Below are 57,671 nucleotides of genomic sequence, written 5' to 3' on the forward strand. Positions count from 1 at the left end.
CGTACCAGCTGGTGATAAAAATAAGCACGCAGGAAGAAGACTTCTCCCTTTACCCGTTCACCGGAGGTCTGTTTATCGAAAGGCACCTTGCTGACATTCTGAAAGAAGACGTTACATGCGCGGATACGCTTGTACATCTCGCCCCACTGGAAGGTACCACGGTTGGTGACATATTCAGCGTCGGTAGGACTGATCGTAGCTTCCCCCATGTTCTTCATACCGTAGTTATGCGTGAACATGGTCTCATCGGTAGCGGAGGAAAGCATTGTTTCCAGGAAACCGCCACTGCTCAGACCATTGTATATTTCATTCACAAAAGCCTCCGTCAATGCCTGGTCCTGCCACACATCATCCTTTGTTGCTTCGCCGAGAGGCTTTGTATTCAGGAAATCAGTGTTACAGGCGGCGATGGTAAAAGCGCCCGCAACACCAATGCTGATATATATTTTCTTCAATAACTGCTTCATGATGCTGATGATTTAAAAGGTTAAATTGAAACCTGCATTCAATACCCTTGACTGCGGATAGTACTGACCGTTACCATTTATGGATTCCGGATCGAGGATCTTCAGGCTATTAGCCGTGAACAGGTTTAAACAGTTTGCATAGATCCTCAGATTAGTGATACCCGATCTTTTCTTCAGGAAATCAGGAATACTGTAGCCGAGTTCCAGGTTTTTCAGACGTACATAGTTCGTACTGCGGATCCAGTAAGTGTTACCGTTCGCCCAGTATGTATCATTACGGTCATTTACGCGCGGGTCAACGCTGCTTGGATTATCAGGGCTCCAGCGATGATCATAGTAATCTTTTGTAAAGTTGCCGATCTCACCTGATTCTGTGTTGATATGCAAAGCGCCGCCGGTAGCACCCTGTACCAGGATGGCACAGTCGAAGTTGCCGTATTGCATGTTTATATTCAGACCGCCGGTGAATGTAGGCTGTGTGCTTTTTCCATAGCGGATCTTATCATCACCGTCAATCTTTCCGTTACCGTCGATATCCCTGAACTTCATATCACCGGGACGGAGATTATTGGTCAATGCAGAGTAATCGATCGTATTCTTATCAATTTCAGCATAGTCTCTGAACACGCCATCGTATTCGTAATACAGGTTGGTGTTCATCTGCTTGCCAGTAGAGCGCTGCCAGACAGGGGCGCCAGGTGCTTCATCCCAGAACACGATCTTGTTTTTGGAATAACCACCGTTCACGCTTACATCATAACGGAATTTAGTACCGATGGTACTGTTGTAGCCCACACGGAACTCAAAACCCTTGTTATCTACCTTACCGATATTTTCAGCAGGCAGGGTCATACCGGTAGTTTGTGGTACAGATGCATTCCTTCTCACCAGAATGCCTGAACGTTTATTCATGAACGCGTCCAGTTCAAAGTAAACCTTACCGTTCAGGAAAGCTCCATCCACACCGACGTTGTAGTTATTGGCCACCTCCCAGGAGATATATGGATTCGGGATACGTGCCTCGAACAGGGATTTTACGACATTGCCACCGAGGATATAACTGCTGAATCCATAGGTGGAATAGTACTGATATTCCTGTAAGGTGAGCGTACCGTCATTGTTATCATCGAAGTATACCTGGTCATTACCCAGTTTACCCCAGGAAGCACGAAGTTTCAGGTAATTCATGAACTTCACGTTATCCTTCCAGAAGCCTTCTTCTGATACGCGCCAGCCAAGCATCAGTCCCGGGAAGAACCCGAAACGGGAAGAAGATGGGAACATATAGGAGCCATCATTACGCCATACGAATTCAGCGAGGTATTTCTCTTTATAGTTATACGCCACACGACCGAAGTAGTTGAGACGGGCACGATCCCAGGCGGAGCCACCGTTATCTTTTTCCGCGTCACCACCGGCAAACATCTGATCGATGAGAGAGGAAATGAAGTATCTGCGGAAGGCGTTGAAGTTGTCAGAGTGTACGGTTTCTCTTTCAATACCGAATACGAAGTTCAGCGTATGATCTTTCTTAAATGTACGGTCGTACGTCAGCAATCCACGCAGCAGAATATTACTCTGGTCTTCATCGCCCTGGTTGAGGGTAGCCTGATCAGTACCACGTTTGCTCTTCACGAGTACGGGTGTAACACCATCGTCCTGGTAGGATTTCTTATCCCATGTATAGAGGTACCATGGTGTCATCCATCTCTTGGTACGTTTGATATATTTATCGAATGCGACGTTACCGCTCAGCTTCAGTCCTTCTACACCAGGGATCTGTATATCCAGGCGCGCACTGGTCTGTACATAGTAACGTTTGTCCTTATCGTAGCCGGTCTGATCGGTCGTAATAACGACAGGATTGTTACCATATTCGATGTCCGGGCCAGGTAATCCGTTAGGCCAGAACGCGGGCTCTGTTGGTTTGCCACGCATCAGCATACGGAAGATGTCACCAGCGGAACGGGTAGGATAATTACGGTCTTCCTGTCTGCCTAACATGTCTACGCTAACGTTCACATATTTATTGATCTTACCGTCCAGGTTGATACGCAGACTATACTGATCGTATCCGGTAGCAGATTTCTTGTAGTAAGCGTCCTGCGACTGGTAACCGAAGGAGGTCAGGTAACGCATGTTCTCACTACCACCGGAAACCTGTACGCTGTGATTGGACTGAGGCGCCCATGTCTTAAATGTAGCGTCATACCAGTCCGTATTAGGGTATAGCCAGGGATCAGTGCTGTTACGGAATCTATCGATTTCAGAAGGACCGAACGCAACATCCCATTTCTTGTTGGTGGTAGGAGATGTGTAGGAACCGCCTTGTTTGTAGGTATCCCATGCAGTGGTCCATTCCCTTCCAGGCACATCCCTGTAGAGACTTAGCTCATCACGCAGCTGCGCGTATTCTGCCGCGTCGGACATTTTGGGAATAGTGGTCGGCTGTGACCATCCCTGGTTAAAGGAGTAAGAGAGCTGTGGTTTACCACTTTTACCGCGTTTGGTCGTTACGAGAATAACACCGTTTGCCGCACGCGCACCATAGATCGCAGCAGAGGCATCTTTCAGTACGGAAATGCTTTCGATGTCCTGGGGGTTCAGACGTTCCAGACCACCACTACGGCCGGCCACACCATCAATTACGATGAGCGGATCATTATTACCCAGTGTATTGGAACCACGGATACGGAGTGAAGAACCATCCGCACCAGGTTCACCACTGTTCTGCATGGCAGTGACGCCGGGCATACGGCCAGCGATGGAGTTGGACAGGTTGGTAGCAGGAGATTTTACGAGGTCAGCACCCTTTACCGTTGCAATGGAACCGGATACGGCTTCTCTTTTCTGCGCACCATATCCTACGACAACTACTTCACTGAGACCTTTGGTATCAGCGTCGAGTGTAATGGTCAATGGAGCGGAGCCATTAACAGTGAGTGTTTGTGGTAGGAAACCGATTGCAGATATGGTGATTTGAGCGCCATTGGCTACGCTTAAAGTAAAAGTACCGTCCGGTAATGTGGTAGTCCCCTTTGAAGTGCCAACCACTTTGATAGTGGCGCCAATGATTGGTTCTTTATTTTTATCAACGATCTTTCCTTTCAGTGTAATATCCTGTAGAACAGAAAATAAGGTGTGATAACCATCTGCCACCGCAGCGAGCGGATAAAGGGCAGGTAAAAAAAGCAGCAGGGTGAATTTCATGCGCAATAGAGCTGACTGCCAGGCATACCGATGCCTGACCTTCAACAGGTCTACATTTTTCATACGTTTGATTTGTGTGGTTAATAAAGGCTGATTACAAACCGCCTGATTTTGGCTGTACTAACAGATGCCGGAACATCATCGTTTCAGACGCTATTACTGGTTCTCATTATTAAACGTGGTTTATACTAGTTAAAGAATATATGGTAGCGGGTCTAAAGCACAATACAACTACATAGGTTCTTGTTTACGCAGTGTGCAGCCTGATTTCATAACGCTAAGATCTCACGTGTCAATTTCACACCTAAAATAGAAAAAATAAATTAACTTTTATATTTCTTTTAACATACTGCGGTCAGAGTAAAGTGAAAATGCATATGATTCACCCCTGTCATCATCCGTTCGTACATGACCTACAGGGCACTTCACTACACAGCTGTCGCCTATACGACAGGTACGCTTATACTGATTGGCACCGGGGGCGACTATCTGGTACTGGCAGCAGGCGGATCATTTATCTGACAGGCGCGAACGACCAGTGCCTGCATTCCTGTTGAGAATGCAGCCCGCAACTATCTATTATGGATTATATATGCAGGTCACTGCCTAATAATCCTGTACGAACTGAATGGAAGTAATGCTGAAAGGGTTCCCTTTTGCCACCAGGTAGAGGTCATGTATGCCATTGGAATACTTGGGGTTACCTACCAGTTTGAGCGCATAGGTGGTGTCGCCGGTGAACGGTATCTTCAATGTACCAATACGTTTGCTTTTCTTTCCTTTGGGGCGGTCAATACGAAACTCGAGTCTGCCGTTCTTCTTCTCCTTATTCTGGCAGAATACGACTACTTTAAATCCAATTTCACCCATACCGAGGTTCACCTGGCCAAAGCCCAGGTAGCTACCGGATTTCATTTTAAATTCTGTCTGGAAGTCTCCTTTCCTCATTGGCGCCGGCGGCGTCGTACCTGCCGGAGCAGGTGCTGCAGATGGCGGTGGTGCGGCCGTTTGTCCCCGGACAATCAATTGCACAAGTAAGAAAAAAAGACATAGGATAGGCCTCATAGTTCTTCAATCGGTCCGGTACCTTTTGAAGATACCGACCAGGTGTCTAAAATACTAATTAGGTCGAAAAATTACGCAAATTTATATTAAAAATTCCAATAATAATATAGGCTGATTCCCAGCAGGTTAAACCGACCGTGTTTATATAATGCTGAAAACGGCAAACGACTCTGCCGGGAGAGCCGTTTGCCGTTAGTATAGTACGCCGGGAATGCACTTCTATTGTGCTACCTGCATGAAGTTATTGTTGTGTCTCTGGAATGATGATATGGAAGGCTGCCCCCTGATGTTCCACACCAAATGCCTGAATATCACCATTATGAATATCCATGATCTTACGGCAGAGGGCGAGACCGATACCTGTCCCTTCAAATTTTTCCTTCTGGTTCAGTCGCTGGAAGATGACAAATAGTTTATCCGCATACGTCTGGTTAAACCCGATCCCATTGTCAGCCACAATGATCCTGAAATAGGATGGTCCTTTGGAGAGCGAAGGCAGGTCGCTCATCTCAGCGTCAGAGATCTTATGCGCTGTTATAGTGATACGGCATGCTGCGTTCGGACGGGAGAACTTCAGGGCATTACCGATCAGGTTATAGAACAACTGGTTCATCTGTAGCGGTACCGCATCGATGACAGGCAGCTCGTTGATATCAATGATGGCGTTCTTGTCTTTTACGAGGAGTTCGAAGTCTTCGATAACATTAGCCACGATCTGATTCAGGTCTACCGGCAGGAAGGCATTCTCACCCAGTTCGAGACGGGAGTAGGCGATCAGATCCCTGATGAGGTCCGACATGCGGATAGCGGACTGTTTCACCTTTCTGAGATACTGCGCCGTGTCGATCTTACTGGGCGTACCGGGTTTCACGCTCTCCAGCATGTCGGCAAACAGCCGGATCTTTCTGAGCGGTTCCTGCAGGTCGTGGGAGGTGATGAATACGAACTGTTCCAGTTCATGGTTCCTTTTGGACAGGTTGATATTGGCATCTTCCAGTGCGATGGTCCTCTCCCGCACTTTTCTTTCCAGCGCATCTTCCACCATCTTCTGATCATCGATATCTGTGCAGGCGCCGATAAATCCGACAAATTCATCCTGCGAATTAAACCTTGGGATACCCGAGCATGCCAGCCAGTGATAGGTACCATCGTGACGTTTCAGGCGGAATTCCGCATAGAAATTTTTCCTGTCGCGGGAAGAGCGGCTGAAGTTGATCTTCCACTTATCGATATCCTCCGGGTGCATGATGTCATACCAGCCGTTATCTTTATTTCTATCCAGCCCTCGTCCGGTATACTTCTGCCATGCCTTGTTAAAAAAGGAGAAGGAACCGTCTTTCTCTGCGATCCAGATCATGGCAGGTGCGGTGTCGGCGATCATTCTGAAGTAGGCTTCACTTTGCTGCAGGTGGAGTTGTGCCTGTTTACGTTCCGTGATATCGGCAGTGACACCGATCATCTTTTTTACAGAACCATCTTCTTCATAGACACCCTGCCCGGTCGCTGCGATCCAGTGAACAGAATTGTCCGGCCAGCGGATACGGTATTCCTCTACGTAGAGTGAGCGGTTATTCAATGCATATTGCATTGCTTCCTCTGCGCGCTGGGCATCTTCCGGTAGTATGAGTGCCAGCAGCTTTTCCTGCGTGAAATTAGACTGGGGAGAAAGGCCGAAGTTACTCCTGAACTGATCGTTCCCGTTGATGATACCGGTGGCCAGTTCCAGTTCCCAGGAACCAAGACGACCGGTCTGAAGGGCGAAGTTCAGGCGGTTATTGACATCCTGCAGATGTTTTTCGGCCAGTTTACTTTCTGTGATATCGGTCACTACGCCCAGTACACGGATGGCGTTGCCATGGGCATCGAAGAATACCTGCGCCTTACAGGAGACCCAGGTCATCTTGTCATCTGCAAGGTTGATCCTGAACTCGATATTGATCTGTCCATTGTCCTTACCGGCCAGTGCTGCATGGATACGGGCCTGTACCGCAGGTACATCAGCAGGAAGAATTTCTTTAATAAAACTGTCAAACTCCAGCGGAGTGGTTGACGTGATCCCAAACAGTTCACGGCTTCTGTCCGACAGCAGGAGTTCCTTTGAGATCGGGTTAAAGTCCCATGTACCGGTGCGGGTGCCTTCCAGTGCTAAGCGCAAACGCTCTTCGTTCGTGCGCACCAGTTCCTGTTTACGGGCGATGCGTTCTCTCGCTTCTCTTACTTCTGTGATATCTTCTATAGCGATAAGGATCAGTTCTTCTTTCAGGTCCTGTGAAGTGATCAGTTGCCCGTTCATCATGATGGTGCGTGGACCATTGGCAGGAGATTTATATGTCAGCTCATAATTAGAGAACGGCGTTCTCGAGGTCATGAGGTTCTCCATCAATGACCGGAGATCGGAGGTATTCCATTGTTTATTTCCCAGTTCGTACAGGAGTTTGCCTTCCGTCTCCTTCCGTTCCATTTTAAATGCGCGGTAGAAGGAGGCGTTGGCGCTGACCACACGGATATTGGTATCAAGGATCAGCAGCGATTCATGTACGGTATTGACAATGGACTCCGCATAGAGACGGGCATTATTGAGCTGATTGTTACGTTCCAGCAGGTCGTTGTTACGGGTACTCAGTTCGTCGTTGATGACCTGTAATTCTTCCTGGGAGACTTCGAGTTCTTCATTAAGACTTTTCAGCTCCTCATTGGCTGACTGCAGTTCTTCATTGGTGGCCTCGTAAGCTTCCGCGACAGCGCGGAGCTCTTCTTTATACCGCTGCACTTCTTTCTCCAGCTGGAAGATGCGGAGGTTCTTTTCATCAGCGGTCTCCGCCATGTCTACCCTGCGGGGTACCAGCTCACCAGCGGCGACTTCATTTGGCTGGTTATTGAAGATAACGAGGTAATAATTTTCATGCAGGTTGCTGATCGGCACGATCTCAAATGAAACGCCTAATAAGCCGCCAGCCGTAGTAATGGTCAGGCCCTCCTTACGAACATTCCTCCTGGTGGACTGTGCCTGACTGAGGGCGCTCCGGAGACTATGCACAAGATCTCTGTGGGCGAGCTTGAGGATGTTCAGACTGGCTTTACCAGGTCCATGTTCGAAGAACTGCATGGTAACACCTCTGAATTCGATGATGTCTAGTTTTTCATTAAGCAACACTGCTGACGGTGCATACATCGAAAGTATAATACTGTCGGCCGCTTTCTGTGCATCTACATTGTCATCCCTCTCCTGGTCGAAGCTTGGTGTCATATGCTTTATTTTTTTATTAGTCGGGAACGCATTCCTCAGCGTCCATTTATCTACATTCTTTTTAAGATAGATCTTTGTTTTCTTTGAGGGCATCTCAAAGAGATCGGGAGATCTGTTGGTTTCGGACTTACCCAGCCAGAGGAAGCCGCGGTCGGTCAGTGCGTAATTAAAGATGCTGAGCATTTTCTTCTGCAGCACCGGCTGCATATAAATGAGCACATTCCTGCAACTGATCAGATTGAGCTTCGCGAAAGGCGGGTCTGTCAGCATGTTGTGACAGGCGAATACGCAGGCATCCCTGATGATCCCGGAGATCTCATATCCCTGCTCTACTTCTATAAAGAAACGTTCCAGTCGCTCGGGGGATACACCGGCTACCTGTGTGCTGGAATATACGGCCTTACGGGCAGTAGCAATAACAGCCTCAGAAAGGTCAGTAGCGAAGATCTTCACCTTACTGGCAAAATTTTCGTCCCCCATCAGTTCATAGAGGCACATGGCGAGAGAATACGCTTCCTCACCGGTGGCGCAACCGGCGACCCATATACGTACCTGTTCCTCCTTTTCACGGGATTGTCTGACTACCTGTGGCAATATGAACCTGAGCAGATATTCGAAGCTGCCTTCGTCCCTGAAAAAAGAGGATACGTGGATCAGCAGGTCCGCATAAACGACATTCTGCTCGTTCTCACTATCTTTTATGAACGTTAGATATTCCTCAAATCTGTGAACATTGACAAGTGACATTCTTCGCTGAAGCCTTCTGGTGATGGTGGAAATCTTATATTGCAGAAAGTCCACTCCTGAAAACTCGGATAAGATCGTCAATATGCTTTTTAATGCTGCATTGGGTATAGAACCAGATCGCCTTCTGTTCAACTCCCCTTCAGAATGTGTATCTGGCATACAAACAGCTTTAGTTCGTGTCTGGTTTTATTCTTCCTACACTATTAGGACTGCTAAAGATAATATATAAAAATTAAATCAACTCAACTCCTGTTGCTGATAGCTACCGAGGTATCTCATCAGGAAACGGGCGATATCCCCGGGAGGCAGTATGGCGTGCGGATCATCTTTATTGATGGCCATCTGAGGCAGGCGGTTAAATTCGGTAGTAGCCGGATCCTGCACCATTACCAGTCCATTGTAGTCTTCTATTGCCTTAATGCCCTCGATCCCGTCTACACCCATCCCGGAAAGGATAACACCAATAGCGTTCTCCTGAAACGCATTGGCCATGGAATGAAAAAAAATATCGATAGAACGATTAATGATTTCAGTAGCGTAACGCTGTCTGACTTTGAGACAGCCATTCTCCGTGGTCATCATTTTGCCTTCTATGAGGACATACACATGGTCAGGTTCCATTTGCATGTCAGTCTCTACCCGGTGAACGGGCATATGGGTATATCTGCTTAAAATACTACCGAAGCGACTTTTGTATTCGGGCGTGAGATGTGGTATGACCACGTAGGCAACACCTGTTTTTTCCACGACTTGTTGAAAAAACTCACACACCGATTCCAACCCGCCAGCCGAGCAGCCAATGCCAACGCAGAAAGCCGGTTGTGATCTAATGATTTCCATATGTTGTGCAATTTATCGGACGAAAACAGTGATTTCCTAAAAGCAACCTCGTCAAATATCAGGCCACGTGAATGGATCGCTTCGAATCGACTTACTGCAGTTCTTCCGCAAAAAAAAAGGATGGTACACTTTCATGCACCATCCCCTTACAGCTATCTTCGCTGTTATTTAGACTCTTTCAGCACCATGTCAATGGTGATAGCGCCTGCAACGATCGCCATTTTATTCAGGTCTTCCGGACACTCCTGCGCGATTGTCACACGGTATTTGTCAGCAGTAGTGAACACTTCCTTGAACGCACCCGCCCATTTCTTGGTGATAGCGCCCAGTTCCCTGTCATTCTTATCTACTATCTTGAAATTCCATGCTTTCCAGTCACCCTTGATCTCTGCCAGTACTTCGTTATTGGCATCGAGGATATGAAACAGGGGTTTCATGAATTTAAACTTCTGTTTGATACCACCAACAGGCACACCATTCATATCACGGATCTCGATTTTGGACATCCAGAATGTCCAGCCACGGTGGATAGAGGCAACAACCTGCTCATTGGCATCTGCAATATTCAGGGTGAACGGAAATATTGCCTTGCTGAGAAAAAGACGGAGGAATTTGTGGAACAGCGGCACTTCCTGGCGGATGTTACCTATCTGCTGACCATCCTGATTAAATACTTTATAGGCGTTCGCAAATTTCAGCAAACCCACCTTTTCATCAATGAAGAAATCGTCGTACTGAAAAAACTCGGGTAATTTCGTTTGTCCCATTAGGTTTATCAAGTTCTGGTTATAGAATGGCGCAAATATATACAAAAAAGTATGAATATCAACAGCTTTAAGAAATCTGTTCAATTGATATTTCGGGAACGTCCGCACATTCCTTAAATTGCAGTAAGCAGCACCGATTTATCAAGACTATGGAAAAACGCGCTACCCCATCCGGACCCAAGCTACGCTTATGGCTAAAACGTATAGGCTTCTGGGGATTTATCTTCTTCCTGGTGAAGGGCCTTGCATGGCTGATCCTGGGCTACTATCTTATGAAGTAACGCCCCCGGCTACATGACAGGTATATTGATATGAGATTCCGGGTAAAAACGCAATTCGTGCATCAGGGCATCCAGTAAAGTCTGCTGACTTACATCTTTCGCTGCGCCGTAATTTTTCTGCCAGTAAAGATTGGCGGCCGGGCTAATGGTCATTACAATACGACTACCTTTCCGGATCTGCTTACACATCCAGGCCCCTTCTTTCAATGTAATATGATAGATCTCGTTCTCCTTCCAGTAGCTTGGCTTCGCCTTATCAATACTGAGCGACAGCCGTTGCGCAGTATGTGCCAGCGGCCAGCGTTTACCTTCACTGTCCACCTCCCACCAGCTGAGCATCAGGTCCGCATCGGGCGTGCCGGATGACATCCAGAGTTCTGCACTGATACTCCCATTCAGGATCAGGTCCTTATCGAATGGCGGTGTGGCAAGTGTGATCAGCTGTTTCCTGCTGAACATGGCTTCTGTAATAACAGCGCTGTTGGCGTCATAGATGGTCAGTGTATCGTCAGCCGTATCTGCCGCATCGAAAGAGAACACCAGTGGTTTCCTCCCCCCTCTTTTCCTTTTTGTCATGGTCTCTTCAGGTTTGGCTGGCAGATAGAAAGACAGGGTATCCGTGTTCATCTTTTCCACTGAAGGGAAGTAATGCCACTTATTCTCTCCCATTGCAAAAACAGCGATCCGGTCCCGCAGAAAGGCCGGTTTCGGGCCACCTTTCAGGGTATAGTTAAACCAATCCAGCACCAGCTGCTTCTGGTCTACCATGGCTGCCTTATCGATAATATAGGGGGCAATCGTGTCCCTGCGTTTACCACCCTGTCCGCCGCCATGGTCGAACGGCCCGATGAAAAGATAATGATCCTTCAGGGCCGCGGCGGTGCCGTAGGTATGATGTGCATTGTAATAATAGATCGCCCCGCGCTGGTCGTCATCAAAGAAACCGGTGGTAGAGAGGATAGGAATATTGATACGGGCAAATTCCTCCGGGGTCGGCGTCATTTTCTGCCAATAGTCATCATTACCCGGATGCATGATCCATCGCTGGAAGATGGTATCCATGCCGCTTCCCTCCAGGGAGTCGAGCGCACTGAAAGGCAAGCCTCTCAGCAGGTACTCTTTATTCAGAGAACTCCATTTTTCCTGATCAAAGAACGTAGCATCATCGAGATAATGGTTATTACGTACGTATTTCAGCCATTGCAGCATGTAGGTCAGAAAGATGCCACCAGGATTGGGATAATCTACCCCTGGCCCTACGGCAACCTGCGGCACGATGGTCCTGAGTGCAGGGTGTATATTTTTAACAGTGGCCCACTGGGCAAAGCCCAGGTACGATCCCCCGTACATGCCGATCTTACCGTTACACCAGGGTTGCTTACTGATCCAGTCGATCGCCTCGTAGTTGTCAGCCGCATCATTCTCCATCGGATAAAAACTACCACCGGAACGGGATTTGCCCCTGTTATATACGAAGACACCTGCGTACCCGCTATCTGCCACATACTGCGCCCTGATCGTGTCGGATTTTGACGGATAACAGTTGGCCCTCAATACGACAGGCAAAGGCAGCGCAGCACCTTCCTGGTACAGCAGCATACAGCTTAGGACAGTACCATCTTTCAGCGGTATCTCCAGGGTACTGTCAATCACATATCGTTTGGACTGCGCGGAAAGCAGGCTGCTAAATAAGAGCAAAAAGGTCAGTAGGATTATTACAGGGTTCTTTCGCATGGTGTTGATCCGGGTTAAGGGTACACCAATATAATAAAAATAAGAGAAGTGTCATACTTTCCAGTAACAAGAGCTGATCCTGTGCAGGAAGGTCAGAGGGTTCGCCTTATCCGTGTGGTAGTGCCTGCCAGGCGGAACTACCCGGAGACACAATGTGGGCCGGCCAAAAGACCAGCCCCATTCCGTTTATGATATCTGTCAGGTTGCTTAAAGCGGGAACTCGTCGTTAAAGATGTCCCCACGTTCCATCATTGCAATCTCTGAGTCATTACACAGACAATCTTCGAGTTCCCTTACGATAGTATTTTTGTCCAGTTCGCGTCCAATGATCACCAGTTCATTCTGACGATCGCCAAAATGTTTATCCCATCTTTTTTCGATTTCTTCTTTATTATCCAGAAAAGAGAGGTAGCTGATCCTGTCTTTATAAGGCATACTGGCCCACCACATACCCGCACGTTCTGCCCGTAAACTACCACCCGCCTGACTCCAGTTCAATGCATCATCTTTACGGGATGCGAGCCAGAAGAGGCCTTTACTACGGATGATATTTGCATGCCATTGCTCATTCAGATAATGCCAGAAACGTCCCGGGTGAAAAGGCCGGCGGCTGCGGTACACAAAGCTGCTGATGCCATATTCTTCCGTTTCCGGCGTATGGTGAGGTTTGTTTAGTTCTTCTATCCATCCGGCCTGCTGACTGGTCACTTCAAAGTCAAAGAGGCCGGTATTAAGAATGCCATGCAGATCCACCCTTCCGAATGCCGACGTGATAATACGGGCGCCGGTATTCATTTTCCGAATGACAGCCTGCAGCATACCCAGTTCTGCTGCTTTGATCAGATCAGTTTTATTGAGGATGATGACATTCGCAAATTCGATCTGGTCAGTTAACAGATTAACGATCGTCCTGCTATCCCCTTCCATATCGGTGAGTTGCCTCTCCTGCAGTGTCTCTATACTGCTGAAGTCACGGATAAAGTTGAATGCATCGACCACGGTGACCAGGGTGTCTAACCGGGATAGTTTACTGAGATCGGTGCCGGTTGCTTCATCCTGATAGGTGAATGTCTGCGCTACGGGTAATGGTTCACTGATGCCGGAGCTCTCTATCAGCAGGTAATCAAAACGGCGCTCCCCTGCCAGGCGTTCTACTTCCAGGAGCAGGTCTTCACGTAACGTACAACAGATACACCCGTTACTCATTTCTACCAGTTTTTCCTCCGTTCGGTGAAGCGTATGTTCGTTTTTAACCAGCTGCGCATCCACATTTACTTCGCTCATATCATTGACGATGACAGCTACGCGCATGCCCTGTTTGTTGTGCAGGACATGATTAAGCAAAGTCGTCTTACCGGCGCCGAGAAAGCCACTCAGCACCGTAACAGGTAATCTGTTCGTTGTCATATTTATAGTTATTACAAAAAAGGGCCGTACCGGCCAAAAGGCCGATGGCAGCGGATAGCGGCATGTTTTATACCGCACATATTATTTGCATCAATGTTGCAAATGTATAGCATTTTAAGATAAAACCAAATGCCTGAAATGATTTGTTATCCTCGGGAAAAAATCGTAAATTATAGACGCATGTTATTGTTAACCACAAAAACCAAAATATATGAAGACCGTGTATTGCGTGATGGTGGGACTGGCGTTTGTGCTTCTCATCTCATGTCGGAAAACTGACTCATCTTATTCCATTCCTGCTGCGCAGCCAGACCCCGAAACGATCATTCCCAAACCGGCCATTAACGCATTTGTACACCAGCAACTGGACACATATGGTTATTTTGACTGGAAAATGGCCAGTGATACAATGGTATGGAGTGCTTTACTGCATGGAGATAGTATCCTGTCGGTAGGCTATGCAGCCAATAGTAGTGTGCAGGAAGTCTTGCAACTGGCTGGGCAGAAAACCGCCACTGATATATCCCAAAATGCTATTGCTAAGAAACTTCGATTCACACAGGTACGTGTGAGCAGTTATGCAGCGGTAAAAGCATTACGTTCATCTGATAAGGTACGCTATGTGGAACCTGTTGGTTATGGTGAATATATGAACGATGTCAGTAAACAAGATGCAACCGCCGCTTCCGATATACTGGCCTCCGGCTGTGGTTACAACAGTGCAAAGGCGGATCTGGTAGCAGGCACGGATTATACCGTCATCTCCCCTGCTGCAAAGATGTCGTGGAACTATGGTTACCACCGTATAGAACAGGCGTGGCAGCAATCCACCGGACAGCGTATCAAGGTGATGATCATTGATACAGGGGTGAGTCCGCAGCAGGAGAATCTGGGTACCGCATTCAACCAGGGACTGTCCGGGGGACGATCCATACAGAAACTGGGCACTTACAACAGCAGTGCGGATGATCTCTGCGGACATGGGACCAGTATGGCTGGCGTGCTGGCCGGACCACGGGGAACAGATGGCAATACGGCTGGTATTGCCTACAACTGTGACCTGGCCATTGTGCATGCTGCTGAAAATGTAGTATTGCTTTCCACTGCCGCGATCAATGGTGTCACCAGTGCCTACGTGCTGGGAGCGGATGATCCCAGCGTAAAGATCATCAGTATGAGCATGGGAACTATTTTCAGCTCCGGGCAGATCAAGGATGCCCTCGTCTATGCATATGGTAGACAGAAACTGATGTTCTGTGCTGCCGGTACCTCTACCTCCTTCTTTGCGGGCTTTGTAGGAGTTATATTTCCGGCCAATCAGCCGCAGGTGATAGCGGTCACCGGTATGAAGGACAATCTGAAAGACAGGTGTGATAATTGCCATACCGGCAGTAAGGTTGATTTCGCGATCGTCATGCAAAGATCCTCTGGTAGAAATCCGCTAACCATTGCCATGACGGGAGATGTACCATCTACGGTAGGTGGGTCTTCTGTAGCTACGGCCAGCTGTGCAGGGATAGCGGCGCTGGTATGGAGTAAATATCCGGCTTACCCACGCGACAGTATTGTTGCCAGGATGGCCCGGGCTTCCGGATTTGCCGGCAACAGGAGCAGTAAGTTCGGCTGGGGAGTGATCAATGCAGCTGCTGCTGTGGGGTTCTGATCATCTTTTCAGTATCCTGTTCTGCAGCACTTTTTCCATCAGCTCCTCCTTCTGATAACGGGAAACGGGCACCTGATAACCTGCCAGGGTCAGTATAGTGCCTTCTATCGCATCTATTTTATCAACTGCCACGATATAGGATTTGTGGGGCTGTATGAACTTGTCGGCCGGTAACCTTTCCTGAAGCATTTTGAGTGTAAGATGTGTCATCATCTTTCTCCCGCGGGTATAGATAGTAATGTAATTTTCCATGCCTTCGGCAAACAGGATATCCGCTACAACGACCTTTTCGAGTTTACTATCGACTTTAATAAAGAAGTACTCCTGCTGAGGTTTTGCCTGTTCCTGCAGACTGAAATAATCAAATGCTTTATTAGCCGCACGGAGGAACCGCTCAAAAGAAACGGGCTTTAGCAGATAGTCCAGCACTTCAAGTTCGTAGCCCTGCATCGCATACTTTTCATATGCGGTGGTGAAGATAACCCTGGGCGGATCTGCCAATGTTTTCAGTAACTCAATGCCGGAAAGATAGGGCATCTCGATATCAAGGAATAGCAGGTCCACCTGTTCCTTTTTGAGGAAGGCATTTAACTCAACGGCGCTTTCGCACACCGTCACCAGCTCCAGGAAATCTATCTGACTGATATATCCCTGTAATCCTTTTCTTGCATAGGGTTCATCATCCGTGATGACGCATCTTATCTTCATCTTCTTCTGTTGTTACTGTTTGTAAAGCAACCAGTTCTGGCTGTATAGACAAGGCCGCCCTAAAAGTACGTGCTGTTCTGCTGACATCAAAACTATGTTTACCCGGATATAGCAGCTGCAAACGACGACGCAGGTTCTCCAGTCCGATACCTCCTACCCCGGCTGTCATAGTGATCTCAGGTACAGCATTCTCAACGACGAAATGGACGGTATTGTTTTCCAGTGATGCAGCAATATTGATCCAATACTCACCTCCTACGTATTTAAAAGCGTTTTCTACCAACGGGAACAACAGCAGTGGATAGACCTCCTGCTCGTACAGTGCGGTATCAAACCTCACATTTAATACCAGCTTATCGGACGCCCTTACTTTCTGCAGGTTGATAAAGCTGTGCAGATACTGGATCTCATGGCGGATGGAGACTGTCTGCTGCTGGTCATACAACTGGTATCGCAACAACTCTGAGAACTGCTCCACGCTTTTCTTGGCAGCATTCACATCCTCATCCATCTGAAAATAGATCGTGTTCAGCGCATTAAAGAGAAAGTGCGGATGCAGCTGTGCCTTCAGGAACTTCAGTTCTGCCTGTAACTGGTCATTCATCACCTGTTGCAATTTGACCTTATTGCTTACGTAGGCCTGCAGAAAATTATTGCTGCGGCTGAACCCATAGTAGATCAGCGAATATAACAGCGGGATCACGTTGATATCTGCCACGTCATACCATTGCAGACCATCATCTGTCAATGCAGCCCAGGGCGTCAGTGTGCAGTTCTGAAATATGATCGTAGCCACAGTGATCACGCCAAGTTCCTTTAGCACCCTTTTACGATAATCAGCATCATCACTCCAATGTCTATCAAAATACCGGTGCAACCAGTGATGCATGCCAATAAGCAGGTATCCGCTCAGGAAAGACAGGGAGAACTCCAGTACATTCATCTGAAGGGGCCTTTCCCAGAACTTCATACCAGTCACAGTATCCAGCAGAAGCCGGATACTGAGATAGGTTGTCAGGCCATAAAGACCGGGAAAAATATATTTGCGGAAACTATTCATCAATATTGATTTGTCAGGATGCCGGTTGTAAGATCCTTTTCTCCTGTATGTCGGGCTGGTTCTTTCCGGTAGCCCTGCTCTCCCTGGGTTTCATGCCAAAAAGGAACCGGCTGATGCTGTAAGGCCTGATCAGCAGGTGATAGATACCCATAGAGATGAACAGTGTGGTCAGTACGATGAAGACATATTTAGTACCGATCGTGTCTGAAGTCTTTACGACATAGAATGCCAGTATGACGATCACTGTCTGATGCAAGATATAAAAAGGATAGACAGCCTGATTAAGATAATTTAGTGAAACATGCTGCCTGTTGAGGTATTTTTTACCATAACCGATGGCAGTGAACACCCATCCCCATGCACAGATCACGTGTAGTGACAGAAAAGCATAGGTACGCGGATCGCTTTTCCAGTTTGCCAACGTATCCCAGGGCAGCACATCATTCCAGCGGAAATAGTTGATAGTCAGAATGGACAGGAATGCCATCAGAAAAGCGAACCGCCGGTTCCTTTCCAGGCTGTCCATCAATGCCGGCTGTGCGACACAAAAGAATCCGGGCAACAGGAAGCACATCCAATAGAAGAAATAGCAACCATCATGCACCAGGTCGTTTGTCTCGGGATAACGGAGCGACAGGGAGGTGTAAATAATAATAGCGGGCAGGGCCAGCAGGTAAACGCGTTTTCCCCGGGCCAGCCAGGCCAATCCTTCGCGGAAACGTCTGGCTTTGGGAGACATGACCCAGACGAACAAAGGCGCGCAGATAATGTCATATATCAGGAGGTACACGACAAACCAGAGATGGTGCCAGCTGATATCCCCCTTAGGGTAAGGCCCTGAAGTGAACATCCTGCTATAGAACTGCCAGAAATTACCTTTGAAACCCTGTTCTACCCGCTCGAGGTAGACCTGTGGAGGTACGATGATGAGTATTGCCAGCAAAACCGGTATCAGCAATCTTCTGATCCGCATACTTACGAAGCGTTTTCCAGACCTGTTTTGCAGCATAAAGTAGCTGACAGTGCCAGAGATAAAGAAAAGCAATGGCATACGGAACAGGTGCATAAAAAATACCAGTTCCAGAAAGATGTTACTGGTTTCTTTATTACGGATATGCCAGTCGAGTTCTGCACCGAAAGGCATGGCTGAATGAAAGATCAGTACACCAGCGATAGCGAGGATACGTAACCAGTCCAGGTATGCCTGTCTTGGGGCGGTCATGGTTTGCATAGCAGGGAGTTTTATGCTAAAGTAGCCCTGCCGGCAGGAGTGTTACAATTTCTTTGACATCCGGCACTTTATACCGGGTGAACAGCACTATTTCTGACCAATAGCGGGGTCAACTCTCCAGAAGATATAGATATCGTCATTTCCCCTCCTATCTGAGCTGAAATAGCCTTTATTTTGACCAGCCTCTATCAGGACCCCGAAGTCATTCTTAGGACTGTTAAAAGGGGCGCCTTCATTCCGCGGCGGCGCCAGTGCCCTGTAGGCGGTATCCAGCCCCACGCTGAAAATATCCAGTCCGCCGAGTCCGGGCCATTTATCTGAGGAGAAATACAAGCGTCCGGACGGGTCGATGTAGGGAAACATTTCGTTCCCGCCCGTATTCACCAGCGGACCAGCATTGATGGGCAGTCCCCATTTATCCCCTGATTTACGACAGTAGTAAATATCCTTGCCTCCGGCACCACCTGGCATATCAGATGTGAAAAAGAGCACTTGTCCGTTGGGATGGAGGGCAGGCTGACCGACATTATAATCCTTGCTGTTATAGGGGAATTCAGGCTGCAGGACCCAGTCACCATACTTCATGGCATAGGTTTGTAATCGCAGGCGGCTGACATTACCGGCGCCTTTGGACGGTTCGTTATAAGTGACAATGATACTGTCCCACAGCCGGCTAAAGGTAACAGGGCCTTCGTGGTAACGTTTGTTGAGCTTTGTATTGAAGGGAGCGATCATCTCCCGTGACAACTGATTGGGCACGGCGACGAACGTTGCCTGCGGATTGGCAGATACCTTTTTGCTGTCCCAGCTGGATGTAGTACGGCTGTCAACATTACGGAGGTCTTTGGAAGCGTAAGTCAGGACCTGTTCAAGTTCTTTAGTCCGCAGGCTGGCGTCTTTTACCCTGGCGGTATCGACAGCCCGGTACAGGGTTAAAAAATCACCGCCGGTCCAGGCGTTTGTTTCCCTAAACACTTTATTTCGTGGACGGTCAGAGACAAACACCAATCCCGCGCCGTAGGTTACGGGAGAAAAATCAGCATATCCACTATTGATATTAAGCAAGGCAATACGCCAGTTGAGCGAGTCGGCGAGCAGGGTGTTCAGTCCGCTTTCATACAGGCCGATGGTACTTTCCAGCTGCGGATCAGGCTTGACAGCGGCCACCCATTTATACTGGGCAACCGCCTCCTGATAGCGGCCTTCCATTGCCAGCAACTGACCATACCGGTAACGGCGGGGAGTATCCGTTGCATTGACAGTAAGTAATTTATCATACCAGGTAAGCGCCTTGTCATATTGCTGTGTCTTATCATAGCTATCGGCGAGATTTGCTATAGCCGCTGCGGGTAATGAATCCCGCTTCATAGTCTCCTGGTAATACTGAATAGCCTCGGCGTAACGCATACCATTATAGGCGCGTTCCGCACTTTTCAACTGACTAAATCCATTGGTTACAATAAAGCTGGATAATAAAACTGTCAGCAAACGTATATATCTCATGCTGTTCCTTTTTTAAAAATAGCGGGGAGACAGTATTCTGCCCTTTTCCCATCCAAATTCGTAACGTAACATGATCTCATGAGTACCCTGGTTGAATTTCACCAGTTTGGAAATAGTGTGATCATATGCATAACCCAGTCTCAGCTGATCGTTGATCTGGACCTCGGCCAGGCCGCAGATAGCGTCGCCCGTACGATAGGAGCCTCCTACAGATATGACATCCCTGATCCAGAGATTAGCGTTAATATCCCACTGTACAGGAGCCCCTCTCACTGCTTTCACCAGTGTAGACGGCTTCAGTTTGAGGTCTTCATTGATATCGAATACGTATCCGGCAATGAAAAAGAAGTGCATATACTTCTTGGCGACTACATCTGCACGGTAGTAGACAGCGTCTTTACGCAGGTAGCTCTTTACGAGATTAGGGACAGAGAATCCTGCATAAAACCTGTCGGAATTGTAATAGATCCCCGCACCGAAGCATGGCAGGATGACATTGATGTTCTGTGCAAATGCCTGGTCATCTTCATCAATGAGATCGACCTTGGTCAGATCAGCTCTGAAATTACTGATACCACCCTGCAAGCCGATGGCCAGGGAACCTTCATTTTCAAACCGGATGCGGTAGGCATATGTCCCATAGACACCGTTCGTCTGCATGATCCCGATCTTATCGTTAAAGGCCTGTAAGCCCAGTCCGACCTTGTTATCGCGGGTAGCCATGTCGAAGGAGAAGGTATATGTTTCCGGGGCACCGTCGATCCCCACCCATTGACGACGATACAGGGCAGCGGCGCTTAATACACCGCGGCTGCCTGCATAAGCAGGGTTCACTCCCATCATGTTAAACATATACTGGGAATACATGGCATCCTGTTGGGCGCTGACATCAGCAGCACCCAGGATGAACAACGTTATTACGGAAAGTAGTTTTTTCATAACTAACGTATTACTGTGATATAATTAACAAACCGTTCGGAGTCATTCACGATGACAATTACATAGTAAGTACCATCCGGAATATTTTCTCCGAAGTGCAGGCCGGTGTTACAACGGCCATCCCACTCGTTATTGTAGTTCACATTCTTATAGACAACGTTACCCCAACGGTTGTATACTTCCAGGCTAATCTTATCATTACCGGCATTACCGATCACGAACCGGTCGTTCTTGCCGTCACCATTTGGAGAGAAGCCCTGTGGTATGCGGATTTTAGTCGGATTGAGAACTACCGGTGTCACTTCATTTTCAGAAGGATCCGCATTACCATCCGGATCAGCATTGAGGCCATTAGTGGAAACGTCAGTCACTCCGGTGTTGGTGGCAGCGGACGTTGCATTCACGGTGGCGCTGTTGTTAAAGGAACCGAACTGTTTATTCGCGTTGACATTCACACTGAACCTGATAGTATCACTTGCACCTATTGCCAGGGTACTACCGTCTCCCAGTAACGTACTGATCGTACTACCGTTGTACTGATTATTTGGTCTGAGGCCGCCGGTAGTGATCACATCACCTGTTATCTGGAAGGTAGCTGGTGACGGGAAGGTATTTTGCAGATTATCTTCTACCTGCACGTCATTCATCACTTCGTTACCCAGGTTCGTCACGACGAATGTGTAAGTGACGGTATAGTTACCATTGATTTCCAGTACAGGTTCCGCTGCTGACTTCGCGAGACCGATCACAGGTCTGTCGTTCAAACCTGATACATTAAAGATCACAATACCGGTATCACACAGACTTGGCGTACCATTATCACATACCCTGTAGATCAGGGTATCCAGACCGGAGAAGTCTCTGTTTGGAGAGTAGTTGAAGCTACCATCCGCATTCACGACGATCACACCGTGTCTGGTTGCCGTGATCAGGCTCACGGTCAGCGGATCATTTTCAGGATCACTGATCATAGCGCTTACACTACCGGCTTCAGGAGTATTGATCTCAACACGGATTGTTTCTGTCCTTGCTACCGGCGGATCATTCACTGGCAGGATAGTGATGCGTATTACAGCGGTGTCACAACGTGACGGCACACCATTGTCACATACCTGGTAGATGACACTGTCTGCACCGTTGTAGTTTGTTTCCGGTGTATAGGTGTAGCTACCGTCCGCATTCAGTGTAATAGTACCATGTGCAGGACCCGTAACAACAGCAGCAGTCAGCACATTACTTTCAGGATCACTGTCGTTGGTCAGGACATTGCCGGTTGCGGTTTCGTCCTCATTGATCGTTACCGCATCATTTACGGCTACTGGCGCTTCATTGCCAGGAACGACCGTGATCCTTATAATAGCAGTATCACATTGGTTATCGGTATCACAGATCCTGTAGACCATACTATCGAGACCTTCGTAATCCGGATTTGGCGTATAAGTGAACGTGCCATCTGCATTGAAGATCACCGTACCATTTACTGGCGGTGTTACCAGCGAAGCCGTCAGCTGATCACCATCCGGATCATAGTCATTGGTGAGTGCATTACCCTCTGTCGGAGTATCTTCCGTTACGGTCAGGTAATCGGCCTCTGCGATCGGCGCATCATAACCGGGTACGATAGTCAGTATGATCAATGCTGTATCACACATACTTGGCGTACCATTATCACATATGCGGTATACGACCGTATCCATACCATTGTAATCTTTGCCTGGCGTATAAGTGAAGCTGCCGTCCGGATTCAGTACGATCGTACCGTGCGCTGGTCCTGTTACGACACTTGCCGTCAGATCATCATCTTCGATATCACTATCGTTAGTGAGGACGTTGCCTGTCGCCGTCATGTCTTCTGTTACAGTAATAATGTCATTAACGGCTACTGGTGCGTCATTTACTGCGATGATATTAAATCTTACAACGGCTGTGTCACACAGGACTGGTGTGCCGTTATCACATATGCGGTATACGAGGCTATCAGCTCCGAAGTAGTTTGTATTTGGTGTGTAAATGAAGCTACCGTCTGCGTTCAGTACCACGGTGCCGTTTACAGGTGCTGTTACTACGCTGGCTGTCAGATTATCGCCGTCAGGATCGCTGTCGTTGGTCAGGATGTTACCGGTTGCTGGTATACCTTCCGTCACTTCGAATATGTCATCTATAGCTACTGGTTTGTCATTGACAGGCGTTACTGTCATCCGGAGGATCGCTGTGTCACACAGACTTGGCGTGCCGTTATCACATACGCGGTATACAAGGCTATCCAGACCGCTGAAGTTTGCGTTTGGAGTGTAGGTGAAGCTACCGTCTGCGTTCAGCACTACTGTTCCATTTACTGGTGCGGTTACCAGGCTGGCGCTTAATCCATCTCCTTCTGGATCCGTGTCATTGGTCAGGACGTTACCTGTGCCGATCTGGTCTTCCACTACAGTCAGGGCATCATCCATTGCTACTGGCGCATCGTTCGCTGGCGTCACTGTGATCCGCAGGATCGCTGTATCACACAGACTTGGAACACCGTTATCACATACACGATATACCAGGCTATCCAGGCCGCTGTAGTTTGCGTTTGGAGTATATGTGAAGCTACCGTCTGCGTTCAGTACTACTGTTCCATTCACTGGTCCTGTTACTAGGCTTGCAGTCAGCGCATCTCCTTCTGGATCCGTGTCATTGGTCAGGACGTTACCTGTGCCAGTCTGGTCTTCTACTACGGTTACTGCATCGCCTACTGCCACTGGCGCATCGTTTGCCGGTGTCACTGTGATCCGAAGGATCGCTGTGTCACACAGACTTGGAACACCGTTATCACATACGCGATATACCAGGCTGTCAAGGCCGCTGTAGTTTGCGTTTGGTGTATATGTGAAACTACCATCAGCGTTCAGGACTACCGTGCCATTCACTGGCGCGGTTACCAGGCTGGCTGTAAGCGCATCTCCTTCTGGATCGGTGTCATTGGTCAGGAGGTTACCTGTACCAATTTGATCTTCTACTATAGTTATTGCATCATCCACTGCGACTGGCGCATCGTTCGCTGGGGTCACTGTGATCCGAAGGATCGCTGTGTCACACAGACTTGGCGTACCGTTATCACATACGCGGTATACAAGGCTATCCAGACCGCTGAAGTTTGCGTTTGGAGTGTAGGTGAAGCTACCGTCTGCGTTCAGCACTACTGTTCCATTTACTGGTGCGGTTACCAGGCTGGCGCTTAATCCATCTCCTTCTGGATCCGGGTCATTGGTCAGGACGTTACCTGTGCCGATCTGGTCTTCCACTACAGTCAGGGCATCATCCATTGCTACTGGCGCATCGTTCGCTGGCGTCACTGTGATCCGCAGGATCGCTGTATCACACAGACTTGGAACACCGTTATCACATACGCGATATACCAGGCTATCCAGGCCGCTGTAGTTTGCGTTTGGAGTATATGTGAAGCTACCGTCTGCGTTCAGTACTACTGTTCCATTCACTGGTCCTGTTACTAGGCTTGCAGTCAGCGCATCTCCTTCTGGATCCGTGTCATTGGTCAGGACGTTACCTGTGCCAGTCTGGTCTTCTACTACGGTTACTGCATCGCCTACTGCCACTGGCGCATCGTTTGCCGGTGTCACTGTGATCCGAAGGATCGCTGTGTCACACAGACTTGGAACACCGTTATCACATACGCGATATACCAGGCTGTCAAGGCCGCTGTAGTTTGCGTTTGGTGTATATGTGAAACTACCATCAGCGTTCAGGACTACCGTTCCATTCACTGGTGCGGTTACCAGGCTTGCAGTCAGCGCATCTCCTTCTGGATCACTATCATTGGTCAGGACGTTACCTGTACCGATCTGGTCTTCCACTACGGTTACGGCATCATCCACTGCGACTGGTACATCGTTCGCTGGGGTCACGGTGATCCGAAGGATCGCTGTGTCACACAGACTTGGCGCGCCATTATCACATACGCGGTATACAAGGCTGTCAAGACCACTGTAGTTTGCACTTGGTGTGTAGGTGAAGCTACCATCTGCGTTCAGAACTACTGTTCCATTCACTGGTGCGGTTACCAGGCTTGCAGTCAGCGCATCTCCTTCTGGATCGGTATCATTGGTCAGGACGTTACCTGTACCGATCTGGTCTTCCACTACGGTTACGGCATCGTCTACTGCGACTGGCGCATCGTTCGCTGGGGTCACTGTGATCCGAAGGATCGCTGTGTCACACAGGCTTGGCGCGCCATTATCACATATGCGGTATACAAGGCTATCCAGACCACTGTAGTTTGCGTTCGGAGTGTATGTGAAGCTACCATCTGCGTTCAGCACTACTGTGCCGTTTACTGGTGCCGTTACCAGGCTTGCGCTTAATCCGTCTCCTTCTGGATCCGTGTCATTGGTCAGGACGTTACCCGTGCCGATCTGGTCTTCTACTACAGTGAGGGCATCATCCACTGCTACTGGGGCATCGTTCGCTGGGGTCACTGTGATCCGAAGGATCGCTGTGTCACACAGGCTTGGCGTACCGTTGTCACATACGCGGTATACAAGGCTGTCAAGACCGCTGTAGTTTGCATTCGGAGTGTATGTGAAGCTTCCATCAGCATTCAGCACTACTGTGCCGTTCACTGGAGCCGTTACCAGGCTTGCGCTTAATCCGTCTCCTTCTGGATCGGTGTCATTGGTCAGGACGTTACCAGTGCCAGTCTGGTCTTCCACTACAGTCAGGGCATCATCTACTGCCACTGGCGCATCGTTCGCTGGGGTTACGGTGATCCGCAGGATCGCTGTGTCACACAGACTTGGGGTGCCATTATCACATACGCGGTATACGAGGCTGTCAAGACCACTGTAGTTTGCACTTGGTGTGTAGGTGAAGCTACCATCTGCGTTCAGCACTACTGTTCCATTCACTGGTCCTGTTACCAGGCTTGCAGTCAGCGCATCTCCTTCTGGATCACTATCATTGGTCAGGACGTTACCTGCGCCAATTTGATCTTCTACTATAGTTATTGCATCATCCACTGCGACTGGTGCATCGTTCGCTGGAGTCACTGTGATCCGAAGGATTGCTGTGTCACACAGGCTTGGCGTGCCGTTATCACATACTTGATATACAAGGCTGTCAAGACCGCTGTAGTTTGCATTCGGAGTATATGTGAAACTACCATCAGCGTTCAGGACTACTGTTCCATTCAATGGTGCGGTTACTAGGCTGGCACTTAATCCGTCTCCTTCTGGATCGGCGTCATTGGTCAGGACGTTACCGGTGCCAGTCTGATCTTCCACTACAGTCAGGGCATCATCTACTGCCACTGGCGCATCGTTCGCTGGAGTCACTGTGATCCGCAGGATCGCTGTGTCACACAGACTTGGCGCGCCATTATCACATACGCGGTATACAAGGCTGTCAAGACCACTGTAGTTTGCACTTGGTGTGTAGGTGAAGCTACCATCTGCGTTCAGAACTACTGTTCCATTCACTGGTGCGGTTACCAGGCTTGCAGTCAGCGCATCTCCTTCTGGATCGGTATCATTGGTCAGGACGTTACCTGTACCGATCTGGTCTTCCACTACGGTTACGGCATCGTCTACTGCGACTGGCGCATCGTTCGCTGGGGTCACTGTGATCCGAAGGATCGCTGTGTCACACAGGCTTGGCGCGCCATTATCACATACGCGGTATACAAGGCTATCCAGACCACTGTAGTTTGCGTTCGGAGTGTATGTGAAGCTACCATCTGCGTTCAGCACTACTGTGCCGTTTACTGGTGCCGTTACCAGGCTTGCGCTTAATCCGTCTCCTTCTGGATCCGTGTCATTGGTCAGGACGTTACCCGTGCCGATCTGGTCTTCTACTACAGTGAGGGCATCATCCACTGCTACTGGGGCATCGTTCGCTGGGGTCACTGTGATCCGAAGGATCGCTGTGTCACACAGGCTTGGCGTACCGTTGTCACATACGCGGTATACAAGGCTGTCAAGACCGCTGTAGTTTGCATTCGGAGTGTATGTGAAGCTTCCATCAGCATTCAGCACTACTGTGCCGTTCACTGGAGCCGTTACCAGGCTTGCGCTTAATCCGTCTCCTTCTGGATCGGTGTCATTGGTCAGGACGTTACCAGTGCCAGTCTGGTCTTCCACTACAGTCAGGGCATCATCTACTGCCACTGGCGCATCGTTCGCTGGGGTTACGGTGATCCGCAGGATCGCTGTGTCACACAGACTTGGGGTGCCATTATCACATACGCGGTATACAAGGCTGTCAAGACCACTGTAGTTTGCACTTGGTGTGTAGGTGAAGCTACCATCTGCGTTCAGCACTACTGTTCCATTCACTGGTCCTGTTACCAGGCTTGCAGTCAGCGCATCTCCTTCTGGATCACTATCATTGGTCAGGACGTTACCTGCGCCAATTTGATCTTCTACTATAGTTATTGCATCATCCACTGCGACTGGTGCATCGTTCGCTGGAGTCACTGTGATCCGAAGGATTGCTGTGTCACACAGGCTTGGCGTGCCGTTATCACATACTTGATATACAAGGCTGTCCAGACCGCTGTAGTTTGCACTTGGTGTGTAGGTGAAGCTTCCATCAGCATTCAGCACTACTGTGCCGTTCACTGGAGCCGTTACCAGGCTTGCGCTTAATCCGTCTCCTTCTGGATCGGTGTCATTGGTCAGGACGTTACCAGTGCCAGTCTGGTCTTCCACTACAGTCAGGGCATCATCTACTGCCACTGGCGCATCGTTCGCTGGGGTTACGGTGATCCGCAGGATCGCTGTGTCACACAGACTTGGGGTGCCATTATCACATACGCGGTATACAAGGCTGTCAAGACCACTGTAGTTTGCACTTGGTGTGTAGGTGAAGCTACCATCTGCGTTCAGCACTACTGTTCCATTCACTGGTCCTGTTACCAGGCTTGCAGTCAGCGCATCTCCTTCTGGATCACTATCATTGGTCAGGACGTTACCTGCGCCAATTTGATCTTCTACTATAGTTATTGCATCATCCACTGCGACTGGTGCATCGTTCGCTGGAGTCACTGTGATCCGAAGGATTGCTGTGTCACACAGGCTTGGCGTGCCGTTATCACATACTTGATATACAAGGCTGTCCAGACCGCTGTAGTTTGCATTCGGTGTGTATGTGAAGCTACCATCTGCGTTCAGCACTACTGTGCCGTTTACTGGTGCCGTTACCAGGCTTGCGTTTAATCCGTCTCCTTCTGGATCCGTGTCATTGGTCAGGACGTTACCTGTGCCAGTCTGATCTTCTACTACAGTGAGGGCATCATCCATTGCGACTGGTACATCGTTCGCTGGGGTCACTGTGATCCGAAGGATCGCTGTGTCACACAGGCTTGGCGCACCATTATCACATACGCGGTATACAAGGCTGTCAAGACCACTGTAGTTTGCGTTCGGAGTGTATGTGAAGCTACCGTCAGCATTCAGCACTGCTGTGCCATTAACCGGAGCGGTAACCAGGCTGGCAGTCAGCGCATCTCCTTCTGGATCGGTGTCATTGGTCAGGACATTGCCTGTACCGATCTGGTCTTCCACTACGGTTACTGCATCATCTACTGCCACTGGCGCATCGTTTGCCGGTGTTATTGTGATCCGCAAGATCGCTGTGTCACACAGGCTTGGCGCACCATTATCACATACGCGATATATAAGGCTGTCAAGGCCGCTGTAGTTTGCGTTTGGAGTATATGTGAAATTACCATCAGCGTTCAGGACTACTGTTCCATTCACTGGTGCGGTTACTAGGCTGGCACTTAATCCGTCTCCTTCTGGATCGGCGTCATTGGTCAGGACGTTACCTGTGCCAGTCTGATCTTCCACTACAGTCAGGGCATCATCTACTGCCACTGGCGCATCGTTCGCTGGAGTCACTGTGATCCGCAGGATCGCTGTGTCACAAAGGCTTGGTGTACCGTTATCACATACGCGATATACCAGGCTGTCAAGGCCGCTGTAGTTTGCGTTTGGTGTATATGTGAAACTACCATCAGCGTTCAGGACTACCGTGCCATTCACTGGCGCGGTTACCAGGCTGGCTGTAAGCGCATCTCCTTCTGGATCGGTGTCATTGGTCAGGAGGTTACCTGTACCAATTTGATCTTCTACTATAGTTATTGCATCATCCACTGCGACTGGCGCATCGTTCGCTGGCGTCACTGTGATCCGAAGGATCGCTGTGTCACACTGGCTTGGAACACCGTTATCACATACGCGGTATACAAGACTATCCAGGCCGCTGTAGTTTGCACTTGGTGTGTAGGTGAAGCTACCATCGGCGTTCAGCACTACTGTTCCATTCACTGGTCCTCTTACCAGGCTTGCACTTAATCCGTCTCCTTCTGGATCGGCGTCATTGGTCAGGACGTTACCGGTGCCAGTCTGATCTTCTACTACAGTGAGGGCATCATCCACTGCTACTGGTGCATCGTTCGCTGGGGTTACGGTGATCCGCAGGATTGCTGTGTCACACAGGCTTGGCGTGCCGTTATCACATACTTGATATACAAGGCTGTCAAGACCACTGTAGTTTGCGTTCGGAGTGTATGTGAAGCTACCATCTGCGTTCAGGACTACTGTTCCATTCACTGGTGTTGTTACCAGGCTTGCAGTCAGCGCATCTCCTTCTGGATCGGTGTCATTAGTCAGGACGTTACCGGTGCCAGTCTGATCTTCTACTACAGTGAGGGCATCATCTACGGCTGCCGGTGCATCGTTAGCTGGGGTTACGGTGATCCGAAGGATCGCTGTGTCACACAGACTTGGAACACCATTGTCACATACTTGATAAACTAGGCTATCCAAGCCGCTGTAATTTGCGTTCGGAGTGTATGTGAAGCTACCATCAGCGTTCAGGACTACTGTTCCATTCACTGGTGCGGTTACTAGGCTGGCACTTAATACATCCCCTTCTGGATCACTATCATTGGTCAGGACATTATCTGTGCCGACCTGGTCTTCCACGACAGTCAGGGCATCATCCATTGCTACTGGCGCATCGTTCGCTGGGGTCACTGTGATCCGAAGGATCGCTGTGTCACACAGACTTGGCGTACCGTTGTCACATACGCGGTATACAAGGCTATCCAGGCCGCTGTAGTTTGCATTCGGTGTGTAGGTGAAGCTACCATCAGCGTTCAGAACTACTGTTCCATTCACTGGTGCGGTTACCAGGCTTGCAGTCAGCGCATCTCCTTCTGGATCACTATCATTGGTCAGGACGTTACCTGTGCCGATCTGGTCTTCCACGACAGTCAGGGCATCATCCACTGCTACTGGCGCATCGTTCGCTGGCGTCACTGTGATCCGCAGAATCGCTGTGTCACACAGACTTGGAACACCATTGTCACATACTTGATAAACTAGGCTATCCAAGCCGCTGTAGTTTGCGTTCGGAGTGTATGTGAAGCTACCATCAGCGTTCAGGACTACTGTTCCATTCACTGGTGCGGTTACTAGGCTGGCACTTAATACATCCCCTTCTGGATCACTATCATTGGTCAGGACATTACCTGTGCCGACCTGGTCTTCCACTACAGTCAGGGCATCATCTACTGCCACTGGCGCATCGTTCGCTGGCGTCACTGTGATCCGCAGGTTCGCTGTGTCACACAGGCTTGGCGCACCATTATCACATACGCGATATACAAGGCTGTCAAGACCACTGTAGTTTGCATTCGGAGTATATGTGAAACTACCATCTGCGTTCAGCACTACTGTGCCATTCACTGGTGCGGTAACCAGGCTTGCAGTCAGCGCATCTCCTTCTGGATCCGTGTCATTGGTCAGGACGTTAACTGTGCCGATCTGGTCTTCCACTACAGTCAGGGCATCATCCACTGCTACTGGCGCATCGTTCGCTGGTGTTACAGTGATCCGAAGGATCGCTGTGTCACAAAGGCTTGGCGTACCGTTGTCACATACGCGGTATACAAGGCTATCCAGGCCGCTGTAGTTTGCATTCGGAGTGTATGTGAAGCTACCGTCTGCGTTCAGCACTACTGTTCCATTTACTGGTGCGGTTACCAGGCTGGCGCTTAATCCATCTCCTTCTGGATCCGTGTCATTGGTCAGGACGTTACCTGTGCCAATTTGATCTTCTACTACAGTTACGGCATCGCCTACTGCTACTGGCGCATCGTTTGCCGGAGCCACTGTGATCCGAAGGATCGCTGTGTCACAAAGGCTTGGCGCGCCATTATCACATACGCGGTATACAAGGCTATCCAGACCGCTGTAGTTTGCATTCGGTGTGTAGGTGAAGCTACCATCTGCGTTCAGGACTACTGTGCCATTAACTGGAGCCGTTACCAGGCTTGCGATTAATCCGTCTCCTTCTGGATCCGTGTCATTTGTCAGGACGTTACCGGTGCCGATCTGGTCTTCTACTACGGTTACGGCATCATCTATTGCTACTGGTGCATCGTTTGCTGGTGTTACGGTGATCCGAAGGATCGCTGTGTCACACAGGCTTGGCGCACCATTATCACATACGCGATATACAAGGCTGTCAAGACCACTGTAGTTTGCATTCGGAGTATATGTGAAACTACCATCTGCGTTCAGCACTACTGTGCCATTCACTGGTGCGGTAACCAGGCTTGCAGTCAGCGCATCTCCTTCTGGATCCGTGTCATTGGTCAGGACGTTAACTGTGCCGATCTGGTCTTCCACGACAGTCAGGGCATCATCCACTGCTACTGGCGCATCGTTCGCTGGCATCACTGTGATCCGAAGGATCGCTGTGTCACACAGGCTTGGCGTACCGTTGTCACATACGCGGTATACAAGGCTATCCAGACCGCTGTAGTTTGCATTCGGAGTGTAGGTGAAGCTACCGTCTGCGTTCAGCACTACTGTTCCATTTACTGGTGCGGTTACCAGGCTGGCGCTTAATCCATCTCCTTCTGGATCCGTGTCATTGGTCAGGACGTTACCTGTGCCAGTCTGGTCTTCTACTACAGTTACGGCATCGTCTACTGCTACTGGCGCATCGTTTGCCGGAGCCACTGTGATCCGAAGGATCGCTGTGTCACACAGGCTTGGAACACCGTTATCACATACTTGATATACAAGACTATCCAGGCCGCTGTAGTTTGCATTTGGTGTGTAGGTGAAGCTACCGTCTGCGTTCAATACTACTGTTCCATTCACTGGTCCTGTTACTAGGCTTGCAGTCAGCGCATCTCCTTCTGGATCGGTATCGTTGGTCAGGACGTTACCTGTGCCGATCTGGTCTTCCACTACAGTTATTGCATCATCCACTGCTACTGGCGCATCGTTAGCTGGAGTCACTGTGATCCGAAGGATCGCTGTGTCACACAGACTTGGGGTGCCATTATCACATACTTGATATGCCAGGCTATCCAGGCCGCCGAAGTTTGCATTTGGTGTGTAGGTGAAGCTACCGTCTGCGTTCAGGACTACTGTTCCATTCACTGGTGCGGTTACCAGGCTTGCAGTCAGCGCATCTCCTTCTGGATCGGTATCGTTGGTCAGGACGTTACCTGTGCCGATCTGGTCTTCCACTACAGTTATTGCATCATCCACTGCTACTGGCGCATCGTTCGCTGGAGTCACTGTGATCCGCAGGATCGCTGTGTCACACAGGCTTGGCGCACCATTATCACATACGCGGTATACAAGGCTGTCAAGACCACTGTAGTTTGCGTTCGGAGTGTATGTGAAGCTACCGTCAGCATTCAGCACTGCTGTGCCATTAACCGGAGCGGTAACCAGGCTTGCAGTCAGCGCATCTCCTTCTGGATCCGTGTCATTGGTCAGGACGTTACCTGTGCCGATCTGGTCTTCCACGACAGTCAGGGCATCATCCACTGCTACTGGCGCATCGTTCGCTGGCGTCACTGTGATCCGCAGAATCGCTGTGTCACACAGACTTGGAACACCATTGTCACATACTTGATAAACTAGGCTATCCAAGCCGCTGTAGTTTGCGTTCGAAGTGTATGTGAAGCTACCATCAGCGTTCAGGACTACTGTTCCATTCACTGGTGCGGTTACTAGGCTGGCACTTAATACATCCCCTTCTGGATCACTATCATTGGTCAGGACATTACCTGTGCCGACCTGGTCTTCCACTACAGTCAGGGCATCATCTACTGCCACTGGCGCATCGTTCGCTGGCGTCACTGTGATCCGCAGGTTCGCTGTGTCACACAGGCTTGGCGCACCATTATCACATACGCGATATACAAGGCTGTCAAGACCACTGTAGTTTGCATTCGGAGTATATGTGAAACTACCATCTGCGGTCAGCACTACTGTGCCATTCACTGGTGCGGTAACCAGGCTTGCAGTCAGCGCATCTCCTTCTGGATCCGTGTCATTGGTCAGGACGTTAACTGTGCCGATCTGGTCTTCCACTACAGTCAGGGCATCATCCACTGCTACTGGCGCATCGTTCGCTGGCGTCACTGTGATCCGAAGGATCGCTGTGTCACACAGGCTTGGCGTACCGTTGTCACATACGCGGTATACAAGGCTATCCAGGCCGCTGTAGTTTGCATTCGGAGTGTATGTGAAGCTACCGTCTGCGTTCAGCACTACTGTTCCATTTACTGGTGCGGTTACCAGGCTGGCGCTTAATCCATCTCCTTCTGGATCACTGTCATTGGTCAGGACGTTACCTGTGCCAATTTGATCTTCTACTACAGTTACGGCATCGCCTACTGCTACTGGCGCATCGTTTGCCGGAGCCACTGTGATCCGAAGGATCGCTGTGTCACACAGGCTTGGAACACCGTTATCACATACTTGATATACAAGACTATCCAGGCCGCTGTAGTTTGCATTTGGTGTGTAGGTGAAGCTACCGTCTGCGTTCAATACTACTGTTCCATTCACTGGTGCGGTAACCAGGCTTGCAGTCAGCGCATCTCCTTCTGGATCGGTATCGTTGGTCAGGACGTTACCTGTGCCGATCTGGTCTTCCACTACAGTTATTGCATCATCCACTGCTACTGGCGCATCGTTAGCTGGAGTCACTGTGATCCGAAGGATCGCTGTGTCACACAGACTTGGGGTGCCATTATCACATACTTGATATACCAGGCTATCCAGGCCGCCGAAGTTTGCATTTGGTGTGTAGGTGAAGCTACCGTCTGCGTTCAGGACTACTGTTCCATTCACTGGTCCTGTTACTAGGCTTGCAGTCAGCGCGTCTCCTTCTGGATCGGTATCATTGGTCAGGACGTTACCTGTACCGATCTGGTCTTCCACTACGGTTACTGCATCGTCTACTGCGACTGGCGCATCGTTCGCTGGGGTCGCTGTGATCCGAAGGATCGCTGTGTCACACAGGCTTGGCGTGCCGTTATCACATACTTGATATACAAGGCTGTCCAGACCGCTGTAGTTTGCATTCGGTCGGTAGGTGAAGCTACCATCTGCGTTCAGGACTACTGTTCCATTCACTGGAGCCGTTACCAGGCTTGCAGTCAGCGCATCTCCTTCCGGATCGATGTCATTAGTCAGAACGTTACCCGTGCCAATTTGATCTTCTACTACAGTGAGGGCATCATCTACGGCTGCCGGTGCATCGTTAGCTGGGGTCACTGTGATCCGAAGGATCGCTGTGTCACAAAGGCTTGGCGTACCGTTGTCACATACGCGGTATACAAGGCTGTCAAGACCACTGTAGTTTGCACTTGGTGTGTATGTGAAGCTACCGTCTGCGTTCAGCACTACCGTGCCATTCACTGGAGCGGTTACCAAGCTTGCAGTCAGCGCATCTCCTTCTGGATCACTATCATTGGTCAGGACGTTACCTGTACCGATCTGGTCTTCCACTACGGTTACTGCATCATCTACTGCTACTGGCGCATCGTTTGCCGGTGTTATTGTGATCCGAAGGATCGCTGTGTCACATAGGCTTGGAACACCGTTATCACATACGCGGTATACAAGGCTGTCTAGGCCGCTGAAGTTTGCGTTCGGAGTATATGTGAAGCTACCGTCTGCATTCAACACTACTGTGCCATTCACTGGAGCCGTTACCAGGCTTGCGCTTAATCCGTCTCCTTCTGGATCGGTGTCATTAGTCAGGACGTTACCCGTGCCGATCTGGTCTTCTACTACGGTTACGGCATCATCTATTGCTACTGGTGCATCGTTTGCTGGTGTTACGGTGATCCGAAGGATCGCTGTGTCACACAGGCTTGGAACACCGTTATCACATACGCGGTATACAAGGCTGTCTAGGCCGCTGAAGTTTGCGTTCGGAGTGTATGTGAAACTACCGTCTGCGTTCAGCACTACAGTTCCATTCAGTGGTGCCGTTACCAGGCTTGCAGTCAGGGTATTACCCTCAACATCCGTATCGTTAGCCAGGACATTGCCTGTTGCTGGTACATCCTCTGTTACTGTTACATCATCATCTACCGCTACTGGTGCGTCGTTCACCGCATTTACTGTGAATCTTACTACACCGCTATCACACAGGCTTGGTACACCATTATCACATACCTGATAAACAAGGCTATCCAGGCCATTGAAGTTCGCATTCGGTGTGTATGTGAAACTACCATCAGCGTTCAGCACTACCGTTCCATTTACTGGTGCCGTTACCAATGAAGCAGTCAGGGTATTACCCTCAACATCCGTATCGTTAGTCAGGACATTACCAGTCGCTGGTACATCCTCTATTACAGTCACATTATCGTCTACCGCTACTGGGGCGTCATTCACCGCACTCACAGTAAATCTTACTACACCACTATCACACAGGCTTGGTGTGCCATTATCACATACCTGGTAAACCAGGCTATCCAGGCCATTGAAGTTTGCGTTTGGTGTATATGTGAAGCTACCATCAGCGTTCAGCACTACAGTTCCATTTACTGGTGCCGTTACCAATGAAGCTGTCAGGGCATTACCCTCAACATCCGTATCATTAGTCAGGACATTACTAGTCGCTGGTACATCCTCTATTACAGTCACATTATCGTCTACCGCTACTGGGGCATCATTTACCGCATTTACAGTGAATCTTACTACACCACTATCACACAGGCTTGGTACTCCATTATCACATACCTGGTAAACCAGGCTATCCAGGCCATTGAAGTTCCCATTCGGTGTATAGGTGAAGCTACCATCGGCGTTCAATATTACTGTTCCGTTGACTGGCGCCGTTACCAATGAAGCTGTCAGGGCATTCCCCTCAACATCCGTATCATTAGTCAGGACATTGCCTGTTGCTGCTACATCCTCTGTTACTGTTACATCATCATCTACCGCTACTGGGGCATCATTTACCGCATTTACAGTGAATCTTACTACCCCGCTGTCACACAGACTTGGTGTGCCATTATCACATACCTGGTAAACAAGGCTATCCAGGCCATTGAAATTTCCATTCGGTGTATATGTGAAGCTACCATCAGCGTTCAGCACTACCGTACCATTTACTGGTGCCGTTACCAATGACGCAGTCAGGGTATTACCCTCAACATCCGTATCATTAGTCAGGACATTACTAGTCGCTGGTACATCCTCTGTTACTGTCACATTATCATCTACCGCTACTGGGGCGTCATTCACCGCACTCACAGTAAATCTTACTACACCACTATCACACAGGCTTGGTGTGCCATTATCACATACCTGGTAAACAAGGCTATCCAGGCCATTGAAATTTCCATTCGGTGTATAGGTGAAGCTACCATCGGCGTTCAGTACAACAGTTCCGTTCACTGGCGCCGTTACCAATGACGCAGTCAGGGTATTACCTTCAACATCCGTATCATTAGTCAGGACATTACCAGTCGCTGGTACATCCTCTGTTACTGTTACGTCATCATCTACCGCTACAGGTGCGTCATTTACCGCATTCACAGTAAATCTTACAACCCCACTGTCACACAGGCTTGATACTCCATTATCACATACCTGGTATACCAGGCTATCCAGGCCATTGAAATTTCCATTCGGTGTATATGTGAAGCTACCATCGGCGTTCAGTACAACAGTTCCGTTCACTGGCGCCGTTACCAGGTTTGCAGTTAAACTATTGCCTTCTGGGTCTGTATCATTAGTCAGCACATTACCGGTCGCTGCTACATCCTCTGTTACTGTTACATCATCATCTACCGCTACCGGCGCATCATTTACCGCATTTACTGTAAATCTTACTACCCCACTGTCACACAGACTTGGTACACCATTATCACATACCTGGTAAACCAGACTATCCAGGCCATTGAAGTTTGCGTTCGGTGTATATGTGAAGCTACCATCGGCGTTCAGTACAACAGTTCCGTTCACTGGCGCCGTTACCAGGCTTGCAGTTAAACTATTGCCTTCTGGGTCTGTATCATTAGTCAGCACATTACCGGTCGCTGCTACATCCTCTGTTACTGTTACATCATCATCTACCGCTACCGGCGCATCATTTACCGCATTTACTGTAAATCTTACTACCCCACTGTCACACAGACTTGGTACACCATTATCACATACCTGGTAAACCAGACTATCCAGGCCATTGAAGTTTGCGTTCGGTGTATATGTGAAGCTACCATCGGCGTTCAGCACTACTGTACCATTTACTGGTGCCGTTACTAATGAAGCTATCAGGGCATTACCCTCAACATCCGTATCATTATTCAGGACATTACCTGTTGCTGCTACATCCTCTGTTACTGTTACGTCATCATCTACTGCCACAGGTGCGTCATTCACCGCATTCACTGTGAATCTTACTACACCACTATCACACAGGCTTGGTGTGCCATTATCACATACCTGGTATACCAGGCTATCCAGGCCATTGAAGTTCGCATTAGGTGTATATGTGAAGCTACCATCCGCGTTCAGCACTACCGTACCATTTACTGGTACCGTTACCAATGAAGCAGTAAGGGTATTACCCTCAACATCCGTATCATTAGTCAGGACATTGCCTGTTGCTGCTACATCCTCTGTTACTGTTACTTCATCATCTACCGCTACTGGGGCATCATTCACCGCATTTACAGTGAATCTTACTACTCCACTATCACACAGGCTTGGTGTGCCATTATCACATACCTGATAAACTAGGCTATCCAGGCCATTGAAGTTTGCGTTCGGTGTATATGTGAAGCTACCATCAGCGTTCAGCACTACAGTTCCATTTACTGGTGCCGTTACCAATGAAGCTGTCAGGGCATTACCCTCAACATCCGTATCATTAGTCAGGACATTGCCTGTTGCTGCTACATCCTCTGTCACGGTTACATCATCATCTACCGCTACCGGGGTGTCATTCACTGCATTTACTGTAAATCTTACTACCCCACTGTCACACAGGCTTGGTACACCATTATCACATACCTGATAAACAAGACTATCCATGCCATTGAAGTTTGCGTTCGGTGTATATGTGAAGCTACCATCAGCGTTCAGCACTACCGTACCATTCACTGGTGCCGTTACCAATGAAGCAGTCAGGGTATTACCCTCAACATCCGTATCATTAGTCACAACATTACCGGTCGCTGCTACATCCTCTATTACTGTTACATCATCATCTACCGCTACCGGGGTGTCATTCACTGCATTTACTGTAAATCTTACTACACCACTGTCACACAGGCTTGGTGTGCCATTATCACATACCTGGTAAACAAGGCTATCCAGGCCATTGAAGTTTGCGTTCGGTGTATATGTGAAGCTACCATCGGCGTTCAGCACTACCGTACCATTCACGGGAACCGTTACCAGGCTTGCAGTTAAACTATTGCCTTCTGGGTCTGTATCATTAGTCAGCACATTACCGGTCGTTGCTACATCCTCTGTTACTGTTACATCATCATCTACTGCTACAGGTGCGTCATTCACCGCATTTACTGCGAATCTTACTACCGCGCTGTCACACAGACTTGGTACACCATTATCACATACCTGGTAAACAAGGCTATCCAGGCCATTGAAATTCGCATTCGGTGTATATGTGAAACTACCATCAGCGTTCAATACTACAGTACCATTCACGGGAACCGTTACCAGGCTTGCAGTTAAACTATTGCCTTCTGGGTCTGTATCATTAGTCAGAACATTACCGGTCGCTGCTACATCCTCTGTTAATGTTACATCATCATCTACTGCTACAGGTGCGTCATTAACCGCATTTACTGTGAATCTTACTACTCCGCTGTCACACAGACTTGGTGTGCCATTATCACATACCTGGTAAACCAGACTATCCAGGCCATTGAAGTTTGCGTTTGGTGTATATGTGAAGCCACCATCAGCGTTCAGCACTACCGTACCATTTACTGGTGCCGTTACCAATGAAGCAGTCAGGGTATTACCCTCAACATCCGTATCATTAGTCAGGACATTACCAGTCGCTGGTACATCCTCTGTTACTGTCACATTATCATCTACCGCTATTGGGGCGTCATTCACCGCATTCACTGTGAATCTTACTATACCACTATCACACAGGCTTGGTGTGCCATTATCACATACCTGGTAAACCAGGCTATCCAGTCCATTGAAATTTCCATTCGGTGTATATGTGAAGCTACCGTCGGTGTTCAATATTACAGTACCATTCACGGGAACCGTTACCAATGAAGCAGTCAGGGTATTACCCTCAACATCCGTATCGTTAGTCAGGACATTGCCTGTCGCTGGTACATCCTCTGTTACAGTCACATTATCATCTACCGCTACTGGGGCGTCATTCACCGCATTTATAGTGAATCTTACTACTCCGCTGTCACACAGGCTTGGTGTGCCATTATCACATACCTGGTAAACAAGGCTATCCAAGCCATTGAAATTTCCATTCGGTGTATATGTGAAGCTACCATCAGCGTTCAGCACTACAGTTCCATTTCCTGGCGCCGTTACCAATGAAGCAGTCAGGGTATTACCCTCAACATCCGTATCGTTAGCCAGGACATTGCCTGTTGCTGGTACATCCTCTGTTACTGTTACATCATCATCTACCGCTACTGGTGCGTCGTTCACCGCATTCACTGTGAATCTTACTACACCGCTATCACACAGGCTTGGTGTGCCATTATCACATACCTGGTATACCAGGCTATCCAGGCCATTGAAATTTCCATTCGGTGTATATGTGAAGCTACCATCGGCGTTCAGTACAACAGTTCCGTTCACTGGCGCCGTTACCAGGCTTGCAGTTAAACTATTGCCTTCTGGGTCTGTATCATTAGTCAGAACATTACCGGTCGCTGCTACATCCTCTGTCACGGTCACATCATCATCTACCGCTACAGGTGCGTCATTCACCGCATTCACTGTGAATCTTACTACACCACTATCACACAGACTTGGTACACCATTATCACATACCTGGTAAACTAGGCTATCCTGACCATTGAAGTTCGCATTCGGTGTATATGTGAAGCTACCATCAGCGTTCAGCACTACCGTACCATTTACTGGTGCCGTTACCAATGATGCAGTCAGGGCATTACCCTCAACATCCGTATCATTAGTCAGGACATTGCCTGTTGCTGCTACATCCTCTGTCACGGTCACATCATCATCTACCGCTACTGGGGCGTCATTCACCGCATTCACTGTAAATCTTACTACACCGCTATCACACAGGCTTGGTACACCATTGTCACATACCTGATAAACCAAACTATCCAGGCCATTGAAGTTCGCATTAGGTGTATATGTGAAGCTACCATCGGCGTTCAGCACTACCGTACCATTTACTGGTACCGTTACCAATGAAGCAGTAAGGGTATTACCCTCAACATCCGTATCATTAGTCAGGACATTACTAGTCGCTGGTACATCCTCTATTACAGTCACATTATCGTCTACCGCTACTGGGGCATCATTTACCGCATTTACAGTGAATCTTACTACACCACTATCACACAGGCTTGGTACTCCATTATCACATACCTGGTAAACCAGGCTATCCAGGCCATTGAAGTTCCCATTCGGTGTATAGGTGAAGCTACCATCGGCGTTCAATATTACTGTTCCGTTGACTGGCGCCGTTACCAATGAAGCTGTCAGGGCATTCCCCTCAACATCCGTATCATTAGTCAGGACATTGCCTGTTGCTGCTACATCCTCTGTTACTGTTACATCATCATCTACCGCTACTGGGGCATCATTTACCGCATTTACAGTGAATCTTACTACCCCGCTGTCACACAGACTTGGTGTGCCATTATCACATACCTGGTAAACAAGGCTATCCAGGCCATTGAAATTTCCATTCGGTGTATATGTGAAGCTACCATCCGCGTTCAGCACTACAGTTCCATTCACTGGTGCTGTTACCAATGAAGCAGTGAGGGTATTACCCTCAACATCCGTATCATTAGTCAGGACATTGCCTGTTACTGGTACATCCTCTGTTACTGTTACATCATCATCTACCGCTACTGGGGCATCATTCACCGCATTCACTGTAAATCTTACTACCCCGCTATCACACAGACTTGGTGTGCCATTATCACATACCTGGTAAACCAGGCTATCCAGGCCATTGAAGTTCGCATTCGGTGTATATGTGAAGCTACCATCAGCGTTCAATACTACGGTACCATTCACTGGAACCGTTACCAGGCTTGCAGTTAAACTATTGCCTTCTGGGTCTGTATCATTAGTCAGAACATTACCGGTCGCTGCTACATCCTCTGTCACGGTCACATCATCATCTACCGCTACGGGTGCGTCATTCACCGCATTCACTGTGAATCTTACTACACCACTATCACACAGGCTTGGTGTGCCATTATCACATACCTGGTATACCAGGCTATCCAGGCCATTGAAGTTTGCGTTTGGTGTATAGGTGAAGCTACCATCAGCGTTCAGCACTACCGTACCATTTACTGGTGCCGTTACCAATGAAGCAGTCAGGGTATTACCCTCAACATCCGTATCATTAGTCAGGACATTACCAGTCGCTGGTACATCCTCTGTTACAGTCACATTATCATCTACCGCTACAGGTGCGTCATTCACCGCATTCACTGTGAATCTTACTACACCACTATCACACAGGCTTGGTACACCGTTGTCACATACCTCATAAACAAGGCTATCCAGTCCATTGAAGTTTGCGTTCGGTGTATATATGAAGCTACCATCAGCGTTCAGCACTACCGTTCCATTTACTGGTGCCGTTACTAATGAAGCTGTCAGGGCATTACCCTCAACATCCGTATCATTAGTCAGGACATTACCAGTTGCTGGTACATCCTCTGTTACTGTTACATCATCATCTACCGCTACTGGTGCGTCGTTCACCGCATTCACTGTGAATCTTACTACACCGCTATCACACAGGCTTGGTGTGCCATTATCACATACCTGATAAACTAGGCTATCCAGGCCATTGAAGTTTGCGTTCGGTGTATATGTGAAGCTACCATCAGCGTTCAGCACTACAGTTCCATTTACTGGTGCCGTTACCAATGAAGCTGTCAGGGCATTACCCTCAACATCCGTATCATTAGTCAGGACATTGCCTGTTGCTGCTACATCCTCTGTCACGGTTACATCATCATCTACCGCTACCGGCGCGTCATTTACCGCATTCACAGTAAATCTTACTACTCCACTATCACACAGGCTTGGTGTGCCATTATCACATACCTGATATACCAGACTATCCAGGCCATTGAAATTCCCATTCGGTGTATATGTGAAGCTACCATCTGCGTTCAGCACTACCGTACCATTCACTGGTGCTGTTACCAATGACGCAGCCAGGGCATTACCTTCAACATCCGTATCATTAGTCAGGACATTGCCTGTTGCTGCTACATCCTCTGTTACTGTTACATCATCATCTACCGCTACTGGGGCATCATTCACCGCATTCACTGTGAATCTTACTACTCCACTATCACACAGGCTTGGTGTGCCATTATCACATACCTGATAAACTAGGCTATCCAGGCCATTGAAGTTTGCGTTCGGTGTATATGTGAAGCTACCATCAGCGTTCAGCACTACAGTTCCATTTACTGGTGCCGTTACCAATGAAGCTGTCAGGGCATTACCCTCAACATCCGTATCATTAGTCAGGACATTGCCTGTTGCTGCTACATCCTCTGTCACGGTTACATCATCATCTACCGCTACCGGGGTGTCATTCACTGCATTTACTGTAAATCTTACTACCCCACTGTCACACAGGCTTGGTACACCATTATCACATACCTGATAAACAAGACTATCCATGCCATTGAAGTTTGCGTTCGGTGTATATGTGAAGCTACCATCAGCGTTCAGCACTACCGTACCATTCACTGGTGCCGTTACCAATGAAGCAGTCAGGGTATTACCCTCAACATCCGTATCATTAGTCACAACATTACCGGTCGCTGCTACATCCTCTATTACTGTTACATCATCATCTACCGCTACCGGGGTGTCATTCACTGCATTTACTGTAAATCTTACTACACCACTGTCACACAGGCTTGGTGTGCCATTATCACATACCTGGTAAACAAGGCTATCCAGGCCATTGAAGTTTGCGTTCGGTGTATATGTGAAGCTACCATCGGCGTTCAGCACTACCGTACCATTCACGGGAACCGTTACCAGGCTTGCAGTTAAACTATTGCCTTCTGGGTCTGTATCATTAGTCAGAACATTACCGGTCGCTGCTACATCCTCTGTCACGGTCACATCATCATCTACCGCTACAGGTGCGTCATTCACCGCATTCACTGTGAATCTTACTACACCACTATCACACAGGCTTGGTACACCGTTGTCACATACCTCATAAACAAGGCTATCCTGACCATTGAAGTTCGCATTCGGTGTATATGTGAAGCTACCATCAGCGTTCAGCACTACCGTACCATTTACTGGTGCCGTTACCAATGATGCAGTCAGGGCATTACCCTCAACATCCGTATCATTAGTCAGGACATTGCCTGTTGCTGCTACATCCTCTGTTACTGTTACATCATCATCTACCGCTACTGGGGCATCATTTACCGCATTTACAGTGAATCTTACTACCCCGCTGTCACACAGACTTGGTGTGCCATTATCACATACCTGGTAAACAAGGCTATCCAGGCCATTGAAGTTTGCGTTCGGTGTATATGTGAAGCTACCATCGGCGTTCAGCACTACCGTACCATTCACGGGAACCGTTACCAGGCTTGCAGTTAAACTATTGCCTTCTGGGTCTGTATCATTAGTCAGAACATTACCGGTCGCTGCTACATCCTCTGTCACGGTCACATCATCATCTACCGCTACAGGTGCGTCATTCACCGCATTCACTGTGAATCTTACTACACCACTATCACACAGGCTTGGTACACCGTTGTCACATACCTCATAAACAAGGCTATCCTGACCATTGAAGTTCGCATTCGGTGTATATGTGAAGCTACCATCAGCGTTCAGCACTACCGTACCATTTACTGGTGCCGTTACCAATGATGCAGTCAGGGCATTACCCTCAACATCCGTATCATTAGTCAGGACATTGCCTGTTGCTGCTACATCCTCTGTCACGGTCACATCATCATCTACCGCTACTGGGGCGTCATTCACCGCATTCACTGTAAATCTTACTATCCCGCTATCACACAGGCTTGGTACACCATTGTCACATACCTGATAAACCAAACTATCCTGACCATTGAAGTTCGCATTCGGTGTATATGTGAAGCTACCATCAGCGTTCAGCACTACCGTACCATTTACTGGTGCCGTTACCAATGATGCAGTCAGGGCATTACCCTCAACATCCGTATCATTAGTCAGGACATTGCCTGTTGCTGCTACATCCTCTGTCACGGTCACATCATCATCTACCGCTACTGGGGCGTCATTCACCGCATTCACTGTAAATCTTACTACCCCGCTATCACACAGACTTGGTACACCATTGTCACATACCTGATAAACCAAACTATCCTGACCATTGAAGTTCGCATTCGGTGTATATGTGAAGCTACCATCCGCGTTCAGCACTACAGTTCCATTCACTGGTGCTGTTACCAATGAAGCTGTCAGGGCATTACCCTCAACATCCGTATCATTAGTCAGGACATTGCCTGTTGCTAGTACATCCTCTGTTACTGTTACTTCATCATCTACCGCTACTGGGGCGTCATTCACCGCATTCACTGTAAATCTTACTATCCCGCTATCACACAGGCTTGGTACACCATTGTCACATACCTGATAAACCAAACTATCCTGACCATTGAAGTTCGCATTCGGTGTATATGTGAAGCTACCATCCGCGTTCAGCACTACAGTTCCATTCACTGGTGCTGTTACCAATGAAGCTGTCAGGGCATTACCCTCAACATCCGTATCATTAGTCAGGACATTGCCTGTTGCTAGTACATCCTCTGTTACTGTTACATCATCATCTACTGCTATTGGGGCATCATTTACTGCATTCACTGTGAATCTTACTACTCCGCTATCACACAGGCTTGGTACACCATTGTCACATACCTGATAAACCAAACTATCCTGACCATTGAAGTTCGCATTCGGTGTATATGTGAAGCTACCATCCGCGTTCAGCACTACAGTTCCATTCACTGGTGCTGTTACCAATGAAGCAGTGAGGGTATTACCCTCAACATCCGTATCATTAGTCAGGACATTGCCTGTTACTGGTACATCCTCTGTTACTGTTACATCATCATCTACCGCTACTGGGGCATCATTCACCGCATTCACTGTAAATCTTACTACCCCGCTATCACACAGACTTGGTGTGCCATTATCACATACCTGGTAAACCAGGCTATCCAGGCCATTGAAGTTCGCATTCGGTGTATATGTGAAGCTACCATCAGCGTTCAATACTACGGTACCATTCACTGGAACCGTTACCAGGCTTGCAGTTAAACTATTGCCTTCTGGGTCTGTATCATTAGTCAGAACATTACCGGTCGCTGCTACATCCTCTGTCACGGTCACATCATCATCTACCGCTACGGGTGCGTCATTCACCGCATTCACTGTGAATCTTACTACACCACTATCACACAGGCTTGGTGTGCCATTATCACATACCTGGTATACCAGGCTATCCAGGCCATTGAAGTTTGCGTTTGGTGTATAGGTGAAGCTACCATCAGCGTTCAGCACTACCGTACCATTTACTGGTGCCGTTACCAATGAAGCAGTCAGGGTATTACCCTCAACATCCGTATCATTAGTCAGGACATTACCAGTCGCTGGTACATCCTCTGTTACAGTCACATTATCATCTACCGCTACAGGTGCGTCATTCACCGCATTCACTGTGAATCTTACTACACCACTATCACACAGGCTTGGTACACCGTTGTCACATACCTCATAAACAAGGCTATCCAGTCCATTGAAGTTTGCGTTCGGTGTATATATGAAGCTACCATCAGCGTTCAGCACTACCGTTCCATTTACTGGTGCCGTTACTAATGAAGCTGTCAGGGCATTACCCTCAACATCCGTATCATTAGTCAGGACATTACCAGTTGCTGGTACATCCTCTGTTACTGTTACATCATCATCTACCGCTACTGGTGCGTCGTTCACCGCATTCACTGTGAATCTTACTACACCGCTATCACACAGGCTTGGTGTGCCATTATCACATACCTGGTAAACAAGGCTATCCAGGCCATTGAAGTTTGCGTTCGGTGTATAGGTGAAGCTACCATCTGCGTTCAGTACTACTGTTCCATTTACTGGTGCCGTTACCAATGAAGCTGTCAGGGCATTACCCTCAACATCCGTATCATTAGTCAGGACATTACCAGTTGCTGGTACATCCTCTGTTACTGTTACATTATCGTCTACCGCTACAGGGGCGTCGTTTACCGGCGTCACAATAAAGGAGAGTAATGCCGTATCGCACGCTCCCGACGGATCACAGGCACTATACACAGCGCCGTCCGGACCATTATAGCCCGGATTCGGTGTATAGGTAAACGTTCCGTTTGCATTGAATACAAGCGTACCATTCGTTGTCGTAGATATCAACGTAGCTGTCAGTGGATCTCCATCAGGATCGGTATCGTTATCCAACACATTACCTGTCATCAGACTATCTTCCGGCATTGCATAGACGTTGTCCAATGCCACAGGCGCATCATTCACACTATTCACTAAAATGGTCACCAGGGCAGTATCACATAACCCTCCCGGATCACAGGCCCGGTAAATGAATGTATCGATACCATTATATCCCGGATCTGGTACATATGTAAACGACCTGTCACTGTTCAGCGTCACACGGCCATGCGCGGCAGGTGTTTGGATTGCTACAGAAAGTGGATCTCCATCTACGTCACTGTCATTAATCAACAGACCTGGCGCTGCCACGCTGAGGAGAATGTCCTCATCTGTCTGATAACTATCTGGCAGCGCAACCGGCGTATCGTTCACCGGAGTAATGGTCAGTCTGATATAACCTGTATCACAGGCGCCATACGGATCACACACTTCATACTGCACGCTGTCCAGACCATTAAAGTTCGGATTAGGTCTGTAAGTATAGGTTCCATCAGGATTGGTTGTGTAAGAGCCGTTCAGCGGAGTGCCAATCGGCCTGCCCTGTAAGGCATCACCGTCAGGATCGTAGTCATTTATCAATGCTACCTGGGCTGTAAATGTGATGACGGTATCCTCACGCCTTGTAAACTGATCGTCTACTGCCACCGGACGGTCATTCACCGGATTAATAATAAACAGGATCTTTGCCGTATCACAGGCACCTAATGGATCACAAACATTATATATCGCACTATCCCTTCCATTGTAATCTCTATTCGGCACATACGTGAACCCTCCATTTCGATTCAGCTGCAGCTGACCATGAAGCGCCGCTGTTACAATAGTAGACGTCAACTGATCCCCGTCAATATTAATATCATTAGACAGTACGCCTGGCGTTCCCAAGGTGATCGTACTATCTTCGTTGAAGTTGTAAATATCAATATTGCCAACCGGTGCATCATTCACCGGTAATACATTGATCGTAACAGTACCACTTGTACACTGATCAGCACCCAATGTATCACATACAAGGTAAGTAAACCGGTCAGTGCCATTGAAATCCGCATTCGGCGTATACACAAAGCTACCATCATAATTTACTATCACAGTACCATTTGCAGGCGCTGTCTCCAGTGATGTTACCAAGGGAGCGCCATCAGGATCTGTATCATTGATCAGCACTCCTGGCGCTGGTACTGTCAACTGTACATCTTCATCTGTTGTATAATTATCATTACCTGCTACAGGAGGGTCTGGTACCGCCGCTACATTAAATCTTACAATACCCGTATCACAGGAACCAGACGGATCACAAACACTGTATAGCAAACTGTCAGGACCGTTATAGTTAGCTACCGGCGTATAACTAAAGCTGCCATCCCGGTTTAACGTCAATGTACCATGAGCCGGATTTGTCAATACGCTTACTGCCAGCGGATCACCATCAACGTCTGTATCATTACCCAGCACTCCCGGCGGCGCCACCGTCAAACTACCATCCTCATCCACAGAGAACACATCATCCTGCGCTACCGGTTTATCATTTACCGGGGTCAGTTCCACTACAACTACACCTGTGTCGCAAGCTCCCGAAGGATCACACACCTGGTACTGTATGCTATCCAGACCATTAAAGTTTGCATTCGGTATATAAGTATATGTACCATCGGGATTTGCAATCACCGTGCCCTTGGTCAGCGTACCGATAGGTCGGCCGGTCAGCACATCTCCGTCCACATCTATATCATTCGCCAATATCACAGATGTGGGGAAAGTAATAACGGTATCTTCTGTCCGCAGGAAATAATCATTCACCGCTATAGGTGGATCATTAACAGGCGTTACCCTGATCACTACATTCGCCGTACCACACAAACCGCCCAGATCACATGCCCGGTAAGTAAAGGAATCCAGGCCATTGAAATTTAGATTTGGTCTGTAGTTAAATGACCCGTCGGAATTTAACGTCAGCGTACCACTTGCCGGATATTCCACAGTAGATACCAGTACATCCCCATCCGGATCAGTATCATTCTTTAACACGCCCGCGGTAGCCGGTACCTGCAGCGTTACATCTTCTGATACCTCATACGTATCCGGTAAGGCAACAGGAGGATCATTCGCCGGTGTAATATTAAGGATGATCAACCCGGTGTCACAAAGGCCCATGCCATCACATACCTCATATTGAATACTATCAAGTCCATTAAAGTTAGGCGCAGGGGTATAAGTATACGTACCATCCGGATTGGATACATAGGACCCGTTATTGAGCGTGCCAATAGGCCGGCCTGTCAGGATATCTCCATCTACATCAATGTCGTTTGCCAGGATCACGGACGGTGGGAAGGTCAAAACAGTATCCTCCGACCGGGCAAAGAAATCGTTCACGGCAATAGGTGCATCATTCACCGGTGTTACTGTAATAGTTACCTTGCCCGGCGAACAAGCTCCACTCAGGTCACAGGCATTATAAGTAAACGAATCTACACCATTGAAGTTTGGATTAGGACGGTAGATGAATGAACCGTCGGAATTTAATGTCAGCGATCCACTCGTCGGACTCACCAACGTAGACACCAGCACCTCGCCATCCGCATCAAAGTCATTGCTCAGCACTCCTGCAGCAGCCACGTTAAGCACATTGTCTTCCGCAACCGCATAATTGTCGTTGCCTGTCTGCGGCGCATCATTCACAGGATTCACCGTAATAAAGACAGTTGCAGTATCACATAGTGGGATGGTACCGTCATCACAGATCTGGTACCAGAACATATCTGTGCCGTTGAAGTTCTCACCTGGCGTGTAAGAGAAGGTTCCGTCAGCATTCAATATCAGTGTTCCGCTGGACGGACCTTCCACCAGGCTGGCTGTCAGATTATTCCCTTCCAGATCACTGTCATTTAGTAATACATTACCTGTCAGATTCACATCCTCATTCGTACTCACAGAATCATTCACTGCCACTGGGCGGTCGTTCACAGGCAGAATATTGATGAACACAATAGAGGTATCGCAGGCTCCATTCGCATCGCAGGCATTATAGATAAACTGATCTGTGCCATTGAAGTTCAGATTAGGCCTGTAAGAGAAACTACCATCGGGCCAAATGGTCACTACACCATTAGCCGGACCTGTCAACAATGCTGCATTCAACTGGGTACCTGGGTCAGGATCCGTATCATTACCCAGTACACCTGGAGGTGCTACATACAACTCTTCATCTTCATTCACCGTATAGAAATCAGGATTTGCTACCGGTGGATCATTTTCATCGCCCACATTGAAGTAAATACGAGCGGTATCACAAGCGCCTGATGGATCACATACACGATAAAGCGCGGAGTCAAGTCCGGTGGAATCCAGCGTTGGGGTATAGGTAAATGTACCGTTACTATTGAAGGTAATAGTACCTCTGGCTGGTTGTGTGATCAGTGTAAAGGTCAGCGGATCGCCATCTGCATCATTATCATTCTGCGAAACATCGCCATTAATAACCACATCCTCATCACCATTTAAGATGTCATTCCTCGCGATAACCGTATCGTTTACCGGAGTGATAGTAATATAAGCCGTGTCAGCCACGCAACTACCCGCCGGATCACATACATTATAAGTAAAGAAGTCTGTACCATTATAGTCAAGCCGCGGCGTGTATACAAAACTACCATCAGCTGCAAGTATCACATTACCGTTTGCCGGCGCCTGTAACAACGTAGCTGTCAATACATCACCGTCCACATCGGTGTCATTCGCGAGCACACCATTGGCTACACCGACGTTCAGCAGGACATCTTCCGGTGTGGTATAGGTCTCGGAAGACGTTACTGGCGCATCATTTACCGGTACTACTACCACCCTCACCACCGCTGTATCACATGTACCCTGGTTGTCACATACCCTGTAAGTAAATGAATCCAGCCCCCGGTAATCAGCATTCGGTGTATATGTAAAACTACCATTAGCATTGATACTCACTGTACCATTGGCCGGACTAAGCACAGCGCCTGTTATTGTTAACGGATCTCCATCCGGATCTGTATCATTGAACAATATACCCGGAGCGGCTACTGTCAATGGTACATCTTCAGAAGTAGTATAGTTATCATCAGTGCCTACCGGCGCATCGTTATCATTTGTAATAGTCAACCTTACTACGGCCGTATCACAAGCCGCCGGTACATTATTATCACAGACATTATATACGAACAGGTCTGTACCTGTGTAATCTCTGGCTGGTGTATACGTGAAACTGCCATTTGGATTGATGGTGACCGTACCATGAGCGGGTTGCCTGAATATACCAGTCACCCGCAGCGGATTACCATCCACATCTGTATCATTGGCCAGCACTCCCGGAGTTGCGATCGTCAGCGGCACATCTTCCTCCAGTGTATAGGTATCATCTACCCCATCCGGTGCATCGTTCACCGGTGTTACATTGATCGTAACGGAACCCGTATCACAAAGGCTTGGCGTACCATTATCACAGGCCAGATAAGTGAATGTCACTATTCCGTTGAAATTCGTCGCTGGTGTGTATACGAATCCACCATTGGGATTCAATACCAGGTTGCCACTGGCCGGACCGGTCAGCAAACTTGCCGTAAGCGTATTTCCATCCTTATCGCTATCGTTGAATAGTACACCGCTGGCTGCAACGGTCAGCGTATTATCTTCTGCCACCGTGTATACATCATTCACCACTGTCGGCGTATCATTCACGGGCGCAATAGTGATCACCGCCAGCGCGGTATCGCACAATCCGCTACCGTCACAGGCTCTGTAAGTAAAGCTGTCCAAACCATTAAAATCCCGGTTTGGCGTATACACGAACCCACCATTACTATTCAGTGTCAGTGTACCATTCAGCGGATTACGCAGCACACTGGAGGTCAGCGCATCTCCGTCCAAATCTGTATCATTGCCCAATACGCCTGGCGCGGTGATGGTCAGCGTTGTTTCTTCATTGGTCGCATAGTTATCATCTGTCGCAACAGGCGCATCATTCACCGGTAGCACAGTCAGCACTACACTACCCGTATCACAGGCGCCTGATGGATCACACGCACGGTAATAGAACGTATCCGCGCCATTGAAATTAGGTGCAGGTGTATAGGTAAAGCTACCATTAGAATTCAATACCAGTGTTCCATGTGCAGGTAGTGTTACCACGGAAGCTGTCAGCGGATCTCCATCAGGATCATTATCATTAAACAATATCCCCGGTGCGCCTACGGTGAGCGTGACGTCCTCTGTTGCTGTATAACTGATATCACCTGTAACAGGCGCATCATTCACTGCTGAGATATTAATAGTAACAGTGCCGGTATCACAACCTCCTTTACCATCACATACGCGATATGTATAAGTATCTGTACCATTATAATTAGCTTTCGGTATATAGGTAAAGCTACCATTAGGGTTGATTGCCACGGTACCATTCACTGGTCCTGCCAGCAGTGTAACTGTCAATGGATCACCATCAACATCTGTGTCATTTGCCAACAGACCCGGAGCAGCAACTGTCAGTGGCGCGTCTTCCGAAGCGTTATATGTATCATCTCCGGCGACAGGGGCATCATTCTCAGCCGCTACGGTTATTGTAGCAGTGGCAGTATCACACAACTGAGGTGTGCCATTGTCACATACGCTGAATGTGAAGACATCTGTACCATTATAATTTGCATTTGGTGTATAAGTGAAGCTACCATTTGGATTAACTGCAATGGTACCATTGGATGGTTGCGTAACAATTGCTGCGGTCAGCGTACCTCCTTCCCTGTCGCGGCTGGCCCCCAGGAGACCCGGAGGATTAATGCTCAATGGAATGTCCTCTCTCGCTGAGAAGCTTACATCTCCTGCATCAGGGGCATCATTTACAGCATTAATGGTCAGCGTAACCGTGCCGGTATCACAGGCGCCATTGCCATCACATGCTTTGTAGGTAAATACGTCCGTACCATTGTAATCAGGAGCCGGTGTATAGATAAAGCTACCATCACCATTAACAGTGACAGTACCATGTGCCGGATTGGTGACCAGCGATGCAGTCAGTGTGTTACCATCTGCATCGGTATCATTGGCCAGCAGACCTGGTGCTGAGATATTCAGCGGTGTATCTTCATTCAGGGCATAATCGTCGTTCACTACTACGGGCGTATCATTTACCGGCCTTACGGTGATCGTTACAAGGGCGGTATCGCACAGCTGCGGCGTACCATTGTCACACGCCCGGTAAATAAAGCTTACTACTCCGTTAAAATCCGGCGCTGGTGTATAGATCAGACGGCCATTCGGATTCAGCGTGACAGTACCACTCGCGGGTGTAGTAACGATACTTACTGTCAGCGGATCACCGTCTGCATCTGTATCATTGCTCAGCACACCCGGCACGACCACATCCACTACCTTATCTTCATCAGTTACATAGGCGTCGTCATTCGCCACAGGCGCGTCGTTCACAGCGTTCACTGTAATGGTCGCCGTCGCATTGCTACACTCACCACTTGCATCACAGGCGGAATATGCAAATGAAACGACACCATTAAAGTTAGCTACAGGTACATAACGGAAGGAACCGTTCGGGTTCAGTGTCAGTGTACCACTAGCGGGTGGTGTTAAGAGTGTGGCGCTCAGGACATCATTATCCGCATCGGTATCATTGGACAATACCCCACTCGCTGGCACGTCCAACGGCGTGTCTTCGTTGACACTATAGCTGTCATTCACAGCCACCGGTGCGTCATTGTCGTTACCTACTTCCAGTCTCACCGTAGCTGTATCACAAAGGCCGCCGCCATCACAGACACGGTAGGTAAAGGTAGCGATACCATTATAGTTGACCGGTGGTGTATAGGTAAGCGAACCATTACCGTTCAATACCAGTGTACCTGCGGTCACCGAAGTAATCAGTACGGCTGTCAGCTGATCTCCATCGGGATCACTGTCATTGCCCAGGACACCCGGTGCCGGGATGGTGATGGTCATGTCCTCAACGAGGTTAATATCATCATCGACGGCCACTGGCGCATCATTCACTGGTGTGATCGTAACAGAGACAGTAGCGGTATTAGAAAGTGTACCCAGATTATCTCTTACAGTATAACTGAAGACATCATTACCATTATAATTAAGATTCGGCGTATAGGTTACCACGCCATTCGCGGCTACACTCAGGGTACCATGTGCAGGCTGGTTCACGATGGTTACGCTGGCCGGATTGATGGTACCATCCGCATCTGTATCATTACTTAATATACTTATATTGACTGCCACGTCCTCATTTGTAGTCACCACATCATTCGTAGCCACAGGTGCCGCATTGATAATGATCAGCACATCATCTGTACTTGGTGCACAGGGAGGATTGGTGATGGTCCAGCGGAAAGTATAGATACCTGCTGTCAGTCCGGTAACACTGGTCGTGTTGGAAGACGGGTTGACAATAGTCGCCGTATTCGGACCGGATACCTGTGTCCAGCTACCCGTGCCGGTTGCAGGGACGTTTGCGGACAGTGTTGCAGATGTCGCATTTAATGGTCCCTGGTCGGGGCCTGCGTTCGCTGCCGTTGTTGTACCATTTACGGTGACCTGTATCACATTGCTTACGCTGGAAGCGCAACCATCAGAAGTAATTGTTCTTCTGTACTGGGTGGTTTGTGTCAATGGTGCCGGGGCCGTATAATTCTGTGTATTGCTGGTTCCTGGCGCAACAGTGAAACTACCACCACCCACACTTACTTCCCACTGATAGGTGAATACCCCATTACCACCTGCCGGTGTACTACCAGTAAGTGTGGCTGGTGTAGAGCCACTACAGATTGTCTGTGCAGCAGCAATTGTATTATTAGACAATGCAGGATTAACAGTGACAGTGATCACATTCGAATTAATATCCGCGCAGGTAGCCGAACGGGTGATCCTGCGGAAATAGGTGGTCTGCGAGAGAGATGGTGCATCATAGGTCACGGCAGTCGCTCCGCTGATATCGGTAAAGCCGGTAGTCGTGCCGGTCAAAGAACTCTGCCATTGGTAGGTGTAGGTTCCATTACCACCAGTCGGTGCGGTGGTTTGTGTAAAGGCAGCAGGATCACCGCTTGCGCAGAAGGTCTGGTTACCAGCTACGACACCCGGTGTCAGTGATGCATTCACGGTTACGGTCAGCACATTGCTGATCGCATCAGCACAAACACCAGAACGGGCGATCCTTCTGTAATAAGTGGTCTGATTAATAACAGTCGCATCATAGGCAGCAGCTGTGGCACCGGAGATATCTGTAAATCCGCTGCCTGCACTGGTGACAGAACTCTGCCACTGATAGGTATATGTACCACTGCCGCCAGTTGGTGCCGTTGTTTGTGTAAAGGCAACCGGGTCACCGGATACGCAGAACTCCTGACTGGCGGCAATGGCGCCGGCGGTCAGGGAAGGCTGTACGGTGATGGTGACCACATTACTGGTGGATGGGGTAGAACAGGCACTGGACGTTACCTGACGACGGTAATAGGTGGTGGCACTGGCTGCAGGAGGATCATACGACTGACTGGTCGCCCCTGCTATATTCGTGTATGTAGCGTTATCAGTACTACTTTGCCACTGGTAAGTAAACGTACCGCTACCTCCCGCTGGTGCAGCACCGGTAATAACAGCTGCATCACCGGAAGAACAGAATGTTGTCGTAGCTGGTGCTGTAATGGTATTATTCGTGACAGCCGACTGTATAGTGATCGTCACCACATTACTTGCGCTGGCTGTTGTACAGGCGCCAGACGTAATGAGCCTGCGGAAATAGGTTGTGGTGGAGGTTACCGGCGGATCATAAGCCTGTGATGTCGCACCGGAGATATTGGTGTAGGTGACATTGTCTGACGACTGCTGCCATTGATAAGTATACGTCCCACTCCCCCCTGTTGGTGTCGTACCATTGATCACAGCAGGATCTCCTGCTCCGCAGAAAGTGGTCGTCGCCGGCGCAGTGATTGTATTCCCACCTAACGCGGCCTGTACGGTAACAGACACGTCACTGACACTTGGCGTACAGGTACCATTGGAGATAGTCCAGCGGAATACATAAGTACCCGTTACCAGACTGCTCACGCTTGTTGTCGGAGAACTGGTATTGGCTATCACGGCCGTTCCTGGTCCGCTCACCTGTGTCCAGGAACCGGTACCCACTGTTGGAGTATTAGCTGCCAGCGCAGTAGATGTCGCCGCACATAATGTCTGTGCGGGCCCGGCATTTGAAGCGGTAGGCGTCTGCGATACAGCAACTACATCTGTTTTAATATTATTACAACCTACACCCGAGGGCAGGGCGTCGCACTCCAACTGTGGATCAGTCGGAACAGCAGCATCCGGATTTGTCGCGTCCGGATCCGTAACGTCCTGCGGACGCATGATGGCGGATGTTACAGATAAGGAGCCTCCGGCAGGGAATGTAGAAATGGTTCCTGTGATAGTAAATGTCACTACCGAAGCATTGTTCATTGATAATGTGGCAGAATATTGTGTGGCTGTGGTTGTACCATCTGTTACCGTAGCAATACCGGAAGTAGCAGCACTGGTAACACTCACGTTTGTCAGGTTAGCCGGGAAGTTAAACTGATAAGTAGCACCCACCACGTTGTTCGGTCCATTATTTCTTACAGCAGTAGTATAGGTCACAGTCCCGCCCTGACAAAGTGTTGTTGTTGATTTATTAATGTTGACGACTTCCAGATCAGCCTCCCTTAATACGATCAATAGCGGAACAGGCACCGGAACACTTGTCAGATAAGACCAGGTATCAATACCATTTTCATTACCGAAGTCAGTACCACTATAAGCAGTGGAACCGAACCTATGACCGTTTGTTGTACTGGAAATACCGGTCGTAGCAGTACTAATCGGATTAGAAGCGGTACCGTTTACCGTCAGCTGAGAATCATCCCAATACACGACATCATTGGGAGCACCTGTACCATTAGTACGGGTAATAATAATTCCCGACGGATTATTCTCCACATCTATAAATGGAAAATGCACCTCGCCGGCAAACAGCACGACACGCGTATTATAAGTTGTCATGCCGGATAAGACTTTTGCCCCCTGCCCGTTATTACCATCCCAATACACACTGTTGTTACCAACAGTAGCACTACCGGTCAGACGGCGATCCACGGCATCTGTATACACACCATTGCCGTTGATGTCTATATCAACGGCGTAATTAGCTGCGTAGGATGAGGTGAAAGTAATATTACCCCCTGCGGGATTCGTACCCGCCACTCCGGGTGTGCCTTCCACTCCGACAAAAGATACGACTGTGGCAGTTATGACGGGGGGTGTGGTGAGTAGCCATGTAGAGCCCGACACACTATTGGCACTCGCAGGCAGGTCTGCGGCGGGTGCATTGAAGAAGATCTTGTGGGTGATATCTGTTTCTGTATCCGCAGTACGTGGATCCTTTAGTCTGAGACTGGCCAGATCATCCACGCTTTTATAGGTAGGGTCACCATCTGTGGTACGAAAGCCTTTATTGTTAGCCACAAAAGAAAAACCAAAACCCGCCTGGCCGTTATTATTAACAGTATAGATATAACCATCATTGGTCAGTACCCTGAGTATCGCGTTAAATGTTGCGTTAGCAGCACCCAGGTTGGCGGTAAAAATATTCGTATAGAGGCGACCAGGGATGAACGCCGTATTGGCACTGTTCCTAACGCTGACATCAAATGCTGCTATCATGGAAGAACTGGTCGGCTGTGTCCAGTTACCGGTAGATAATATCGCTGTTGGATTAGCAG

The 57,671-nt window shown here is 48.7% G+C and carries 16 protein-coding genes (2 of these 16 running past the window's edge); 2 read left to right on the forward strand and 14 right to left on the reverse strand.

Annotation, left to right across the window (positions count from 1 at the left end; translation table 11 throughout):
* From GWR21_RS05240 to GWR21_RS05265, 6 genes are all read right to left on the reverse strand, one after another.
* Window positions 1-467, reverse strand: the 5' end (the start) of a protein-coding gene (locus GWR21_RS05240) for a RagB/SusD family nutrient uptake outer membrane protein (protein ID WP_162330719.1). It extends 1,381 nt beyond the left edge of the window; 467 of the gene's 1,848 nt are visible here — the first part of the coding sequence; it begins with the start codon at window positions 465-467; its stop codon lies off the left edge, out of view.
* Between the two features lie 12 nt (window positions 468-479).
* Window positions 480-3,740 carry a SusC/RagA family TonB-linked outer membrane protein gene (locus tag GWR21_RS05245; protein ID WP_162330720.1) on the reverse strand — a complete coding sequence of 1,087 codons (3,261 nt, stop codon included), beginning with the start codon at window positions 3,738-3,740 and terminating at the stop codon, window positions 480-482.
* A 543-nt stretch (window positions 3,741-4,283) separates the two neighbouring features.
* Entirely contained in the window at window positions 4,284-4,709 is a 426-nt protein-coding gene (locus tag GWR21_RS05250; protein ID WP_162330721.1) for a carbohydrate-binding protein, read from the reverse strand.
* A 274-nt stretch (window positions 4,710-4,983) separates the two neighbouring features.
* Window positions 4,984-8,895 carry a CheR family methyltransferase gene (locus GWR21_RS05255; RefSeq protein ID WP_162330722.1) on the reverse strand — a complete coding sequence of 1,304 codons (3,912 nt, stop codon included), beginning with the start codon at window positions 8,893-8,895 and terminating at the stop codon, window positions 4,984-4,986.
* Window positions 8,896-8,973: 78 nt separating this feature from the next.
* Complete coding sequence (locus tag GWR21_RS05260; RefSeq protein WP_162330723.1) at window positions 8,974-9,576, reverse strand: chemotaxis protein CheB; 603 nt, start codon at window positions 9,574-9,576, stop codon at window positions 8,974-8,976.
* Window positions 9,577-9,740: 164 nt separating this feature from the next.
* Window positions 9,741-10,343: a phospholipid scramblase-related protein gene (locus tag GWR21_RS05265; RefSeq protein WP_162330724.1), complete on the reverse strand. Its 603-nt coding sequence runs from the start codon at window positions 10,341-10,343 to the stop codon at window positions 9,741-9,743.
* A 149-nt stretch (window positions 10,344-10,492) separates the two neighbouring features.
* On the opposite strand from GWR21_RS05265, the gene GWR21_RS05270 reads away from it, so the two are divergent.
* Window positions 10,493-10,624, forward strand: a complete 132-nt coding sequence (locus GWR21_RS05270; protein ID WP_162330725.1) for an alanyl-tRNA synthetase — start codon at window positions 10,493-10,495, stop codon at window positions 10,622-10,624.
* Window positions 10,625-10,633: 9 nt separating this feature from the next.
* Here the strand turns inward: GWR21_RS05270 and GWR21_RS05275 are convergent, their stop codons facing one another.
* Window positions 10,634-12,322, reverse strand: a complete 1,689-nt coding sequence (locus GWR21_RS05275; RefSeq protein ID WP_162330726.1) for a CocE/NonD family hydrolase — start codon at window positions 12,320-12,322, stop codon at window positions 10,634-10,636.
* Between the two features lie 243 nt (window positions 12,323-12,565).
* Window positions 12,566-13,765, reverse strand: coding sequence for a GTP-binding protein (locus GWR21_RS05280; protein ID WP_162330727.1), 1,200 nt, complete (start codon window positions 13,763-13,765; stop codon window positions 12,566-12,568).
* A 211-nt stretch (window positions 13,766-13,976) separates the two neighbouring features.
* On the opposite strand from GWR21_RS05280, the gene GWR21_RS05285 reads away from it, so the two are divergent.
* A complete protein-coding gene (locus GWR21_RS05285; protein WP_162330728.1) occupies window positions 13,977-15,428 on the forward strand; it encodes a S8 family peptidase in 1,452 nt (483 codons plus the stop codon).
* On the opposite strand, the gene GWR21_RS05290 is transcribed toward GWR21_RS05285, so the two are convergent.
* The 6 genes from GWR21_RS05290 to GWR21_RS05315 form a co-directional block, all read right to left on the reverse strand.
* A complete protein-coding gene (locus tag GWR21_RS05290; protein ID WP_162330729.1) occupies window positions 15,429-16,136 on the reverse strand; it encodes a LytR/AlgR family response regulator transcription factor in 708 nt (235 codons plus the stop codon).
* Window positions 16,108-17,196 carry a sensor histidine kinase gene (locus GWR21_RS05295; RefSeq protein WP_162330730.1) on the reverse strand — a complete coding sequence of 363 codons (1,089 nt, stop codon included), beginning with the start codon at window positions 17,194-17,196 and terminating at the stop codon, window positions 16,108-16,110. Before GWR21_RS05295 ends, GWR21_RS05290 begins: the two co-directional genes overlap by 29 nt.
* 13 nt (window positions 17,197-17,209) lie before the next feature.
* Window positions 17,210-18,427, reverse strand: coding sequence for an acyltransferase family protein (locus GWR21_RS05300; protein ID WP_162330731.1), 1,218 nt, complete (start codon window positions 18,425-18,427; stop codon window positions 17,210-17,212).
* Window positions 18,428-18,514: 87 nt separating this feature from the next.
* Window positions 18,515-19,930 (reverse strand): TolB family protein, encoded by a 1,416-nt coding sequence (locus tag GWR21_RS05305; RefSeq protein ID WP_162330732.1) that lies wholly within the window; start codon window positions 19,928-19,930, stop codon window positions 18,515-18,517.
* A gap of 12 nt (window positions 19,931-19,942) precedes the next feature.
* Window positions 19,943-20,869, reverse strand: a complete 927-nt coding sequence (locus tag GWR21_RS05310; protein WP_162330733.1) for a PorP/SprF family type IX secretion system membrane protein — start codon at window positions 20,867-20,869, stop codon at window positions 19,943-19,945.
* A gap of 2 nt (window positions 20,870-20,871) precedes the next feature.
* Window positions 20,872-57,671 carry the 3' portion of an Ig-like domain-containing protein gene (locus GWR21_RS05315; RefSeq protein ID WP_162330734.1) on the reverse strand. The gene runs 469 nt beyond the window's last position, so only the last 36,800 of its 37,269 coding nucleotides appear in the window; its start codon lies off the right edge, out of view; it ends in the stop codon at window positions 20,872-20,874.

The sequence above is a fragment of the Chitinophaga agri genome, from assembly GCF_010093065.1.
GTDB classification, from domain to species: domain Bacteria; phylum Bacteroidota; class Bacteroidia; order Chitinophagales; family Chitinophagaceae; genus Chitinophaga; species Chitinophaga agri.

Excerpts from the sequence above, each read along its gene's own strand:
- GWR21_RS05300 (WP_162330731.1), bottom strand. The coding sequence starts at position 18,427 with ATGCAAACCATGACCGCCCCAAGACAGGCATACCTGGACTGGTTACGT.
- GWR21_RS05260 (WP_162330723.1), bottom strand. The coding sequence starts at position 9,576 with ATGGAAATCATTAGATCACAACCGGCTTTCTGCGTTGGCATTGGCTGC.
- GWR21_RS05285 (WP_162330728.1), top strand. The coding sequence starts at position 13,977 with ATGAAGACCGTGTATTGCGTGATGGTGGGACTGGCGTTTGTGCTTCTC.
- GWR21_RS05245 (WP_162330720.1), bottom strand. The coding sequence starts at position 3,740 with ATGAAAAATGTAGACCTGTTGAAGGTCAGGCATCGGTATGCCTGGCAG.
- GWR21_RS05265 (WP_162330724.1), bottom strand. The coding sequence starts at position 10,343 with ATGGGACAAACGAAATTACCCGAGTTTTTTCAGTACGACGATTTCTTC.
- GWR21_RS05305 (WP_162330732.1), bottom strand. The coding sequence starts at position 19,930 with ATGAGATATATACGTTTGCTGACAGTTTTATTATCCAGCTTTATTGTA.
- GWR21_RS05280 (WP_162330727.1), bottom strand. The coding sequence starts at position 13,765 with ATGACAACGAACAGATTACCTGTTACGGTGCTGAGTGGCTTTCTCGGC.
- GWR21_RS05255 (WP_162330722.1), bottom strand. The coding sequence starts at position 8,895 with ATGCCAGATACACATTCTGAAGGGGAGTTGAACAGAAGGCGATCTGGT.
- GWR21_RS05295 (WP_162330730.1), bottom strand. The coding sequence starts at position 17,196 with ATGAATAGTTTCCGCAAATATATTTTTCCCGGTCTTTATGGCCTGACA.
- GWR21_RS05270 (WP_162330725.1), top strand. The coding sequence starts at position 10,493 with ATGGAAAAACGCGCTACCCCATCCGGACCCAAGCTACGCTTATGGCTA.
- GWR21_RS05310 (WP_162330733.1), bottom strand. The coding sequence starts at position 20,869 with ATGAAAAAACTACTTTCCGTAATAACGTTGTTCATCCTGGGTGCTGCT.
- GWR21_RS05290 (WP_162330729.1), bottom strand. The coding sequence starts at position 16,136 with ATGAAGATAAGATGCGTCATCACGGATGATGAACCCTATGCAAGAAAA.